The following is a 56,083-nucleotide window of genomic DNA, read 5'->3' on the forward strand; positions in this document are numbered from 1 at the left end:
ATGCCAATGCCGGAGGCCGGTAATTCGCCAGCAAGCTGGTCTCCCACGGAGTGTGCGACGAAGCCGCTGTGGGAAGCTTGCCTGCAAGCGAATATGCCAATGCCGGAGGCCGGTAATTCGCCAGCAAGCTAGCTCCCACAGTTTCGCTACGGAGCCGCTGTGAGAGCTTGCCTGCAAGCGAATGCGCCAAACGCCGGAGGCCAAAATTCGCTAGCAAGCTAGCTCCCACAGTTTTGCTACGAAGCCGCTGTGGGAGGCTTGCTTGCAAGCGAATATGCTAGTGCCGGGGATGCATCCGCGTTGCAGATACCATGGCGCCTCTTCCCGCACTGCCAGTAACCCTTATGTAACTTCCGGTAACGGATTTGCGCAAAATGTATGACTAAAATCGGGGCCACTTCAGTGAACACATGATAACTATTTGAGTTTTCATATAAAAATAATGAGTAGCAATCGCATCACTTTTCCCGAAAATTTCCGAAATTTTGCCACTTTTTCTAATTATAAATAACCATGTGGCCCTATATGACCGGATCCAAAGTAGTAAATTCAAGGATCAGTTAACAAATGAAAACTAAAGGTCGCTCAGAGCGTCTCCCTCTCGTTATCCTGTAGACGATACTTGGCAGATTGTTACCCCCTCCAGGTATCCCTTTACCTCGAATAACAAGCGTCTTGCCGTTTCCCGAACGGCTGTATGGAGATGTACCCATGAAAAAGAACAAGGTGCTTCAGGGAGCTGCCCTGGTAGCTTCCATGGGCATGCTCGGTGGTCAGGCCATGGCGAGCATGGGCAACATCGGAACGACCTATGGCGTGCTGCCGTCCGACATCGCTTCCGCTCAAGGGCTTTCCCTGTTCAATACCCAGGTTTCCGCCGTCTACTACAACCCGGCTTACCTCGCCAAGGACCCCCGTGGTGAATTGACCTTCGGCTTGCTGCACGCGGAGCATGAGCTGCGCGCCAACAGCCTGGGTGGCGCCGCGCCGCCAATCCGCAACGGCGACGTGTTGCAGGACTCCCCGTCTCAGCACGTTCTGGTGGGGATGAAAACCGATCTGAGTTCCATGACCCGTTTCAAACATCCGATCTACATGGGTGTGATGCTGGGTGTGGAGAAATACGGCGAGGAGATGATGGCGTTCGAGTCCGCCACCTCCAACGAGGGGCAGTACTTCGAATATGGCCGCCAGCCGTTGTTCCTGGTACTCGGTGGCGCCACGCAGATCTGGCGTGGCCTGGACGCCGGCGCCTCCGCCCGGTTGACCCTGCATTCCGATGCGGAACTGCGCGCCACCACCACCCTGGGTGGCGAGACCAGCTATGAATCCCTGAACGTTTCCGCCAAACCCTCGATCCGCCCGATTCTCAGCATGAACATGGACTGGGGGGAGAGCTTCTGCCCCGATGGCGAGTGCTGGTACAACGGCCTGGAAACCGCGTTGTCCTATCGCGGCTACTCCAATACCAAGACCACCGTTGATGCCAACACGGTGATTCCCGGCACCATCGGCGAACCCGGCCTGTCCCTGGCGGTGACTACTCTGGATTCCTATCAGCCGGATATCTTCGCTCTGGGCATGCTTTACGGTAAGGAGCGCTTCCGCGTCGCCGTTGGCGTGGAGCTGCAGCGCTGGTCCGACCTGGAAGAGGAATTCGAAGGCGACACCATCAAGGATCAGGCCGTGGAAGACGGTATTGGTGTGCTCGAATTCAAGGACATCGTGATTCCGCGCGTCGGCGCCGAGTTCAAGCTATCGCCGAACTACACCGTCACCGGTGGGGTGGCCTACAGCAAATCGCCGCTGGACTCCGACGCCTCGCTGGACGTGAACTACCTGGATGCGGACAAGCTGATCGTCGGTCTCGGGCTCACCGCTCAATTCGATGATCCCCACTTCTTTGCCTTCCCGGTGCGCTTCGACTTGGCCTACCAGTATCAGAAGCTGCGGCCGCGGGACTTCGACTTGTACGCCACCAATTCGCCCAGTTACCCGCAATCCTACGAGCGGGTGGAAGCGGAAGGCGACGTTCACGTCTTCGCCGGTTCGGTAACCCTGAAGTTCTAACGGAGGCTTCCCATGAGCATGCGTATCGTGTTGGCGCTGTGTGGCGCCGCGTTGCTGGCCGCCTGTGGTGGCGGTGGCGGCAGCAGTCAGTCCGTGGACTTCAGTCCGTGGGAACAGATCACGCTGTATTACAGCTACCCCTATAACGCCCAGGCCGGTGTGTCGCCGAACGCGCCGCTGGTACTGGCGTTTTCCGACGCCGTGCCGCAATTGAACGCGGACCAGTTCTCCCTGCGGGGCCCGGATGGCGCCGTCGAGCTGACGCTGGAACAGGTCAACGGCGACAAGAGCGTGGTGCTGACACCGGCCGCGCCGCTGGCGGTGAACAGCGAATACACCCTGACCCTGAACGGGATCGGCGAGGAGGGCGATAAGGCCCTGCTGCCCGGCGGCCAACTGGTCTTCATCACCCGGCCGGCATTGGAAGGGGCAAAGGAAGAACGCAGCAGCGCCGCCACGTTCCAGATGGAACGTATCATCCCCAATGGTGACGATCTGCCGTTCCTGGACTTCTCCTCGGTGCAACTGACCCTGTCCCAGCCCATTGATCCGACCACGGTGAAGTATGGCGAGACCGTGCGTCTGACCCAGGGTGGCGAACTGGTGCCGGCCACCGTACTGGCCAGCGGCCGCTTCCTGACCGTGGACCCCACCGACGGCGAGGACGCCGACGGCAATGCCGTGGATGCTCTGAAAGCCGGTGAGGAGGTCACTCTGGAAGTGACCGGCGACGTGAAAAGTCTGTTCGGTGAATCGCTGACCGCCATCAATCACAGCTTCACTCCGCTGGATACCAAGCCCCGTTCGGTGATGGTGCAGGAAGCGGCCCAGGCGGGTGATCCCGCGGCCGGCTGTCTGGCGACCGACACCACCCGGTCACCCCTCAACAATGAGAGCATCAACTGCGTGCCGGTGAAGTCAAATTTGCTGGGTGACACCACCGTCTCCATGCTCTCCGGCGATGTCTTCGCCGAGCTGGCGTTCGCCCCCAACTTCCCGGACACCACGCCACTGCGCCTGCCGCGCGGCTCGCTGCTGCACGGTGAGCCTTTGGACGTGCTGATCGGCGGCCAGGTGCCGGCCGGTTTCGATTCCGGTGACGTCACCGTGACCATCCTTTCGGATGCCAATGGGTACTTGATGAACGCCCCTTACAGCACGGACCCCAATGCGCCCCGGCGCCTGGTGCTGACCATGGACGTGGCGTTCGATACCGCCGACTCCCGCGCCAACGGCGCCTTCAACCAGGACCTGATGCAAGTGGAACTGGTGGGCACCGCCATCGTCGAGGGCGACCGCCTGGTGGTCGATGCCATCGGCGTGGTGGAGCCGCGCGTGCTGGGCGTGGAGAACGCCTACGGCGTGCTCAGCTTCCACATGGAGTCCTACTCCGACCAGACCATCCCGCGCGAACCGGAACCGGATATGGATGGGCCGGTGCTGAGCTCCTGGGTGCCTGGTGACCACACCAACAAGCAGCGCCCCGGCGACCCGGTGATCCTGACGTTTGATCATCCGCTGGATCCTCAGTCCGTTGAGAAGGACGTGAGCTTGCAATTACTCGGTGCGAATACGCCGGTGGAGTTCGATTATGTGGTGGACGGTTCCTCCATCGTGATCCGTCCGGAAACACCACTGCGGCACAATACCGATTACCAGGTGCTGTTCGACGATCGCCTCACCGACGTGGCCGGCAACCCGGCGCAGCCGCAAACCCTGGACTTCCGCCTGCCGGAATACGTTGAGGGCGAGCAACAGTCTCCGGTGGTGCTCACCGCCTACCCGGGCTTCCCCTGCGTGACCACCGACCGCAATCTGGCTGCCAACGATGCGGGCCGTTGTGCGGGTGGCCAGGACGGCAGCGGTGGAAAGGATAAACCCGAAGACGACCACCTGCCGGTATTGCCCTTGGCCGCCAACCGCCCCATCGCGGTGACCTTCTCCCAGGAAATGAATGAACAGTCCATTCGCGACCATTTCGTTGTGGAAAGCGTGGATGATGCCGGCAATGCCTTGGACGAAGTCACGGGTAAGCTGACCTACATGGGCCGCAAGATCGTTTTCGAACCCGACCAGCCCTGGGAAGAGGGTGTGCTGTACCGGTATACGCTGCCCTCCCAGGAAGGCAGCGTGGACGCCGCCAGCTGCGCGGGGGTTGCGATTTGTGACGTCCGTGGCCTGCCACTGCAAACGCAAATGTTGGCGCAAAACCCGGACGATGCCCCGGTGGCCACCGACGGCGGCCCCAGCATGGAGATCTTTTTCCGTGGCGCGCCGAACACCACCGCGACCCTGCAGCCGCTGCGCAACCTGCCGACTTCGGATGTGAACGCGAACTTCAACGCTGATGATCAAGAAGGAGTACCGTCCCAGGATCAGGAGGTTCTGCGCAATAGTGCCCATATTATTCCTAACCCGGATGGGGCGGCATCGGGAAGCCTTCTACAAGACGCTAATGTGGGATGCGATGTAGGACAGAGTTGTCCCGACGATCAGTACGCTTATATCAACGCGAACCTTGATGTAGAGATTGAAGGGTACCGATCACGCGATGAAATCCGGGCCACCTATGCAGAGACCGAGGTTCCCGCGGAAGTATGGAACTCCGGTGGTGTGCTGGTCTATATCAATCCGACGCGCGTGGTCCTGTCCAGCGTGACGATCTATACCGATCTGATATTGGCTCAAGCGGATCCGGCGCCAACGGGGCCGCAGTTAATGCGTATCCGTTATACCTGCGACGCCTCCGAAGGATGCGATGCGCCGGATTATGGTCGTGTCAGGGGCTGGATCGTCAGCGGGGAGAATTCCCCCAGGTTCATAACCGATCTGAGCTTGTACGTGGATGCGCCCAAACTGGCTCCTCGGGTAACGGCGATAGGGGTTCCCATCTCGATAACCCATAATTTGCGGAGCTACGAGATTGATCTGGCACTTGCCGGTGACGTTACTTTTCTAGAAGACGGGCGTCTCCAAATTGAACAAATCAGCCAGGTGCCCGTGAAGCTGGATGCAACGCTGACAGCGGATATTCTCATAGCTCAGCTAGACGAAATTGTTCACGTCTTCATTCCCACTGAGGGGGCCTTCCTCAACTACCTCAGCGAACCCATCAAGCAATAACCCTTCCTTTGTGCATTACTTCTGCGCACCCTCCGCCGGCCCCTCGGGGCCGGCTCTTTTTATGCCCCCCGAACCATCCATTCGAGACTTCTGTCCGTTCGAAGCCGCTGTGGGAGCGGGCTTGCCCGCGAATGGCCGTTACTCCCAGCCACCGGAAAGCTCTCGGTAGCTCAAAAAACAACCACCCCCGGGCGCTGCCGTCCTAGGCGTTCCCGGCCAGGTTCGTTATCCTTCACTTTCCCTTACTGAGTGGCTTCAACATGGGTCATCGCACACCGCTTTATGACGAACACGTCGCCGTCGGCGGCAAAATGGTGGATTTCGGCGGCTGGGACATGCCCATCCACTACGGCTCCCAGATCGAGGAGCACCACGCCGTGCGCCAGGACGCCGGCATGTTCGACGTCTCCCACATGACCGTGGTGGACGTCTCCGGCACCGGCGCCCGTGATTACCTGCGCCGCCTGCTCGCCAACGACGTCGACAGCATCGAGACCGGCCGCGCCCTGTACTCCGGCATGCTCAACGAGGGCGGCGGCGTGATCGACGATTTGATCGTCTACAAGGGCGACAAGGATTACCGGCTGGTGGTAAATTGCGCCACCCGCGACACTGACCTGGAATGGATGGAGCAGCAGGCCGGCGGCTTCGCCGTGGACATCCGCGAACGCCCTGAATTGGCCATGATCGCCGTGCAGGGGCCCCAGGCCCGTGCCAAGCTGGCCGCTCTGCTGGACGGCGAGCGCCATGACGCGGTGGAAAATCTGTCCGCGTTCGCCTTCGCCGACTGCGGAGACTGGACTATTGCCGGCACTGGCTATACTGGCGAGGATGGCGTGGAAATCATCCTGCCCGGCCATCACGCGGTGGCGCTGTGGAAACAACTGGCGGACGCCGGCGTGCGCCCGGCCGGCCTCGGCGCCCGGGACACCCTGCGTCTGGAAGCGGGCATGAACCTCTACGGCAACGACATGGACGGCACCGTCTCGCCGCTAGAAGCGGCCATGGGCTGGACCGTGAAGTTCAACGAAGGCCGTGATTTCATCGGCCGGGACGCGCTGGAGCGCCAGAAGGAAAAAGGCCACCATCGGCTGGTGGGTCTGGTGCTGGAAGGCAAGGGCGTGCTGCGCGCCCACCAGAAAGTCATCACCGGGGACGGCGAAGGAGCGGAGTTCGAGGGTGAAATCACCAGCGGTACTTTTTCACCGACCCTGGGCAAATCCATTGCCCTGGCCCGGGTGCCCGCCGGCACCAAAGGCCAGGTGCGGGTGGAAATCCGCAAGAAGCACCTGCCCGCGCAGGTGGTACGGCCGCCGTTCGTGCGCAACGGCAAAACGGTGTACAAACCGCTATAGCCGCGTTGTCACGCCTCACGTTTGCAGCATCGCCCTTGTTGGCGTGCCGGCGTGAAGCGTGTTGCGTGTAAGCGTTTTTTAACAGGAGACATACAATGAGCGAGATTCCTGCCGAGTTGCGCTATCGCACCAGCCACGAATGGGTACGCGTGGAAGACGACGTGGCCGTGGTGGGCATCACCGACCACGCCCAGGACGCCATGGGCGACCTGGTCTATGTGGAACTGCCGGAAGTGGGCCAGGTGCTGGCCACCGGCGAAGAAGCCGGCGTGGTGGAATCGGTGAAAGCCGCCTCCGACATTTACGCCCCGGTATCCGGTGAAGTCGTGGCCATCAACGACGCCCTGGAAGACGAGCCCGAGCTGGTCAACCAGGAAGCCTTCGGCAACGGCTGGCTGTTCAAGATCAAAATGGCCGACCCCGGCGAGCTCAAGGAAATGCTCACCGCCGACCAATACCAGGAACAGCTCGACAGCGAGTAACCCTGGTCTGTGGGAGCTGGCTTGCCGGCGATTATTCGCGGGCAAGCCGGCTCCCACACATGTTCAACCCCCGCCAACACCCACCCGGTAACGCCAACCATGCCCTACATCCCCCATACCCCGGACGATGTCTCCGCCATGCTCGACGCCATCGGCGCCGAACGCATCGAGGACCTGTTCGATGAAATTCCCGCTCACCTGAAAGCCGGCAGCAGCCTTGACGCCCTGCCCGAAGGCCGTGGCGAGATGGAAGTGACCCGGCTGATGGCCGAGCGCGCCGAACAGGACCGCTACGCCCTGAGTTTCCTCGGCGGCGGTGCCTACCAGCACCACATCCCGGCGGCGGTATGGGAAATCGCCACCCGTGGGGAATTCTACACCGCCTACACCCCGTACCAGGCGGAAGCCAGCCAGGGCACCCTGCAGGTGATCTACGAATACCAGACCCTGATCGCCCGGCTCACCGGCATGGACGTGGCCAACGCCTCGGTCTACGACGGCGCCTCCGGCCTCGCCGAAGCGGTGCTCATGGCCCTGCGCGCCAACCGCAAATCCAAGAGCAACCGGGTGCTGGTGCCGGAAGCCCTGAACCCGCGCTACCGCAGCGCCTGCGACGCCATTGTCCGTAACCAGGACGTGGCCCTGGACACCGTGCCGTTCTGCGGTCAGGCCGGCCAGACCCTGACGGACAGCCTGAGCAAATACGAGGGCGAGGACTACGCCGCCCTGGTGATCAGCCAGCCCAACTACTTCGGTAGCCTGGAAGACGTGGACGCCCTCACCAACTGGGCCCACGCCAACGGCATGCTGGTGATCGCCGTGGTCAACCCGACCTCTCTGGCTCTGCTCACGCCTCCCGGCGAGTGGGGCTCTGAAGGCGCCGACATCGTCGTCGGCGAAGGCCAACCTCTGGGCATCCCGCTCAGCTCCGGCGGCCCGTACTTCGGCTTCATGGCCTGCAAACAGAAGCACGTGCGGCAAATGCCCGGCCGTATCATCGGCCGCACCGTGGACCTGGAAGGCAAGCAGGGTTTCACCCTCACTCTGCAAGCCCGTGAGCAGCACATCCGCCGCTCCAAGGCCACCAGTAACATCTGCACCAACCAGGGCCTGGCGATGACCGCCGCCACCATCTATATGTCCCTGATCGGCCCGGACGGCCTGGCCAGCGTCGCCGGCCACTGCCACGCCAACACCCAGAAACTGGCGGACAAACTCACCGCCCTCGACGGTGTCGAACGCGCCTTCACCGCGCCCACCTTCCACGAAGTAGTGCTGTTCCTGCCCCAGGACGCGGACACCGTGCTCGCGAAACTGGCGGAGAAGGACATCCTCGGCGGCCTCAGCCTGGCCAAGGACTACGGTATGCAGAACGCAATCCTGGTGAACGCCACCGAAGTACACACCGAGGGCGACCTCGACCTGTTCGTGGCCGCTATGAAAGAGGTGCTGGCATGAGCAACGAAACCAAATTGATCTTCCAACATTCCCGCCCTGGTCGCAGCGCCAACGCCCAAGCCCCCAAGCCGGTGAGTGAGGACCAGCTCTCGGCGATTCCCGCCAGCCTGCGCCGCAAACAGAAACCCGGCCTGCCGGAAGTCAGCGAACTGGACGTGGTGCGCCACTACACCAACCTCTCCAGCAAGAACTTCGCCATCGACAAGCAGTTCTATCCGCTGGGCTCCTGCACCATGAAGTACAACCCGCGCGGCGCCAACCGCGCCGCCATGCTGCCCGGCTTCCTGGCCCGCCATCCGCTGGCCCCGGCCAGCCACAGCCAGGGCTACCTGGCCTGCCTGTACGACCTGCAGAACTTCCTCAAGGAAGTCACCGGCATGAAGGGCGTCTCCCTTGCCCCCATGGCCGGCGCCCAGGGTGAATTCGCCGGCGTCGCCATGATCCGCGCCTACCACGACGCCCGTAACGACGACGGCCGCACCGAGATCCTGATCCCGGAAGCCGCCCACGGCACCAACCCGGCCACCGCCGTCATGTGCGGCTACAAAGTCCGTGAAGTGCCGGTCGGTAAGGACGGCGACGTCGACCTGGAAGCCCTGAAACAAGCCTGCGGCCCGCAAACCGCCGGCCTGATGATGACCAACCCGTCCACCTGCGGCGTGTTCGAACGGCAAATCGAAGCCATCGCCAAAACCGTCCACGACGCCGGCGGCCTGCTCTACTACGACGGCGCCAACCTCAACGCCATCCTCGGCAAGGTGCGCCCCGGCGACATGGGCTTCGACGTCATCCACATGAACCTGCACAAAACCTTCGCCACCCCCCACGGCGGCGGTGGCCCCGGCGCCGGCCCGGTGGGCGTCTCCCAACGCCTGCTGCCGTACCTGCCCACCCCCATGGCGGGCCTGGACGAAGAAAGCGGCGAGTACAACTGGATCGACACCGACACCCTGCCCACCAGCATCGGCCACCTGAGCGCCTTCATGGGCAACGCCGGCGTCCTCCTGCGCGCCTACTTCTACGCCATGGTCCTCGGCCGCGAAGGCATGATCCGCGTCGGCGAATACTCCACCCTCGCCGCCAACTACCTGCTCAAGCGCCTCCAACAGGTCGGCTACACCGCCGCCTACCCGGAACGCCGCGCCAGCCACGAGTTCATCCTCACCCTGGCCAAGGAAGCCAAGGAACTCAACGTCACCGCCATGGACGTGGCCAAGCGCCTGCTCGACTACAACCAGCACGCCCCCACCACCTACTTCCCCCTGCTGGTGCCGGAGTGCCTGCTCATCGAGCCCACTGAAACCGAAAGCAAGGAAGCCATGGACGACTTCATCGCCGCCATGGAAGCCATCCTCCACGAAGCCAAGACCGACCCGGACATGGTCAAGGAAGCGCCGTTCACCCAACCGGTACGCCGCCTAGACGACGTCAAAGCCGCCCGGGAACTCGACCTCACCTGGAGCGAGTAACCTCGCAACAGAGCCCCTCCCCCTGTGGGAGCGGGCTCGCCCGCGAATTCTTTTCCTTCATTGGCTACACCTTCCCCCTTTTCAAGCGCTGCCTCACCCCATACCCAAACCCAATCTGTCCCCTTTTGTCCTTCTGCGACATAAGCGCAACGTGGCTCTGGTGAACCTTGACTTGTGATGTGTGTCACGTTTATTTATTGAGCGTGCGTCCCGAAAAGGCGTGTTTGGGGAAATAACATCACAGAAAAAAGAAGGACTCACTATGGCTTTGTTCGTTCTCAGGATACTTGGTATCAAAGGAGGTTGGCCGCCTATACCTATGACGGAAGGGTTCTGACTGGACTGTGAACAACGATTAATCAAACTGGGGGATATAGTAGTGCCAAGCTCATCACGTGTGGAAGCGTTACTGAATGCCTATTCATTTCATAATTCCAAGCTCTTTTCAGAATTAAGCCAGGACGATATCGCGTTCTATAGCCAACGCTATGAATTGGATCCGGGAGAACGTATCTGGGCTTTTTATAGTCACGCGGTAACCAAATTTAATCCTAAACATGGCGTTCTTCTGACGGATAGAAGGTTGGTGGCTCTCACTGAGCGTGTGGTGGAAGAGGTTGTGGTGGAAAGCTTTCCTTGGGATGAATTGCTCCTTGTTTTGGGCGACATTTCAGTTGGCGCCATAGTTTCAAGGCTACATTTACCAGACGGACGAACAATCCTCTTTACTAATGATGCCTCCAAATTCAAAAAGCTGCTTAATAAAATAATGCCTGAGATCACCGAGCAATCCTCCCAATTCGGGGAAATCGTAACGGAGCAACATCTAAGTGATAGAAGATTTAAGCAGTTTCAACTTAAGGAAAACCCTGAGGGTTTGAGTAAAAGACAGCGCTCTTCTTTTAAAAGGTATCTGGTCTGGGGGACGATAGGGAGTGTAGCGGTCATTCTTGCGGTTGGTGCTCTGACAATGCCTGACAAAGGGCAATTCACGGATGGTGAAATCTGTAGGGCAGGCGTGTCAACAATTATGGGGAAACCATTGTCCATCGTTAGCGTTCGGTGGGCCTCAGATCACTACCGCCTTTCCTATATCAGGAGAGTGGATAACACGCGTTGGAATCTCCGGTGCGAGGTACGGCGCGGTAAAGTTATATGGGCCAGCGAAACGGGACCCTGGAGAACACGTCCGGGAGATGCTCCGGTCTACTGGAGGGTCAATGAGAGTGGCAATGTTCTCACCATAAGAGAGGTTTACGATGATGGCAGCGTCACCTCCAAGACCTATGCCAAAGGTGCTTTTTAGAGAATGTCCTCGAGGTGAGAGATCAGGCCTTGCGTTTTGCCTTCTCGGGAAACCAAGCCTGGATAAACAGAACGTAAGACCTACCCCTAAAGCCTCAGTGATATACGAACCCGAGTTCAACGAAAAATGTCGCAAAAGTCCAGGCGGGGGAAGCGAGGAAATATCTGCAGGCTTTTGATTCCAATAGGGAATTCTGGAATTTGGAGTGGTCGGCAGGCAGGGATATACGACAGAGGGATATACGACAAATGCCGTTGAATTAACTGTTAGATTTCACAAGTAAGTGTCTGGAGGCCTTGAATGAGAGCGAAATACGGCTGGTGTTATCCGCAGACCGATGATGAAATCGCAGCTGTTTGGAATGAAGGAATTCTGACCGTAGATGCCAATGTTCTACTTGATCTTTACAGATATCATGAAGACACTCGAAATGCGTTGCTGGATGCGTTAAAAGGATTTGCCGGCCGTATTTGGCTATCCCACCAAACAGCTGAAGAGTTTTTCCGCAATAGGAAGAAAGTTATTGTTTCCGCGGGAAATTCCTTCAACGATGCGGAAGGCAAGCTTGCTGATATTCAGGCTGGCTTTGTCGATCCTATAAATCGAATCAAAGGGAATCGTATAATTCCCGATTCGGTAGCAGAAGATGTTCAAAAAGCTCTTGATACGGCGATCGTTACCGCTCGCGGGAAAGTTGAAAAAGCAAGAGAGAACCATCCCAACTTTCTACAGAATGATCCCATTTTGGAGACATTGTCGGACTTGTTCGAAAATGCGGTAGGGGAACCATTCGATGACGACACCCTTCAAACCGCGACTCAAGAGGGTAAGCGTCGCGTCGAGAACAAGGTTCCTCCTGGTTACATGGATGCAAAAAAAGACGGTGAAAGACCGTATGGCGATTACTTTATGTGGCGGCAAATTCTCCTACACGCCGCAAAAGAGAAAAAGCCCATTATCTTTGTGACGTCAGAGGCGAAGGAGGATTGGTGGGAAAAGGCGTCGGGCCAAACAACTGGGCTGTATTACGAACTGCAGAAGGAGGCGTATGAAGCCTCTGGAAATAGGTTGCTAGCCTATCGAACGGATAGGTTCTTTCGCTATTCAGAGGAACTTAAAGGCGAGTCGAATGAAAGCGCAGCTGAAGAAATCAGTGCGTTGGTTAAGGCCCGAGCCACGGCTACGCCGCTTGTTCAAGTTATCTCTCAGCATGAGGTCACAGCCAGTCAGTCCAAAAACGAGGGGGCGCTATCTGTAGAACTTCGAAGGCCTGCATATGCTTTTACTTGTAGCGGTCACCTCAATCCGAACATGCAATGTGCGCCGACGATGCGGGTAAGGCTTATTGAGTACCCGGAAGGTCTTCCCAAGCATATAGTTCGGTCGGGGGCCGGGACGACTTTTGATTTCAACATTCACATGAAATCTGTGGCGTTCGAAGAGTACTTGCCCGTTGGTGATTACATTTTTGAGTATGAAGCAAATGCAGAAATAGAGGACGATGACGGCTCTGGAGAACGTGAAATATAACACGCGATGCGGGGTCAGGTCTTGCCATTTGCCTTTGCGAGGCAGCCCCTCCTAAGGGGCAAAAGGCAAGACTTGACCCCATTGTCCACACTCAGTGATATACGAACCCGGGTTCAATGACAAATGTCGAAAAAGTCCAGGCGGGGGAAGCGGGGAAATAGCTGAAGACTATTGTAATTCTGGAATTTGGAGTGGTCGGTAGGCTGGGATATACGACAAATGTCGTTGAATGAACTGTTAAGCAAAAAAGAAGGTGCTATGTCTGAGGCTCACTGGACCCAAATTCTAGCTGCGATGTTAACGCCAACCGTTGCCATCCTCGGCTCCTATATTGCATGGAGGCAGTGGAAAACAGCTGAAAATCGTTTGAAATTTGATCTCTTTGAAAGACGATTTGCTGTTTATAATGCCGCCCGAAAACTTATTGGCTCCATTGCCCAAAGCGGTAAAATAGAAGACGAGAAATTGCGTGATTTTCTTCACGCAACAAGAGAAGCGAAGTGGTTGTTTAATGAACAGCTAGCATCTTATCTTGATAACGAAATTTGGTCTAAAGCTGTTGATCTTCAAACTCTCGACTCTGAGCTGGTGGGTATGCCCGCAGGCGAAGAGCGAACAAATAATATTAGAGAGCAGAGTGAGATAAAAAAATGGCTGGTTGCCCAGATGAGGGAAATGGACAAGAAATTCTCACTCTTTCTTAAGGTTGGACATTGATGCTTAACAAGGCCTAGCAATTCGCAGCCTTCGGCTGCCGGACTCGCCAGACTCGCCGTTGCGGGCGGCGTTATATACAAAGGAGGGGGTATGGGATTCTTCGGCGGGCCTTCTAAAGGCACTCTATTAACTATGTCTCAGGGCATTGCCGCTGTTGCGATGCAGATTCAGATGCTCCAGCAGACTGAAGGCTCGGAAAGAGAAGCCATTTTAGCGAGCATGCGTAATGACGGCGCCCCAAAAAGCATGGATGAGCTTGTTCAAATGGCGGCATCTGTAGTTCGAGAGCAGGGCATGGGCTGGTACAAAAAGAATCAATTTCTCGGGATGATCTTTGGCAGTTTGGTGAACATGGGATTCTCCGCAGCTGACGCAAACTATATCAAGGGTCAAATTGAGCTGCTCTCTTGAAGCGGTGGGAGGGATAAATGTCTATTGTCAGCATTATGGCATTCATAGTGGCTGCCCATAGTACGATTATGATTATCGTACTTCTGGCAAATCCTGATTGGTACGTAAGCAAGGCTATGGCTGCTAGGGTTACTCCAAATATATCTGCTGCAATCACTACCAAAGTGATACTGGCCGTAGTGGCGGTTGCTATAGGTGTATATGCGCTTTGAAGGGCATATAATATGTGCGATGCGGGGTCAGGTCTTGCGTTTTGACTTTTCGGCAAACTAGGTCTGGATAAGAAAAAGGCAAGACCTGACCCCAAATCCATTAACCAAACGTTAGCTGCACCAAATAATAAACATCGAGAAGGAATTTAGAATGGCAAAATCATATCCACCCTACATGAACGCTACAGGGCTTATCAGTAAAATACTAGATAAAATTAAAGTTGCGGCAACACCAGATAGATTTACTCAGGATTACCTCGCTACCGAACTTGGGTTTGGCGGGGGAAGTGCAAGAGCTTTCATTTCTTTCGCCAAGAAAATTGGATTTTTGGGCGGTGATGGAAGCCCAACGGATCTATACAAACAGTTTAGAAACACAAACTCCTCTATAGCTAAAGCCGCTATGGCTGAAGCCATTAAAAAGGGCTACGCAGATATTTATTCCAGAAACGAGTACGCCCATAGCCTGAGCAAGGCCGACCTGGAAGGTCTCATTATGGAGATGACTGGGTCAGAGAAGGGCAATAAAACTGTTCAGGCGGTTGTTAGCTCATTTGAAGCATTGAAAGGGTTTGCAGACTTTGATGTCTCTACGGCAGATATCGTTCACGAAAAACCAGATAGTACAGATACGGAAGTCAACATACCCGTAGGCCAGACTAGTATTTCCGGCGATGATGGCGAAATCGGCCTCAATTTGTCTTATACCATAAATTTGGTACTGCCGAAGACAGATGATGTCGCGGTGTTCAATGCAATATTTAAGAGCTTAAGAGAAAATCTACTGAAGAAATAATATGGAAAACAAAATAAAGCTATTTGCCATTTCCAACCAAATGGCAGAAAGAACATTAGATTATGTCGAGAAGGATCTAAAGATCGATTTAGGTCGAGATTCAGGCCATGAATCGGACAAGGATGAAGAATATTATCCGCAGTTTCAACACTCTATACGTTCTGAAGCAAGAGAAATGGCAATTCATTATGAATTATTCTATTGCTTAGAAGTATCTATACGAAATATCGTAAGTGAAAAGCTGGTGTCAGAGCTCGGTGAAGACTGGTGGAACCAAGCAGAAATTCCCGAACATATTAGGAAAAATGTAAAGGATAATATCCAGCGAGAAATAGACTCAGCATTTACTCAGCGATCAGATGACGAGTTAGATTACACGACGTTTGGTGAGCTGGGTGAAGTTGTTCGAAAGAACTGGGATAAATTTGGTGATCTCTTCAATAGCCAGAAAGGTTTCAACCGAGTCATGAACAACTTGAATCTCCTAAGAGGGCCTATTGCACATTGCAGCCCGCTCGCGGAAGATGAAATAGTTCGACTTCGCCTTACTGTAGGAGATTGGTTTAGGCTGATGGAGTAAGCAGCTAACAAGCGCATGTTGTCGGACTGGTTTTCCGCTGCGCTTCAAACCAGCCGCAAATGCGGGCGTTAGCCAATTGGCGGATCAATGAAACTATGCATGTACCTGAGAAGAATAATACCGCTCCCCAAAATAGTTAAACTCAACTGGGATTTAGCTGCGGTAGAGCGTGCTTATCAGAAAGATATTCAAGCTGCATATAAAGTAAATGATCGAGAAAAAGTCCGCGATTTAAAAGAATCTCAGCACTGGGAGGTGGCCCTTGTTGAAGAAGAGATAGATCATCATCTATCGAAACAGATGCTGAGGAAAGCGAGGAAATTGAGGGTTCCCGTTCCGCACAGAACAACATCCGATCCCGATGGAGATGAATTTTGGACACAGGGGCATCAAACCGGAAACTGGTATCTAACAACCAGAGGTTATGCAGACCTGCGTTTGGCAATAAGAAATGAAGTAAAAGAAAGACATGAAATGAAGTCGCGTTGGATTGTTTGGATGTCTGCCTTAACGGGCTTGGTGGGTACGTGCACTGGTCTATTGGCGGTATTCGGCAAAAGTGGCTAACAATGCAAATCAGTCTGACGGATTTTCTGTTCCTTGTTTTGCGGTTTAACGCTACGTTACCGCAAAACAATCCACTACAAAGCCGCAGCTGTTTGCGGCGTTAGCGGGCAGCCGGAATCGAGTCTTAAAGGGATTTTTATGAGAAAACCCAGAATATTTATAGCTTCAGCGGTGGAAAGCCTGGATGTAGCTGATGCGTTCAACGTAAACCTAGATCATCAGGCTGAGGTCACCGTCTGGAAGCATGGGTTTAACCTTTCTCAAAACACGATTGACTCTCTGGTGAAAATGGCGGAATCAGTGGATTTCGCCATTTTCATTTTCACACCTGATGACATTGCAGAAATTCGAGACCAACAAAAACACATTGTTAGAGATAATGTCGTTTTTGAGCTTGGCCTGTTTGTCGGCACTTTAGGTAAAGAACGATGCTTCATTGTTAAGCCGCGAGACACTGACCTACATTTTCCAACGGACCTATTGGGCCTTACGCCCGCAGACTACAATGGCGGTAGGTCAGACGGAAACTTAGAGGCAGCTGTAAATCATCCATGTGTGCTGATTAAGAAGGAAGTGGCAAATCTAGGCCTTCTTTCTCAGGACCTAAACATTCAGGCAAAGCCTCGCAGAAAGGCCGGATACAACTACAAACTTGGCGACGTTGAACATCGTTTGCTGGCGAAAGTTCTTGAAAGCTACGCCAGTTCTCCAGATGGTGTATCTGTATGGAGTACATTCAACGATCTAAAAGGAGTTGAGCAAGGAATACTGAGCTTGGCAGCGATTAAGTTAGAGCGGGTGGGGTTCTTAGATAAGAGTATTGCTATAGATCACGAGTATAATGATTCTGAGTATTACGCTTTTTCAATAACAGCGGATGGTATAGATTACCTGTTAGAAAATGAGGACTTACTCCACAAAGCAAACGAGAAAGTGGATGCAACTGCTCCAGATGCTTTCGACGAAGATATTCCGTTCTAATTTCTGCGCTAACAAAGCGCTGTTGCGGACTGCTTTTCTGCTAGCGCTCCAAAGCAGCCGCAAAGCTCACGATTCGGAGAAATCGTATGAATCCAGATAAATACAATAGAAATGTTAGTTTGCTATGCCCGACTTGTGGCTGCTCCGAGTTTTCATATGAAGAAGGTGTAGATGAGTCCATCCAAGTAGTTACATGTGCCTCCTGTGAGCGAGAATTCAATAAAGATGAGCTGATCCGCGAGAATAGCGAAAATATCGATGAGCATCTCTCTGAAATTAAGAAGGAAGTCACTAAAGATTTTGCTGCTGAAGTCCGCAAATCGTTGAAGAAAGCATTTTCTGGAAGCAAGAATATAAGGTTCAAGTGATGCCGGTTTCTATAGATGTGGGTGACGTAATAGCTGGTTTAGCATTCCTTCTGTCGGCATATGCAACTTGGCAGACTGTTAGCTTCAATAAGAAGCAAAGAGCCCTCGTTGAAAGCCAAGAAAAGCTGAACAATCGTCTGTTGGAGAAAGAGAGCGAAGATTCACTGAAAGAAAAACGAGCCGATCTTGGAGCATCTTTTATAAAGTTGGGAAGCAGCAAATATCGGCTAAAAATCTGGAATAAGGGTGCTGCTACTGCTAGAAACGTTAGGTTAGAGTTTCCAGAGGGAAATGATGTTGTTATCGATTCAGATGTGGCAGATAAGTTTCCGCTGGAAAGCTTGGAAAAGCATCAGTCTGTCGAACTAATTGCAGCAGTACATATGCAAACCAAGAGAAAGCATGTTGTGCGGCTTATTTGGGAAGATGAAGCACAGGCCTACAATGAAAAGCTTTCCTACCCAACATTGTAAAACACGTAACAAGCCAAAGCAGCCGACCGCCATAAGCACCGGCCAAAAAACGGCCGGCACTCATGGCGGCAGCTGTTTGGAGCGTTAGGAGGCTAGTCAAATGGGACGCGCAACAATGATAAAAGCAACAATGTTGATAACTGCTTTTATGCTGCTGGGCTTTCATCAGAGTGGATTCGCAAATGATAAAAATGACCTATTAAGGATAAATATCTCAAATAGTGCCTTCGGGGCCACATCAATCTATTTCTCGTCTTCCGCATTTGGCGCCGAATCGGTACATATTGCTGATAGCCGGTTTGGATCGGTAGTGGTCGGAATTACTTCCAGTGAACAGGATGCAAATGTTGTTGTAGAAGTATCGCCAACATCTTTTGGCGCAGATGCGTACTATTTTTCAAGCAGCGCATTCGGAGCAAAGAGTATTCATTTTTCGAAATCATCGTTTGGTGCAAAGTCAATCTACCTTGCCAAAAGTGGACTGGTTGATGTGGCTGTTTATGTGAAAGGCGGAGACATAACCCTGCAGCAATTGATTGCTATTCTTATAGATAAAGGAGTGATCTAGATTTGACTAATCGAGCGGAGTATGGGGTCGGGTCTTGCCTTTTGCCTATCGGTGACGGGAGTGCCCCGGCCTAAGACCGGGGCTTCAAGTCTACCGGCTGCTATCTCGCACAATAGACAGTCGTCCTTCCTCCACGGTCACAGACACCGGTGTATCGATACCGAACCCGGCTTTCTCAAGCCAGTTACCCTGTAGAAGAAGAAACGGAACTTTCGGGCAGCCTTTGCCTCGCTGGCTTTGAGGGGTGTAATAGCGGCGCCCTTTGCGAACTTTGAGTTTGCGTTGTTTCATGGTGTTACTCCTGTTGCAATTTCTAGGTTGCTTGGCTTGGGCGGTCGGGAGGCTAGAAACAGCAACAGGTACTGCTCCGACTATTTCCTGCGGACAGGTGTTGTATTCGTCGGACCTCCCGACCCTGACTTGCTTCCCCGGATTTCGGGCACAAAAAAACCGCAATGCTTCCGGGGTGCGGTTTTGCCCGCCTGCTGGGAGTTTCTAGGCTCCGTCCGTTCAGGGTACGGTATTGGCTTTGGTTGTCAAGAATTTGCAAAGGAGGAGCCATGGAGAAGACACTTAGGGGGCGTTGCCTATGTGGCGCTGTGGAATATCAGGTTCCGGATGCCCTCAAATACGCCGGCTACTGCTACAGTTCGGAATGCCGTAGGTTCTCGGGTTCGGCATTCTCCGCTTTTGGTGGGATATCGGAAGCGGATCCGGAGGTGCTGAAGGGCGAGCGCCAAATTGCCTCCTATCGCAAGAGTAGCGGGTCGCGGGGGAGGGTCTTGCGTTTTGCCTTGTCGGAAAATCAGGTCCAGATAAACAAAACGCAAGGTCCGGCCCTTAAAGCCCACGGAGTGATAACCGTGGCGGGTTTCCTTCCCTCTGGGTGGCAATGCTCTGGAAATCCAGTCCGTTGCCGTCTTGGGGAGGAGGCTTGCTGTTGGCGTTTCTGGGAGCGGGAATCCCGCTTACCGTAACGTGAAAGGTTGGGTCCATGGACAATGAAACCTAAAGCATCTTCGGGGAAGCGATCATCCATTGCCCGTGTGAACCGATTCCTGCCTGCCTTGCTGGTCGTGGTGGCGTTTTTCGTCGGGTTGGCCATTCTCGCTCCTGAGTCTGAACGGCGATGGTTCGTCGGTTTCTACGCGCTGATGAGCGTGCTGAGCTTTTCACTTTATGGCTTGGATAAGCGGGCTTCGGTGCGTGGTGGTTGGCGCACTCCCGAGGCGCGGCTGCATGTGGTCGAGCTGCTGGGGGGCTGGCCCGGTGCTTTGCTGGCGCAGCGGGTGTTCCGCCACAAGACCCGCAAGACGTCGTTCCAGGTGGTGTTCTACCTGGTGGTGGCGGCCAATCTGGGGGCGCTGGGGTGGTTGCTCTTTGCGGACGTCGGGCCGGGCTGGCCCCTGCTTTCCGGGCTGGGGGAAGGCCTCCGGGACGGCCTTTAGCGAGGGGCGTGTTGCGTTGTCAGGTCCGGCCCTGGGCCGCGCGGCCAAGGCGTGCCGGTGGGGTTGGTGACATAGTCCGGGCTTGGTTGATGAACTGAGGGCGCTATGACGGCGAGCACATTGGCATTGTGGAGTTGCGGGCTGTTCTTTCTGGTCGGCCTGCTGACTGGGGTGTGGAAGTACGTTCAGATCAGGGGCAGTGACAAGGCCCGGGCGCATTACTATGTGGACATCGCCCACCGGGCGAGCCTGATGTACGCCTTTGCTTGTCTGGTGCTGGAGCGCTTCGCGGTGCTCAGTGTCTGGCCGGAGTGGGTTAACGTGCTGGCGGTGTTGGCGTCGGTGCTGTTTTTCGCTTTGGCGGTGGGCAGCTATATTCTGCACGGCGCGCTCAAGGACACGCGTAACCAGCTGCAGAAGCCGCACGCTTTCGGCGCCGGGTCCTTGCCGGCGTGGTTGATAAGCGGTTTCATGTGGGTGTTGGTGATCGCCGAGATCGGCGGTTTCCTGGTACTGTTCGCGGGGTTTGCCGCCGCGCCTTGAGCCCGCAGGCCGGGGTGACGCGCCGAAGGGGTGGACAGGTGGTCGGCGATGATTCGCGCGCTTTCCGAGGCCTTGGTCAGGTCCGTCGGCGCGCTGGCGGGCTGGCCGTCGCGGAATGACGCTGTTGGGGGTGGGTCTTGCCTTTTGCCCCCTTAAGGTTAAGGTTGCATGAATGCGGGAAAAGTAAGGCCTGCATTTCGGACAGTCAAACCCAGAAAAGCTCGCGGACGTTAGGTGCCAAAAGGACGGGGAATGCACAAGGACGAAATAGACTGCCTACGCACAATTGAGTGGAAGGATCTACTGTCCCTCAATCGTCTGGAAATCCTGAACGAGCTGAGTATTTCCCTTCCGTGGCTGGTCGGTTCCTGGGTGGCCGCCTCGTATGAGCAATATCTGATTGCGCTCATCTGTTCGTTCATGTTTTTTCTCACCGGCCTACGGCAGGTCCACAATGCCTATCACTATGCCCTTGGCATTTCGCGTCGCCTGACGGAGTGGGTGATGTTTGGGCTGAGCATCCTTATGCTCGGTTCCATGCACGCGATTCAGATTAATCATCTTCGCCACCATCGCTATTGCATGGAGGAGGAAGATATTGAGGCGATGAGTGCGCGGTTGCCCGGGTGGCAAGCGGTTCTTATCGGTCCGTTTTTCCCGTTGCGTTTGCATCTGAAGGCCATCGAAGTAGGCAGTCGGCGCCAGCGAAGCTGGATACTCGCGGAGCTGGTGGCGAATGTGGCCTGGGTGGGGCTCGTTTTCGGTGTCCTTGAGGTTAAATGGCTGGAGTATCACGTACTGGCCATGGCCGCGGGGCAGTGTCTTACGGCCTTCTTTGCCGTGTGGACCGTGCATCACGATTGTGAAGCGGAGAAGCTGAAGGCCCGAACTATCCGAGGCAGGTTCAAAGCGCTGCTCACCTACAACATGTTTTTCCATGTTGAGCATCATCTCTTTCCGGCCGTCCCTACTTGCAAGCTCGACATTCTTGCAAGACGTCTGGATCGCATGGCGCCGGATTTGGTGGCCAAGAAGGTGTTCTAGGAGCCGATATGTGTCTTCGGGCTGCGCAAGTGGGTTATCAGCCGGCCCCTGGGCTCTGACGAGTTCAAGCGCGGGGCACCTGTAATGCTTGTGACAGTTGGCACGTTACACCTGTAAAGAAGATAGCATCTGAGACAGTACGCTCCCTTCTCTTATTCAGATGATCCCGTAACTTCATGCTCCTGACGGCCGACAGCGATGTTGGTGCGTATTTTGCTGGATATCGTTAACAAAAACGTAAGGAGCAGAATAATGAAGGCAGCACGTTTTTATGACCGTGGCGATATCCGTATCGAGGACATACCGGAGCCCGTCGTGGAACCTGGTACGGTCGGTATCGAGGTGGCATGGTGTGGTATCTGCGGCACGGATTTGCATGAGTTCATGGAAGGGCCGATCTTTATTCCTCCCTGTGGCCATCCGCATCCCATCTCCAAGGAGTCGGCCCCGGTTACCATGGGCCATGAGTTTTCCGGTGTGGTGTATGCCGTGGGTGAGGGGGTGAGCGACATCGAAGTCGGTCAGCATGTGGTGGTGGAGCCTTACATTGTGGCGGATGAGGTGCCCACCGGGCCCGGTGATAAGTATCATCTGTCCAAGAACATGAACTTCATCGGCCTGGGTGGTCGGGGTGGCGGCCTGTCCGAGAAAATCGCGGTTAAGCGCCGTTGGGTGCACCCGATCTCCAAGGATATTCCGCTGGACCAGGCTGCCTTGATCGAGCCCTTGTCCGTGGGGCACCACGCGTTCACTCGCAGCGGCGCCAAGGCTGGTGATGTGGCGCTGGTCGGTGGAGCCGGGCCTATTGGCTTGCTGCTCTCGGCGATTCTGAAAGCCAAGGGGCTGAGCGTTATCGTCACGGAGCTCAGCAGCGCGCGCAAGAAAAAGGCCTCCGAGTCCGGTGTCGCCGACTATATTCTGGACCCCTCCGAAGTGGATGTGGTCGAGGAAGTGATGAAGATCACCGAGGGCAGAGGCGTGGATGTGGCGTTTGAATGCTCCAGCGTGAACAAGGTTCTGGATACCCTGGTGGCTGCGACTGCTTCCGCCGGCGTAGTGGTGATTGTGTCCATCTGGAGTCATCCAGCCACCGTCAATGTACATAGTGTGGTAATGAAGGAGCTCGACGTGCGTGGGACCATTGCGTACTGCAATGACCACCAGGAAACGATCCGGCTGGTGGAGGAGGGCAGGATCAACCTGGAGCCCTTCATCACCCAGCGTATTCAATTGGATGATCTGGTTTCGAAAGGGTTCGATACCCTGATCCATAACAATGAATCCGCTGTGAAGATCATTGTTCAGCCTCGAATAAGTTGAGCACGCCTGGGTGGGACTGGTCCCACCCGCTACCTGTTCTGGAGTGAAACGGGTTAAACCGGTGGAAAGGAAGGCCAGAACACGGGAACGACCACGGGTGTCCCGTTCAATACGCTTCTGTGCGATCCTGAGTGCCAGGGATGTTGGCGCGGAGGATGCCTATGCGAAGACTCACCGTTGTTTTTCTACTTCTCCCGGTATTGGCGGTGGCCAAGGAAAGCACTTGCTATGGAACCACGTCAAAGGGCAGTCTCGCTGGCGGTGTCAAGCTGCCATTGAGCGGCGGCAATTTTGAGAGTTACAGCGCCATGGCTCACGCAGCGGGACGAACCTATGTCCATTCCGAAGTAAGAGACATCGTGGTATCCGCTTACCAGGACCTGGAAAAGGAACAACCGGAGAAGGTCTACAAGTACGCGGAGACCGGGTTCAAGGAAGGCGGCCGGTTCGAGCCTCATAAGACTCACATGAACGGGTTGTCGGTGGATTTCATGGTTCCGGTGGTGGATTCCGAGGGGAAATCCGTTCATCTTCCGAGCCATCCTCTCAACCGTTTTGGTTATGACATCGAGTTTGATGGCGATAGTGCCTACGAGGGCTTGCGGATCGACTATGAGGCGATGGCCGCTCATATCGTGGCGTTGCACCGGCAAGCGACGTCACGGGGCCACGAGCTGTGGCGGGTTATCTTCGACCCTGAGTTACAGCCGAACCTTTATAAGACCAGGTACGCGGAGTACTTGCGTGGCAACATACAGTTTTCCACCAGGCGGTCCTGGGTGCGTCACGATGAGCATTACCATGTCGACTTTGACCTGCCCTGCAAACAGGTACGTTGAGGCAGACATATGCCAGAATACTCGGATATCTACGTCATCTCCGACAAAAGAGATGAAAAGACAGTGGAAGACTTCCTGAATTGCTTTCTTCCCGACAGAGAAGAAAGTGCTGACGAATATGAAATCCCTCAATTTTCGGAATCCCCTGACGTCGTATATTCGAAGGCCCTGGAGCTGGTGAAGTATTGCAGTGCAAACCAGAGGGCGGAATACGCCGCATACTGGAGAGCGGTAAATCAGGGAAAGCCAGAGCATGCAATGGTGTTCTATCTCAAGGACGGTCACGTGATCTACGGCCTTTCCACGGATGCTGGTGATGAAGCTTTCGCCAATGGACTATTAGCAGAATTGAAGGCGTTCCTTGGGGCAGAGTTCGGCTACATTGGCCATGAAGCATCGCCGGATGCGGCCGATCTGCCGGAATTCATGCGGGAAATGGAGAACCATCAGCGTTGTAATGTCGGGGGCTGATGTTTCCGGTTATCTGCCGCCGGGCTACCTGATCTCGATCTTAATTGGAATGAAAGGAACCATGATGGATAACCTGCGTGAAGTCGATGGCGTGCCGATTCGTCCCAAACACAAGGCGACATGCCATTGCGGTTCGGTGGAGCTTGAATTCGATCTCCCCGACGGGCTGGCTGAAGTGCGTAGGTGCGATTGCTCTCTATGTCGGCGAAGGGGGGCGATAGTGGCCTCGGTGCCCCTGTCTGGTATCCGGATAGTGAAAGGCGAGGATGTTCTCAGGCTGTATCAATTCAACACGATGACGGCGAAGCATTATTTTTGTGGTCGTTGCGGGATCTATACGCACCATCAAAGACGCTCCAATCCATCACAGTATGGTTTCAATGTCGCCTGTCTGGAAGGCATTAATCCATTGAAGATAGAGGGCGTGCCGACCAATGACGGCGTCAATCACCCCGCGGACAGGAGAGACCTCTAGCTGGTGCCGGTGTGTTAGGGCGCTATACTGTGGGGTGTACCAAGGGCTGTTTGGGCAAAATTGAAGCTGAGTCCCTGAATGAACTTCGAAATTCGAGCGGAAGCCGCGTCCGATATAGCGGCCATCCATGATGTAACGGCGGCCGCCTTCCTGAATGCGCCGCACACGGATCATACTGAGCAGTTCATCGTTGACGCCTTGCGAGAGGCGGGAGCTCTCACCGTATCGTTGGTGGCGGTGGAAATGGGCAGGGTGATCGGCCAGGTTTCGCTATCACCGGTTTCAATTTCGGATGGCGCTTCGGGGTGGTATGGGCTGGGGCCCATCTCGGTCAGCCCGGAGCGCCAGGGGCGCGGTGTCGGCAGTGCGCTTATGAAGGCGGCGTTGAATGCGCTGAAAGAAATTGACGCGGCGGGCTGCGTGCTCCTCGGGGATCCTGCCTACTACTCCCGTTTTGGCTTCAAGCCGGAGGCAGGCCTGGTTTTGCCTGATGTTCCCGCTGAATACTTTCAGGTGCTGCCATTGGGGCCATCGTTGCCGCGTGGGGTGGTTACCTATCACGCGGCTTTCAATGCCCAGGGCTGACCGCCCAATAAGTGGAATGGATTCTCCGGTTCATGGTGCCTCCCCGGTAACTGACTGAATGCCCGGGGGAGAGGGTGGCCGGGAGCTTCCTTTCGCCACTTTGCCCCATCACAAAAATCGTCTTATCCTGAATCTCGCCTTGCCGCCGCTTCTTTCCTGAGGTGGTGCTACAGTGGCCTCAACCTGATTCATCTGCTCCGCCACGGGGCCCCCGGCTTTACTGCCGGCTGCCCCGTCCGGACATCGGAGACGCACCATGAGCGACACGCTTCCCCCCGCCGACCGTCTGCGCTTCAAGCCGTACAAGGGCCCGGCCGCTGGCTGGGGCGCCCTGCGCGCCGTCACCGACCATTGGTTTGAGAGCAAGCAGCCGTTCAAGAATCTCTATGCCATGGTCAAGACCAACCAAAGCAACGGTTTCGATTGTCCGGGCTGCGCCTGGGGAGAATCCCCTGAAAGCGGCATGATCAAGTTCTGTGAGAACGGCGCAAAGGCGGTTAACTGGGAAGCTACCAGCCGTCGCGTGGATGCCGCCTTTTTCGAGAAGTACAGCGTTACCGAATTGTTGCAACAGGATGACTACTGGCTGGAGTTCCAGGGCCGGATTACCGAGCCGATGGTGTATGACCGGCAAACCGATCACTACAAGCCGATTCGTTGGGACGACGCCTTCGCGTTGATCGCGCGCCATCTCAATGATCTGGAAAGTCCCCATCAGGCCAGCTTCTATACCTCCGGGCGTGCCAGTAACGAGGCGGCCTATTTGTACCAGTTGTTCGTGCGTGCGTTTGGCACCAATAACTTCCCGGATTGCTCGAATATGTGCCACGAGGCCAGCGGTGTGGCCCTGATCGAAAGTATCGGCACCGGCAAGGGCACTGTCACCTTCGCGGATTTCGACAAAGCCGACGCGTTGTTCCTGTTTGGCCAGAACCCGGGCACCAATCATCCGCGCATGCTCGAGCCGATCCGTGATGCGGTGAAACGCGGAGCCCAGGTGGCGGTGTTCAATCCGCTGAAAGAGCGGGGGCTGGAACGGTTCCAGGCGCCTCAGGATCCGTTGGAAATGCTGACTCAGTCCTCATCGCCGCTGAACACCGCTTACTTTCGCCCGGCTCTGGGCGGTGACATGGCGGCGGTGCGCGGCATGGTGAAGTGGTTGCTGCGGTGGGATCGGGAAGCCCTGGCCAGCGGCGGCGAAGCGGTGTTCGATCATGACTTCATCGCCCAACACACCGACGGCATGGAGCAGTACCTGGCGATGGTGGACGCCACCAGCTGGGAACGGATCGAGGCTCAATCAGGGATCAGCCGCGACGTTCTGGAACAGGCCGCGCGCATTCATCGCGACAGTAAAAGGGTGATTATCTGCTGGGCCATGGGCATTACCCAGCATAAGCATTCCGTGGCCACGGTCCAGGAGATCGCCAATCTGCAGTTGTTGCGTGGCCAGTTCGGCGAGGGCGCCGGACTGTGCCCGGTGCGTGGCCATTCCAATGTGCAAGGGGATCGTACCGTGGGCATTGCCGACGAACCGCCGGCGGCCTTGCTCGATGCCCTGGAAGAACGGTTCGGTTTTACACCGCCGCGCGAGCCCGGATACAACGTGATTACCACGCTGCAGGCGATGGTGGCGGGCAAGATCAAGGTGTTTCTGGCGCTGGGCGGCAATTTCGCCCAGGCCACGCCGGATACGGCGCGCACGCATGAGGCCCTGAGGCGTTGCGAACTGACCGTCCAGATCAGTACCAAACTCAACCGCAGCCATCTGATTTGCGGCCACGAGGCATTGATCCTGCCGTGCCTTGGGCGTACCGACATTGATGAGCAAGCGGACGGCCCGCAGGGCGTCACCGTGGAGGATTCGTTCAGCATGGTGCACTTGTCCCATGGGCAGCTGCGGCCTTTGTCGAAGCAGATGCGGTCCGAGCCGGCGATCATCGCCGGGATCGCCGAAGCCACGCTGGGCAAGACACCTGTGGACTGGAGCGCCCTGGTGGAAAACTACGGCCGTATTCGCGATCTGATTGAGGACACCCTTCCCGGTTTCGACGACTTCAACGCGCGGCTCAAGACGCCGGGCGGCTTCTACCTGGGTAATCCCGCCCGCGATCGCCAATGGCACACGGAGTCCGGCCGTGCCCAATTGGTCAGCCACGCACTACCGGCCACCCTGGTGGATGCGGAGACGCTGGCTTCTGGCGCCAAACCGGATCTGGTGCTGCAGACGCTGCGCTCCCACGATCAGTACAACACCACCATTTACGGCCTGCACGACCGTTACCGGGGCGTGCACGGCGGCCGCAAGGTAGTGTTCGTCAATCATGCCGATCTGGAACGTCTGGGATTCCAGCATGGCGACAAGGTCGATGTGGTTTCTCTATGGCGTGATGGCGAGGAACGGCGGGTCAGCGATTTCACGCTGCTGGAGTACGATGTCCCCGCCGGCCAGGCCGCCGCCTATTACCCGGAAACCAATCCGCTGGTGCCCATGGACAGCTATGGCGACGGCAGCTTTACACCCACCTCCAAGCTGATCGCCATCCGCCTGGAGAAAAGCAGCGCCCCGAAGCGGATAGCTTGATAGGAGCTGATGACGCGGGAATGTTTATCTTCGCGCCTTCCGTTTCCGCCACCAGATCATCACCCCGGTGACGCTGAGCATGACGATCACCAGGCCGAGGAGGGTTACGGCTATCCGGTAAGGCAGCCCACCCAAAGCGGCGATGTGCAGAGTGGTCAACCAGGAGGTGAGGGTGTCGCCAGAGGCTTCTCCAGTTGGCAGGTAGTGCCCGAGCGGCGCGCCGGTGGTGGCGTCCACGTAGACCCAGGTTTCACCAAAGCGCTGGTTGACGTCACTGCTGGTGCGGGCCATCAGTTTGAGTGTGTTCTTGTCCGGGTGGTAGGCGAAGCGCTCCACCGCCTTGATGGAAAAGCCACGCTCCGCCGCCAGGGTCTCCAATCTTTGCCGGGCGATCAGGAAGCCTTGCTCCCAGCCGATTTGGGGGTGGCGGGAAGGTGTGTCCTGTGTCGGGATGTCCACCAATGGATCTTCCTGGAAAGTCAGAAACAGCCCGGCGGTGGGGCGATAGACCTCCGCATGGAGGTTCATGGCCACGCTGCTCCAGGCGAACACCAGCAGCAGAGCCCAGGGCCACAGGCCGCCGGCGCGATGGAGATCGAAGCGGCGTTTATGGGGGCCAGCGCGCCAGCGAATTTTCCACGCCGGGATCCAACGCTTGCAGAAACGGCGAGGGCGCGGTGGACCGTTACGGCTTTGCCGGGGCGGGAAGGTGAGCCAGGCACCAATGAAGCAGTCCAGGACCCACAGAAGACTGACAATACCGAACGCCCAGGTGCCGATGGTGCCCAATGCCAGGGCGTGATGCAGGCGGTGGATGAATGGCATCAGGTTGGTGGGGCCCGCCGTGATGTCGCCCCACAGCCGTCCCCCCAGTATGTCGCCGCTGTAAGGGTCAACAAATATTTCGTCCATGGGCAGGGCCGCGCCACCGGGCTCTGGGGCAATAAAAAAGCGCATCGGGCTGTGGGCATCCGGCGGCGCCAGCATCATCCAGTTTGCCGCGGCGTCGGGAAAAGCGGCATCGACCTTTTCCCGCAGTATGAATGGCGAGAGCGGCTCACTGTCCGCCGCCGGTGGTTCCACTCGCAGCAGGCCCGGGTTGATCAGCGCATCCAGCGGGTAATACCACACCAGCACAGCGCCGGTCAGGCCGGCGATGATCAGGAAACCCGCCATCACCAGCCCGATGTAGCGGTGCAGTAGCACCAGCCGTTTGCGCATCAGAACAGGTACTTCAGGCGCGCCAGATAAGTGCGGCCCTCTTCACGGATCACGCCGTCGAAGGAGCCGGGGGAGAAGATCTCTTCGTCGGTGACATTGTTGAACAACAGGTCCAGTTGCAAAGCATCGGTGATGACATAGTAGGCCCCCAGGTCCAAGCGGGTGTAGGCGGGCAGAGAGACGCTGTTGTCCGCGTTGGCGGGGCGTTCGTCCACGTAGGCGACAGTGCCGCCCAGGCTCAGGCCGGTGACGGCGTTGAGGTAGTAGCGGCTTTGCAGGGCGGCGGTGTGCAGGGGCACGTTGACGAAGCGGTTGCCTTCCAGGGTGGCGTCGTCGGTGCGCAGCACTTCGGTGTCGGTGTAGCCGTAGCCGGCGCTCAGGTAGAGGTTGCTGGTGGCGTAGCCGTCCACGGTGAGCTCGGCGCCCTGGGAGCGGGCGCGGCCCTGGGCCACCAGGAAGCCGGCGTTGAGCGGGTCGCTGATGGGCATGTTGTCTTTCTCGATGATGAAGCCGGCTGCGTTGATGTTGAGGCGGCCGGCGTTGACGCGCACGCCCACTTCGTACTGCACGCTTTCTTCCGCGTCCAGGGGTTGGCGGCCAGAGGTGGTGCCTTGCTGTGGCACGAAGGCTTCGTTGCGGCTCACATAGAGTGAGGCGTTGTCGCTGAGGTCATGGACCAGGCCGAACTGAGTGGTCCAGGCGGTTTCACCGAGTTCGGCGCGGGTGATGCTGTTGTTGTCGAGGAAGTCGGTGGTCTTCTGGGACTGTTCCGCGTCGGTGTAGCGCAGGCCGGCGAGCACATGCCATTTTTCCGCCACGGTGATGCGGTCCTGGACGAAGCCAGCCAGGATGCGGTCGGTCTGGGTGAAGCCGCGGTCGCGGGCCAGGGTGCTCAGGTCCATGGGGCCGTAAACGGGTTGGTACAGGTCGATGGGGTCGATCAGGTAAATCTGGGTGGGACGGGTGCTGTCGGATTCCCGGTAGTTGATGCCGGTGATGAAACGGTGTTTGAGCGCGCCGGTGGTGGCTTCGCCGCTGAGGTCCAGGATCACTTCATGGTCGGTTTGCCTGGCGTCGTCGCTGGCGAAGATGATGCGGTTCAGAGTGCGGAAGTCCGCGCCCAGGCCGAAGGGCGCGTATTCGCGCCAGTCGGCGCTGTTGCGGGTATAGGCGTAGCTGAGGCGGGCGTCGATATTATCGGTGAGCGCCCGGGTAAGCCGGGTGTTCAGGTAGATCGAGTCGCGGTCGGTGACGCCGTCTTTCCCGGCGACGTTGAAGTCGTCGCCGTAGTCGCCATTGGGATTGGGCTCGATGGCGCCCTCCGCCGGGGCGCCGCCGGGCAGGGCGGTCCATTCGTTGCGTGAGTAGCTGCCTTCCACCGTCAGGTTGGTGGTGTCGGTGAGGTCCACGGTCACATTGGGTGCCACGAACAGCCGCTCGTACCCCCAATGGTCCATGGAGCCGTGGCTGTCCTGGTGCGCCAGGTTGAGGCGGGCACGCACCCGATCATTGAGCGGGCCGGTCACGTCCAGGGTGGTGCGGTGGTAATCGTAGCGTCCGTACTCGGCGCTGACTTCCGCCTGGTAATAGTCCAGCGGCTGCTTGGTCACGACGTTGATGGTGCCGCCCGGTTCCATCTGACCGTACAGTACCGAGGCCGGGCCTTTGAGGACTTCCAGACGCTCCACATTGGCGAGGTCGGTGGGGTGATCGGTTTGCCGGAAGCCCAGGCCGTTGACGGATTGCTCGGCGTTGAAGCCGCGAATCAGAAAATCGTCGGCGAACATGTCGCGGCCGGAGCCGGAGCGGTTGGCGCTGGGGGTGAGACGTACCACGTCGCCCACGGTATCGGCGCCGGCCAGATCGAAGTTTTCCCGGTCGTAGACGTTTACGCTTTGCGGGATGGCCTCGACGGTGTCGTTTCTCAGGCGGCCATAGACGGAGACCGCCTCCAGCGTGTTCTCCTGCCGAGGCAGTCTTTCCAGTTTGTAGCCGTTGGTACCGTGGATCACGGTGACGCCACTGCCGGCGAGCAGAGCACGCAGCGCCTCTTCCGGAGTGTACTCACCGCTGAGCGCGGGAGCCTGTTTGCCTTGAAGCAGTGAGGCGTCGCCGCCGATGATCAGGCCGGTCTGGCGGGCCAGTTCTATGATGGCCCGATCCAACGGTTGGGCAGGCAGATGGATGGGGACGGGTTGTTGAGCCCGTGCGCTGCCCGGGTGAGTGAGCAGCAAGGGGGCCAGCAAGCCAAGCAACAGCAGCGCTTTGGGGGATGTCGTTCCGGTCTTCGGGATCATTATTGGCTCCAGCGTTATTTTCGCGGTGTCTCTACTGATGAAGACAAAGCAGGAAGCCAATCGGGCAGTACGAAGTACGATTTTTTATTGTCGCTTCAAGATCACATACCAGGGTGTGAAGCGTTGTACCTTCAGGTTCAGGGCGTCGCTCAGTAGCGCCAGGGCCGCGTCGCTGTCGTCGGCGGGCAGCACGCCGGTAAAGTGGGGAGCACGCTGGCCGGCGGTCAGCGTTTCATCCAGCACCAGCATACCGGCACGGTGGTGACTCAGACGCTCGACCACTTGCGGCAGAGGGGTGTTGTTGAAGACCAGTTGTCCGTCCGCCCAATCCGGCCGATGGGCAGGGGCGGTACTCTGGGCGATCAATCCATCGCGGTTCAGGTCGGCTTGTTGCCCGGAAGCCAGGCGGAGGGGGGCGCCGCCGTTATGGGAGGTCACGGCCACGGTGGATTCCTGCACCGCCACCCGGCTGTAGGTGTCCGCCAGTTTCACCGTGTACTGGGTGCCCAGGGCGGTGGCGCTGATGTCCCGCGTCTCTACCTGGAAAGGCGCATCCTGGCCCTTGGCCACGGTGGCGAGCAGTTCGCCGCGCACCAGTTTCACGGTGCGGGCCCCTTCGCTGTAGTCCAGATCCATGGCGCTGTTGCTGTTAAGCACGATCTGGCTGCCGTCGGGCAGGGGCACGGTGCGGATCTCGCCGGCGGCGGTGCGATAGTCCGCGCCCCAATAGGCCCAGGGAAGCTGGGTGCCGGACCAGGCCAGCAGTAGCAGCGAGCCCAGGCCGGTCAGTTGACGCCGGCGTTTGCGGCGTCGTTCGAGGGCGGGTTCGGGAGCCTGCCATATTCGCTGGATCTGCTCGAGCACCTGGCGTCGCCGAGGATCCCCCGCCTGCCAGATTTCGCACTCGGCTTGCAGCCGCGCGCGCTCATCGGAGCCGGCCTCCTGCAAGGCCACCACCCATTCGGCGGCTTGCTGGCGGATACGGTTCAAGTCCGACACGGCGGGTCCAGGCTGTCATAGAGCCGGGCGTGGCAATGGGCCAGCGCCCGGGCCAGGTATTGTTTGACGCTGCTTTCGGAGACCGACAGCCGGCGTCCGATCTGTCGGTAACTGAGTCCTTCAAGGCGTGCCATGAGGAAGGCGCGGCGGGGCTTTTCCGGTAACTCGTCGACCAGCAGCTTGACGACACTGACCAGCAGATTCCGGGCCGCCGCGATCTCCGCCGGTCCCCGGATGTCCCGGGTTTCCAGCAAGATGGCGACCTGGCGCAGGGCTTCCTCCTCCACCTGTTTGCGGTGGTGGCGGTTGATCAGCAGGCGGCTGGCAATGACCAGAAGATAAGCACGCGGCTCGCGCAGTGCCTCCAGGGGCTGGTCGCCGAGAATCAGGCGCAGGAAAGTATCATGGCTCAGATCCGCGGCGTCCTGGGGACAGCGCAGGCGACGATGCAGCCAGTGGGTCAGCCAGCCGTGATGCGCCTCATACAAAGCGCTGATCTCGCCTTGGGAGCGAGGAGGCAAGGGCTGTGGGTTAGTGGCTGTCCCGGTCATGAGTTCCGATACTGTGCTTCAGAATTGAGAGTGATTATCAATTAAAGGCAAAAAGGCTGCAACCGGGCGTGTTTTTGCACCCCCTCGAGCCCGCCAAGACGAACCCCTGCAAAATCAGGATAATGGCGCTCATCCAAGCCCCCGAGCGCCAAACTCCCCAACCCGGATCCCTCCCATGGAAATCAAGGTCAACTTCCTCGACAACCTCCGCCTGGAAGCCAAGTTCGACGACTTCACCGTCGTCACCGATCAGCCGATCCGCTACAAGGGTGACGGTTCGGCACCGAGCCCGTTCGATTACTTCCTGGCGTCGTCGGCACTGTGCGCGGCTTACTTCGTCAAGGTGTACTGCAAGGCGCGAGATATCCCCACCGACAATATCCGATTGTCGCAGAACAACATCGTCGACCCGGAGAACCGCTACAACCAGATCTTCCGTATTCAGGTGGAGCTGCCGGAAGACATTTCCGACAAGGACCGGCAAGGCATTCTGCGCTCCATCGATCGTTGCACGGTGAAGAAGGTGGTACAGACCGGGCCGGAGTTTCAGATAGAGACGGTGGAGAATCTGGACGAGGATGCCCAGGCGTTGTTGATGGCGGGGCTCGATGGTGCGTCGCGCACCTATATCGAGGGCAAGGACCGGCCGCTGGAGGAGACCATCGCCACCATGACCGGGCTCCTCGAAGAGCTGGGCATGAAGATCGAGATCGCTTCCTGGCGGAATATCGTGCCGCATGTTTGGTCTCTGCACATTCGCGATGCGGCGTCGCCGATGTGCTTCACCAACGGCAAGGGCGCCACCAAGGAAAGTGCGTTGTGTTCGGCCCTGGGGGAATTCATCGAACGGCTGAGCTGCAATTTCTTCTACAACGATCAGTTTTTCGGTGAGGAGATTGCCAACAGTGCCTTCGTGCATTACCCGAACGAGCGCTGGTTCCCGCCTGGCCCGGAGGACGAACTGCCCGAAGGCATTCTGGATGAGCGTTGTCTGGCCATTTATGACCCCGAGGGCGAGCTGCGCGGCTCCAATCTGATTGATACCAATTCCGGTAATGTGGAACGGGGCATTTGCTCTCTGCCTTTCGAGCGCCGCTCGGATGGCGAGACGGTCTGGTTTCCCTCCAATCTGATTGAGAATTTGTTTCTCAGTAACGGCATGAGCGCCGGCAATACTCTGCCCGAAGCGCAGGTGCAGTGTCTGTCGGAAATTTTCGAACGGGCGGTAAAAAAACAGATTATCGAGGAGGAGTTGGCTCTGCCGGACGTGCCGCCGGCGGTGTTGGCGAAATATCCGAACCTGGTGGAGGGCGTTGAGGCACTGGAAGCCCAGGGGTTCCCGGTGCTGGTCAAGGACGCTTCCCTGGGCGGCCAATTCCCGGTGGCCTGCGTGGCGTTGATGAACCCGCGCACCGGCGGTGTGTTCGTTTCTTTCGGCGCGCATCCGAGCATGGCGGTGGCCCTGGAGCGCAGTCTGACGGAACTGCTGCAAGGGCGGAGTTTCGAGGGGCTGAACGATTTCCCGCCGCCAACCTTCAACAACCTGGCGGTGACCGAACCCAACAACTATGTGGAACACTTTATCGATTCCAGCGGCGTGGTGTCCTGGCGTTTCTTCAGCGCCAAGGCGGATTATGACTTCCACGAATGGGATTTCTCCGGCACCACGGTGGAAGAAGCGACAAAGCTGTTCGATATCCTGGGGGAGATGGGCAAGGAAGTGTACATGGCGGTCCATGAGGACCTGGGCGCGCCGGTGTGCCGGATTCTGGTCCCCGGTTACTCCGAGGTGTACCCGGTGGACGATCTGATCTGGGACAACACCAACAAGGCCCTGGATTATCGGGAAGATGTCCTCAATCTTCATCGGCTGAGTGACGATCAACTGGCTGACCTGGCCGGGCACTTGGAAGAAAGCCAGATCGACGACTACACCGACATCATTACCCTGATCGGCATCGAGTTCGATGAAAACACCGTCTGGGGGCAACTCACGGTTCTGGAGTTGAAGTTGCTGATCAACCTGGCACTGGGACAGCACGAGGAGGCCCTGGAGCGAGTGGAGGCCTTCCTGCAATACAACGACAATACGGTGGAGCGCAATCTGTTCTACCGAGCAGTTAGTGCCGTGCTGGAGATCACGCTGGACCAGGAGCTGGAATTGGACCACTACTTGGTGAACCTGCGTCGTATGTATGGCGAGGACACCATGAGTACCGTGGTCGGCGCCGTGGATGGCTCCATCCGCTTCCCGGGATTGACGCCCACCAACATGCAGCTGGAGGGTCTGGACAAGCACCTGCGCTTGATCGAGAGCTACAAAAAACTCCATGCGGCGCGGGCGGCGAAGGCGGTTACACAGAGATGAACCGCCTAAGCCGCCGCGGAGCCGCTGTGGAAGCCAATCCTGCTGGCGAACCTCTGGGTATTCGCTTGCAAGGCAATCTCCTTCACCGGCTTGATGGACCGTTGATAGCAACGGCTCCGGCGTCTTGAAAGAGCATCACCTGAAACGGCGCACAATGATGGGCCTGGCTTGTTAAGCTGCTTTGAGATGATGTCGAGGGAGCATCGGTATGAAGGCGGTGATGATTTCAGGTTGGGGACGTAACCCTCGCTTGGTGGTCCGGGAGATGCCGGAGCCCGGTGAACCGGGGCCGGATGACGTTCTGGTGCGAGTGCAGGCGGCCTCCGTAAATCCCAAGGACTGGAAGCTCAACTACCACCTCGCCTTGTTGGCGACTCCGGCGCTGAGTCGTCGACTCCCGCCGCTATTTGGCGATGACCTGGCGGGGACGGTGATCGCGACCGGGAGTCATGTGTCCGACTTCGAAGTGGGGGACGCGGTTTATGGCATGGACATGAATCTGCGTACCGCGTCCCTGGCGGAACGAACGCGTATCAGCCAGTTCCGCATCGCCAAGAAGCCAGTCTCCTTGTCGTTTCGTGAGGCGGCGGCGATGCCGCTGGCGGCGCTCACCGCATTGCAAGGGATGCGCAAGGGAGGAATCAAGGCCGGCAGCAAGGTGCTGATCATCGGCGCCTCCGGTGGGGTGGGTACTTTCGCGGTACAGATTGCCAAGGCGCTCGGCGCCCAGGTGGCCGGTGTGTGTAGCGGTAAGAATACGGAACTCGTCCGTAACCTTGGTGCCGATGAGGTGATCGACTATACCCTTGGAGATTACCGTCATGGTAACGGGGCCTTCGATTTGGTCTTTGATGTGGCCGCCAATGAATCCCCTCGCGGTTGTGCTGATCTGACCGCTCCCGGCGGCTGGTTCATTTCCACCGGAGGTCACGCCCGGTCGATGCTGGGGACGCCGATACATCGTATGTTGGGCCGGAATGCGGCGAACATCATGGTAGCTCCCCGGCGCAGGGATCTGGAGACCCTGTCAGCCCTGGTGGATGACGGAAAACTCAGGCCGGTGATCGACAGTGAATTTGATCTTGCCGATATCGAGCAGGCCTACCAGCGTAGTCGCACCGGGCGCTGTCGGGGAAAGGTGGTGGTGGGCGTTGCCGAGGAGGGAGTCGCTCGGAACGCTTGATAAGGAAAGAGCGATGCCGATAAATACAACGAAAAAAGCCATGGACGAAAAAAGCGACTTCTGCCGGGATATTTTTACTGCTCTGGGGTTATCCACCGGCGCAGCGGTTGCCCTGGGACTATCTCGATTCGCATACGGTTTACTGCTGCCGCCGATGCAGGTGGATTTGCAATGGACTTACGTGGAAGCCGGTGCTCTCAATACCGCCAATGGGGCGGGTTATATCGTCGGGGCCCTGGTGGCGGCCTGGCTGGCCCGGCGATGGGGAACGGCGCGAGCGTTCCTGGCCGGTTTCTCGGTGAGTGTTCTGGTCCTGCTTTTGACGGCAATGACGGCCAGCTTGTCTGCTCTGATCATGTTAAGAACCGTCGGTGGCGTTTCCACGGCGGTTACCTTCATTCTTGGCGCGGGTTTGGTTTCCGCGATCTGTCCGTTGGAAAACCCTCGTCGTCGTGGAGTCCTGGTGGGTGTGTATGTGGCGGGAGTCAGTATGGGCGTTATTCTCGCCGGCATGGCTTTACCGATCATCCTGCGGGAGGGGGCGCAGCGATGGCCGGAGGGTTGGACCGTGTTGGGTGTGCTCGGCGCCGCCGGCTTGCCCGCTGCCTGGCTGGCTGCCCGCCAGGTGCAACAGCCGGCGGGTGGCACCATGGCATTGTTGAATGCCCGGGAGTGCCGGCGGATCGCGCCGACGTTGATCGGCTACGGTGTTTTCGGGGCCGGTTATGTCGGTTACATGACCTTCATTATGGCGCTGTTGCAAGAACAAGGAGGCAGTAGCGAGCAGATGATCTGGTTCTGGTTCACACTGGGCCTGGTGTCCGCCGTTACCAATCTTCTATGGGGGCGGGTGCTGGGTGCCTTCAATGACGGTCGCGGGCCGGCCCTGGTATTCGCGACGGCCATGCTGGGCACCCTGCCGGTGCTGCTCTATCCGGGGCCGATGGCGATGTTCCTGTCGGCGATCCTGTTCGGCGGCAGTTTCATGGCGGGCCCCACTTCGATCACCATCGTTGCACAGCGTCAGTTGTCGGCCGCGTCCTGGACCGCCGCCATTTCGCTGCTGACGGTAGGGTTCGCGCTTGGCCAGACCATTGGCCCGATCCTGGCCGGTGCCATTTCCGATGTGGCGGGCAGCATTGAAGCCGGCTTTTGGGTGTCTCCGTTACTATTGGCTATTGCCGCCTGTGTGAATCTGTTGCAACGTCCCCCTGTACCGGCGGAGTCTCCGGCGCTTGCCGGTAAGTCCAGTTAGACACCTTTCAGGAGTTGCGAGGATGAAAAGCGCGAGAGTCTTCTGGGACAAGGCGGCGCCTCGTTACGCCCGGAGCCCGGTCAAGGACGAAGAAACCTACCGGAAGAAGCTGTCGATAACCCGGAGCTATCTCCAACGCGATTGGTCGGTGTTGGAGTTTGGCTGTGGTACCGGCAGTACCGCGATCCAACATGCCGCTCATGTGGGCCGGATTCTGGCCACGGATGTTTCTCCCAGAATGCTGGAGATCGCGGAAGGGAAGGTTCGTGAGGCGGGAATTACCAATATCCGCTTTCAGGAGGGCAGCCTGGACAGCCTGAAACTGATACCATCCAGTTTCGATGCGGTGTTGGGGTTGAATATCCTGCATCTGCTGGAGGAAGTGCCAGGTGCCGTCAGCAGGGTTTATGAGGTCCTCAAGCCCGGAGGTGTCTTTGTTTCCAGTACCGCGCTGGTCGCGGAAATGGCGTGGTATTGGCGAGGGACGATTCCCGTGATGCAGCGTCTGGGGTTGGCTCCCCATGTCAGCCCGTTGAGCCAGAAGGGACTGGTGGCACTATTGACCGATGCCGGGTTCTATATCGATCACGAATGGCGGGTGACCAGGGAATCGGTTTTCATTGTCGCCGGGAAGCCGTTGCCGTGAACTACGAAGAATTCAACGCGTTCTGCCGTTCGCTGCCGGCGACCTCCCATGTCGTCCAGTGGGGTGGCTCCCACGTCTGGAAGGTGGGTGGCAAGGTTTTCGCCATTGGCGGGTGGGCAAAGAATGGCAAGCCGGCCTTCACGTTCAAGGCTTCGGATCTTAACTTCCATATTCTGTCCGGGGAGCCGGGGTACCGGCCGGCACCCTATCTGGCCTCCCGCGGGATGAAGTGGATACAGCAGTACGACGCTCCCGATGAGTCGGATGAGGCGCTCCGATACTATATCAAGGAGTCCCACCGGATCGTTGCCTCGGGGCTGACCAGGAAAAAGCAGAGGGAGCTCGGGCTCATCGACTAGGAAAAAGCAGAACCGTTACCGGTTTTGCTGCTCCGACAACCGCTCTTCCAACGTGCCCAGGCGATTCTCCATGGTTCTCAACAGGTCCAACATCTCCTGCCGCTCATCGTGAGCGCGCTGATTTTCCCGCTCTCTTTCTTCCCGAAGTTCCAGATCGTGCACTTCTTGCGTGGCGTTGACGATAATGGCGATGAACAGGTTCAGAACCATGAAGCTGGAGATGAGAATAAAGGGAACGAAGAAGACCCAGGCGTGAGGGAACTGTTCGATGACCGGACGGGCAATGCCCATGGACCAGCTTTCCAGTGTCATGATCTGGAACAAGGTGTAGATGCTGGCTCCGAGCGTGCCGAACCATTCCGGGAAGGCCTCGCCGAACAACTCCGTGCCCATTACGCCGAAAATATAGAACATCATCAGCAACAGCGCCGCGGTCCAGCCGATGCCGGGCAGGGAGTGCATCAAGGACTCCACCAGCATGCGCAATCGTTTGACCGTGGACAGGAGCCGCAATACCCGGAGGATGCGAAGGCTGCGCAGGATGGCCAACTGACCGGAGGTGGGCGCGAGGGAAATGCCGACGATAAGGAAGTCAAAGAGGTTCCAGCCGGAGCGAAAGAAGCGGGGGCCGAACGCAGCCAGCTTGATCACAATCTCCGCCACGAACACCGCAAGGATAATGCTGTTGAGCAGGGCCAGTAACCCGCCGGCGGCTTCTTCCGCGGCGGTGGAAGTCTCCACCCCCAGAACGATGGCATTGAGGAGGATCAGGGCGGTAATCAGGTGCCGTACGGGCGGAGACTCGATCCACTCCCCAAGCCGTGTGCGCCAACCGTTCAGGACCAGCGTTGTCATACTGTATCTCTCCGTTCGCAATTCCCTGGCGCCGCCGAGGCCGCTTCCGGCCGGCGCGTTCGGCGCGCAGTATACATCGTGTGGTTAGTGAGGCCGACAGGGGATCGATTGCTATCATCCATTGCTATCCCCGCCCCAGGGACGCCCCCGGGTACTAATGACCAGGAGAGAAAGAAATAATTCCGTTTTATGTCCTGTCTTTTCGGTGTTATTCAATATGCGATGGTTTACGGTGTGAGCTGTTGGAATGATGTGTTGTAAAGATAAGGCCATCTGAAGGTGAAGTATGAAGAACGCTTATTTAGTGATCGGCATCCTGTGTGCCCTATACACTATCGCTGATCTCCTTGGGTTCTTACCTGTCGATTTATGGATCAGGACTTGGGAATGGCTTTTTGTTCATAACCCACAGCCTCAATACTATAAAATAGTTCCAGATAGCGGACTTCATTATGACCCTTTTATTTCCGGTGTCTTGGCCATAATTTTTATTACCTACGGCCTTCATGGCAGGAGAAAGGCCTGATCTTATATTGCTGTGTCCCTGTGTCCCGAGGTGGTAACGGTATGGCCTGCGGTGAGCCCCTGGAGGGGTGGGTTGGTTCGGAAAACTGAATTAAAGTCCTTTTGGGTTATGAGAAGGGATCATTTTCTTTGAAGTAAGGGCTCAAACAGGTATGGACAAGAAAGCCAATAAGATTCTGCTTTCCACCTTTTGGAAGAACGGTTGGATTGACAGAAAGGACAGGGTTCTGACAGGGCTGGACGTTGAGTATGCGAAATCAAAGGGGTTGATGTTTGATCCGATTTCGATTTCACATGATGACTGCGTGGCTTCCATTGTCAGATTGGTAAACGAAACCCCTGTGGAGGCGGTGGCCAAAGGGTTTGTCAGTAGCCTGAGTCGTCGCCGTCTGGATTGGCGCTCCGCCCTATCCTCTTATGTGATTGCAAGGAGCATCCCCGGCCATCACTACACTCCTGTCGTCTCCGGAACTCACTATGTGGACGGAAAGCCGGCTGCGCACTCTTATTTTTGCGGTATTTGCGAAGGCTGCCGGTATGGGGTGATAGGGCATGAGTTCTATAAGGAAAGTGATCTTAATGTATTGAATTTCGAGCGGATGAAATGGGGCGGTGTTCGCCATGGTGACATTCTCTACATCCTTTTTGACATGAGGGAGTTTAAGCGGTGTGAGATTCCCGAGCCGACGGCTGATGATGTCGATTGTCTGAACGGCATCCTGAGTGTAATTGAAAGCTCCCAGCCCGATGATTATCCAGGTGCACTTGAGAAGCGGCTGGCCTCGGTTGTAAAGTCCAGCAAGGCGGAGCGGCAGGTTATCATTGAGATTCTGGCAAGCATCGGTGTGTTAAAACCCGGCAGCTACGACCGGCCGGTAAAGGGAAGAAACGACTGGGTGTTTGCCGAGTACTGGCGTGGTGAAGATGGCTATTGCCGTCAGGCGGTAGAAGAGTATTTCGGGCCATATTTATTGCTCTGACGGGGGCAGACGGTCAAACGGCTGATTGGACCACCTCCTGAATTTCTGGCATTACCAAACCAGGTTTCAAAAGGATAACGGTTCCGAAGGGGCGTTGAGAAGTGATAGGGTGAGTTCTTTCCTGAAAGAGTGAAGGATATGGCCAATGAAAAGGATTTTAAGGAAGTTGTTAGGTTTTAAATCAGGCACGAGAAGCCCTGATGAAGCCTCTCCCGCCAGGAAAACCCCGGAAGATTGGGCACCCTGAAGCGGTTGGAGGATTACAACGGTCTCACGGTTCAGGAAGTTCAGGTCGCCGAAGACGACTTTGTCATAGTGCTGATCAGCGAGGCACGGCAGCCTCTGCCTTTGGGAGTCGACCTGTCCAACGGGCGAATGGATCTTCTTGTCGCCACCGTTATAACCGATGACGAGATGGAATGGTTCATGGGGAACGGTCGGGGTACGCTGCTGGACAAGTTGATCGCCGCGGGAGTGGGGCAAGTCAGCGAGTGGGACGGAAAATCAATCCTGCAGGGATAATGACACGATGCTTGATGAATCAGATATGAATCCGGAGCGCTGGGCCCGACTTATGACGCTGTGGGACTTCGGCGACAATACCGAGACGTATCGCTCCCTGGTGTCTTCCTACTCAGGGAAGGGCCGTTACTACCATTCGCGAGAACATGTTTCCGCTTGTCTTCGACATCTGGATAGATGCGTTTCGGAGATACAGTCCCCCTGTGAAGTAGAATTGGCCTTATGGTTTCATGATGCCATCTATGAGCCGCTTTCAGGAAAGAACGAGAAGAAGAGTGCTGACTGGGCACAATCTTTCGTGCTGGAGAATGGAGCATCCAGAGATATCGCCGATAGGGTGCACCGTCTCATTATGGTTACCGAGCACAATGCTCCTGCGAAGACGAGTGATGAATCGCTGCTAGTGGATATCGATCTGGCTGTATTGGGCGCGGAACCCGAAACTTACCAGATCTTCGAAGAAGGCGTGCGCAGCGAATACAAGATGGTGCCATGGCCTTTATATAAAAAGAAGAGAGTGGAGGTGCTCAAGGGCTTTCTTGATCGCCCCAGAATCTTTCAGAACGAGCCTTTCCTGACAGAACGCGAGCAGCAAGCCAGAAGGAATCTGGCGGCGGCCATATCGAAACTGGAAGGGTAGCCCAGAGGCGGGCGGATGGTGGATCCAGTAAGAGAGCCTGATGGTGTCGAAGGTGATATTGAAAGGGGGCATCGTGGTGCCTGAGACCGATCTTGAGGCCGTCAAAGCCGAGCTGCCCACTATATTGGCGCCATCATGAGAGAGCCCGGCTGCTTCTTGGTTTGGATAGGTGTGCGCAAATAGGGAGTGTTCCGCAGCCGCTTACGATTCAGGACAAAAAAGGAAACACGCTTTCCGGCAATGGTGAGCTGGGGGACACATACGAGCGGTTTCATGGGCCGGACTGACGGACCGGGGTGGGCGCGTTGGCCTTCTATAAAATGGGGCGCTTGCCTTTGACCGATAGAAGTCTACTCCGCCCCTAAATAGCGGGTCACCACACCACGCCAACCTTCATCGTTTAAAATGCCCAGCAAGGCCTGGTCCAAAGGCTCGCGGAGCGGAGACCCATTGGCCACGGCAATGGCGTAACTTTCTTCCCGCGCGAGCTGTGGCAGGACCAGTACCTCGTTTTCCTGGTTCTGGCGCAGCAAGTAACGCATTACCGGAGCGTCATGGACCACCGCATCAACGCGCCCTTGCGCCACGGCTTGCATCGCGTGTGCGATGTTCGGATAAGGCCGATAAGCAATGCCTTGATTGTCGAGCCAGTGAGAGGCACTGGTGCCGTCGACGGTTCCAACTTTAACCCGTGGCAGGTCCGCGACGCTGGAAACCCGGGTTTGCAGTTGATTAACCGTAACGCTGGAGGCAATGGCGGCGGTAAAACCGGATATGGTGATGATGCTGACAAACATCCAGATCAGGCCGATGACCCGGCCGGCCGGAGTGATTGGCGCTTTATCGCCGTAACCCACGGTGGTCATGGTGACCGCCGACCACCAAAAGCCGCTGCCAATGCCTTCACGGATGCTGCCACCGAACTGTTCAGGGTTGCGGTGGCGCTCCAACAGCCAGACCACGACGCCAACTGCCAGCAAGACCAATACCAGCGCGGTAACCGCGGAGAGGAATTTCCAACTGAACAGGCCTTGCAGCGTCGTCAGCCACCCGGAGGGACTGCTGGGCGTGGCGATGCCCAGGCCGGCACGAAACATGGGCTGAGTGAAGTCCAAACGCCGTTCCCGATCGGCGGTCACACTGATGGCCCCGATAGCCACATCGGCCTGGCCTTGCTCCACGGCTTCGAGCATTTCCGACACGCTTGGGTATGGGCGCAACTGGTAGTCCTGCCCCAGTTGACCGGCCAGTTGATGCCATAAATCGACACTGATACCGGTCCAGTGGCCTTCCTCCTGATAGCTGAAGGGCGGAGCCGATTTTACCGCCACGGTGAGTGGTTCGGCATGCGTCAGGCCGCTGATCAGCAGGCACACGACGGCGATCAAAAGAGGTGATGGGTGGGTGCGTTCCTGATATGGCATCCTTTCCTCCCGGTGGATGTCGGCTACGCCCAACAACGGCCACGGGCGCGTATCGTGTTTTTTTGCGTCGGGTTCAGGGTAGCGGTCTCTTCGCCGGCGCACCAGCAGGGCGGGAGAGGCGCGACGCAAAGTTCGGATGGGAAGGTCGATCTTGTTTTAGAGAGTCGAGGAAAAATGGGCTTTTCTGGTTATAGTGATGATTGCAAAAGAATCTGAACCGCTGTTACTCGCGGAGTTGTTGCTGCTCCGTTCGGGGGGGATTTGATAGGGGGGCATGCTTGAGCGGAAAAGTGAAAGAGAGGTGAACCATGATCGCCTATACCATGGTTGGCATCCGGGATCTGGATAGAGCGAGTGACTTCTATACCCCGTTGTTCCAGGAAATGGGGTTTAAGGTGTGCTGGCGGGACGAAGATTGCGTCTCCTATGGTGTCGTTGATGATTTGTCGGTCCCCCGGTTCTTTGTCGGCTACCCATTTGATGGCGAGGCGGCCTCGGTTGGCAATGGCACCATGACGGCGTTCCAGCTCCCGGAGCCCCGGAAAGTAGACCGGCTCTATGACATCGCTATGCGTCAGGGTGGGAGTGATGAAGGCAAGCCGGGATATCGACCTCGGTACGGAGAGGGGTTCTATGCCGCTTACGTGCGGGATCCGGATGGCAACAAGCTGGCTTTTATTGTCTATGACGGCTAATCGGCTTGAGCACTACCTTCCGTCTGGAAAACGCCGTTGACACGGGAGGAGATTTGGCAGAATCAGGCAAGGGGGATGTCTTGCCGTTCTCCAGGGTTTATGTTGGCATGCTACACGTCAACCCACTTTGGTTAATCGTGAGAGCAGTCCAATGACCGACGACACCTATACGCCTCCGAAAGTCTGGCAATGGGAACCCGGCAACGGCGGCAAGTTCGCCAACATCAACCGGCCCATCGCCGGTGCCACCCATGACAAAGAACTACCGGTGGGCAAGCACCCATTGCAACTCTACTCCCTGGCCACGCCCAATGGCGTCAAGGTCACGGTGATGCTGGAGGAGTTGCTGGCCCTGGGGCATACGGGGGCGGAGTATGACGCCTGGCTGATCAATATCGGTGAAGGCGATCAATTCGGCAGCGGCTTCGTGGAAATCAATCCGAATTCCAAGATTCCCGCCATGGTGGATCACAGCGTGGACCCGCCGCGGCGTGTTTTTGAAACCGCCTCCATTGTCCTGTATTTGGCGGAGAAATTCGGCGCTCTGATACCCAAGGAGCAGGGGGGCCGCACCGAGTGTATGAACTGGCTGTTCTGGCAGCAGGGCGCGGCGCCTTTCCTGGGCGGTGGTTTCGGCCATTTTTATGCCTATGCCCCGGAGAAGTATCGCTACCCCATCGATCGCTACACCATGGAAGTGAAACGCCAACTCGACGTGTTGGATCGCCACCTGGCGGAGAACACTTATCTGGCCGGTGATGAATATTCCATCGCGGATGTGGCCACCTGGCCCTGGTACGGACAACTGGTATTGGGACGTTTGTACGATGCGGCCGAATTCCTGGACGTCGGGTCGTACAAAAACGTGGCCCGTTGGGCCCAGCAAATCGACGCCCGTCCGGCGGTGAGCCGTGGCCGCATGGTGAACCGGACTTTCGGTAAACCGGAAACCCAGCTCCGTGAGCGCCACGATGCCAGCGATTTCGACACCCGCACCCAGGACAAAATTGAGGCGCCCTGAGGTCGATTGCAAAGAGCGTTGGGGGCATGAAACAACGAAAGGCATTGCTCCAGCGAATTGCGGCGGTCATTACCAATAAAATGAACGGCGCAACCCTGCGTGTGGCCGTGGACGGTGCGGACGGGGCGGGGAAGAGCACCTTCGCGGATGAGTTATGGCGGATGTTGCGCGCGGATGAAATCAGGGTAATCCGCGCATCCGTCGATGGCTTCCATAACCCGGAGGTCGTTCGTTACCGCAGGGGACGCTATTCTCCGGAAGGTTTTTATTACGATTCCTATGATTACGAGGCCCTCGTACCAGGACCACCCTCTGAATCGCCGTTACACGGAAGGACAGGTCTTTTATAGGCAACTTTCAGTGGATACTCTGAGCGAAATACGAACCTTGCTACACGGGTTTGATGAGCGCGATGACATCATCGGGATCCTGTGTGAAGAGATGTATGAGCCCGGGGAGCTGAATGAACAGGAGGTGCAATGGGACGGCACCTTCGTCCATCGCATCTTCATTCCCGATATGGGTTGGAAGCGTCGATAAACTCGCCCGTTACTGCCATTTGCTTTCGATGAGGGTGCCCCGTCCCACGGTCTTGGTCACCGGGGTTTTGGCGGCGATCTCCAGCAGCCGTTGACGTTGCTCGTCGGTCAGCTCCCTGCTGCAGGAAAGTGTCCGGTCGATGAACTCATTACCGTCCTCGTCGCGATGAAAATGCAGGTAGACGCTGATCTCCCCCAATTCCCAGCCCTTGCGGTCGGCGTACATACGCAGGGTGATGGAAGTGCAGGCACCAAGACTGGAAAGCAGCAACTCGTAGGGATTGGGGCCGCTGTCCTCGCCGCCCAGATCGGAGCCTTCATCGGCTTGAAAACGATGGTGACGGGCGTGGATATGCTGCTGGTAATGAGTGTCGCTGTATACCGATACCTTGGCCATTGCGGTCTCCATGACGGTGAGAAACAGAATGCCTACTGTGCCACAGCCGCGCCGGGATCGGGAATGCCCCTCTTTGGAGAGAGGGGCGGCGCGGTCAGGGTGGATAGAGCGGAGACGCGGGTAAGCGGATAACGCGGATAAGTAAATGGAAGCGCGCTGCGTCAGACCGCGTGGGCGGCCAGGTCATCGTCGATCTGGCGTGCCTTGATGGCCGCGGGGCGCTCCATCAGATTGGCGCAGTAGCGTTCGAACACCGGCCGCTTTTCGATGGTGCCAACAGCCATCTCGTAACCCAGATAAGCGCCAGCGAGCAGATCGGCGGCGGTGAATTGCTCCCCAACCAAATAATCCCTCCAGCGTAATTCGTTTTCCAACGTATTGAGTACCCGGTCCAGGGTGCCGTAGCCAGCGGTGATCGCTTTCTTGGCATCGTCGCCGACCTCGAAACCCAGCACATGGTTGGTGCAGGCCGCGTCAAACGGGCCCGCGATAAAAAACAGCCAACGATAGTAAGCGCCTCGTTCCCGGCTGGTCACAGCCGGAGCCAGTCCGGCTTGTGGGAAGGCATCGGCCAGATAGGTGCAAATCGCCGAGACCTCGGTGATCACGGTGTCGCCATGCACCAGCGCGGGGACTTTCCCCATCGGGTTGATCGCCAGATAGTCCGCGTCTCTCATCCCCAAACCGAATGACAAAACATGGGTCCGGTAGGGCTGGTTCACTTCTTCAAGCATCCAGCGCGCCACTCGGGCCCGAGACATGGGATTGGTGTAGAAAACCAGATCCTGACTCATGCAATCCTCTCCGTGTCATTGTTGATTGGAGAGCGAGTGTATCGGGGGCTCCTGTCAGATAATGGCAGCAGTGCCCCGTGGTTGGCATGAGCCGTCAGCCCTTCTTCGCCACCTTCTCCAGCGCCAGCAGGGTGTCCATATAACTGACGAAATGGTTCAGATAGTCCGGTGACAGGCCGCGCAGGGTTTCCACACTGCGGGTGACCAGGCGGTGTGCGTTTAGCGGGCCGGCGTCGCCGGGGGACTGGGCAATGGCGTGGTCAATGCGTTTCTGAGTATGCAGGCGGGCGCGGGTGGCGCGCAGTTGACGCAGAGCCTTGAGCTCCCGCTGCGATGTCAGGGGGCGGACATTGCGACGGCCTTTGCCGGCGGTCTTCTGGAACAGGTTGGGATGAGCCCTGAGCAACGCATCCAAAGGGGTGTTGTCGGGACCTTCGTCCTCGATATCGCTGTCGTGCAGCGCTTCCAGTAACGCCACCAGCGGTGAGGGCGAACGTCGTGTCTGTTGCTCGGCGAGGCGCTGGAAGGCGCGCAGGTCACCCCTTTCGAAGAGATGATCCAACTGGGCCCGTGTGGCGTCATCGACGGCGTGGTAAGGCAAGGTGGCGCGCTGGGCCCGGGCCTTGTCCCTGGCTTCCTCGAAGCGCGCCTGATAGTCCGTCAGCGCCTGCTGTAATTTTTCCCGCTGCGCCGGTGACGGCGCCCGATGGCTCCCGGCCAGGCGTTGGGCCAGGGTGTCCAGATAACGGAAGCGCACCGGGTCGTAGCGGTCGGCGTGGTCGTCACGCAGCCGGGCAAGGCGCTGCAGCGGTGTGAGTGTCCCGGTGACGTCACTCATCGTTCTCGGCCTGGTTGTCCTGGCGCGGTACGGTGGTGATCTCCACCCGGCGATTCTTGGCGCGGGACGCTTCGCCCTGGTTCGGAACCACCGGCTGATTGTCACCGAAAGCAGCGGCGAAGATGCGGTCCGCCGGCATGCCCTGGGCGATCAGCGTGCGGGTAACGGTGAGCGCACGTTGTGCGGAAAGTCCCCAGTTATCCTGATAACGCGGATTCCCCTTCTGAATCGCCAGATCGTCGGTGAAGCCGCTCACCATCAGCAATTCATTATGCTCGCTGAGATAAGCGCGTAGCGGTTCCACCAGGCTGCTCAGCAGCTTCTCGCCCTCGGGTTGCAAGACATCGGAGTTGAGCGCGAACAAGACACTGCCGCTGATACCGATGCGGCCGTTGTGGAAGGTGATACGGCCGCTTGAAAGCGGATCCCGCAGCGCGTCCTCCAGCGCGATACGGCGCTGCTCCTCGACCTGGCGGCGGGCTTTTTCCTGTTGCAGGGACTGGCTCAATTCCAATTGGATACCGATCACCCACACGGTGATCAGCACGAAGATGCCCACCAGCGCCGCCATCAGATCGGAGAAGATGGCCCATACCGGCGTGGCCTGGGCCTGACGGTCGTGCAGCTCATCCATCAGCCGGCTCCGTTGCCGTTGGTGGCCGACTGCTGGCGCACCGCGCCAAGCGCTTCCAGCACATCCTTCTGCGAGGTCATGCTCAGGTCGATGACTTCCCGCGCCTGTTCCACGTAATAAGCCAGCTGTTCATCACTGCGCGTGGTGGCTTGTTCCAGGGCGGCCTCCACCTTTTGCAGATGATCCACGAGCTTGTCGTTGGCGTCGCTGAACAGCTGCACGGCGACGGAGAAGGCTTCGCTCAGACTGGCCACTTCATGGGCGCCGCCGGTAACGTCGGAGGCCACTTCATCCAGTTTGCGGCTTTGCTCTTCCACTTGCCGGGAGAAGGTGTCGCTGACGCTCCTGAGAACGTCGCCGGAATCACGGATCAGGCTTTCCACCGCCTCGCGCTGGGCGCTGGCGCCGTCACGCTGGGCCGCCAGCAGGGTTTCCAGCTCCGCCATGATGCGCCGGCGCTCCTCCAGCATATCGTTATCGCGCTCGCTGCTTCGGGACATTTCCTCGCGCAGTTGGCTGATCACCTCGGCGGCGGCCTTGGGCGTTTCCGAAGCGGTTTCGATGAGACGCGTCATGGGGGCTTCCAGGGCCGCGCCCAGGTCACCGAGATGGCGGGTGACCGTGGTTTCCAGTTCCGCCAGTCGCGCGGTGGCGGTTTCGCCACGTTGCGCTTCTTCGTTACGCAGCGTGGACAGGGCCTGGCCAGTGTCCGTTACCAGTTTCTCCAGGCCTTCACGCTGCTGTGCAATCAGGGTCTCGGCGGCGTTCTGGAATTGCTCATTGTGGCTTTGCAGAGCCTGGGTGATGTTGTCAATCAGGCCGGCGGCGGAGCGCTGCTGCTGATCCAGGCCATGACGCCACTGTTCGGCGGTTTGTTCGGTGGTGGCCTGGAAGCGCTCGGCCAGTGTCGCCAGTTGCTGTTCGCCGGTGCTTTGCAGCTGCTGGTGGTGTTCGCGAGTCTGTTCCAGCAGCGTGTTGCTATGCCGGTGGAAGGTATCGTTGTGGTCCTTCAGAGCGGCGCCGAGGCTATCCGACAATTGGGTGTTGGCGTGTTGCTGTTCACTCAGGCCATCGCGCCATTGCTCCGCGGCACGCTCGGTGGTGGTCTGGAAGTGCTCCGCCAGGGCGGTCAGTTGCGCCTCACTGGCCTGCTGTAACTGTTGATGATGATCGCGGGCCTGGACCAGCAGGAGCTCGCTTTGTTCGCGGAAGCGCTCGCCGTGGGCTTGCAGTGCGTCGGCGACCTGTTCGGCCAGTTGGCGGCTCTGTTGCCGCTGCTCGCCGAGACCGGTTTGCCAGGCCTGGGCGGCGTGCTCGGTGGTGGCCTGGAAGTGCTCGGCCAGCTCCGACAGTTGCGCCTTGCCGGTTTCACGCAGTTGCTGATGATGCTCCCGGATTTGCGCCAGCAGTTCGCTGCTGTGCTGCTCGAAGCGGCTGTTGTGGGCCTGGAGCGCGGCGTCGATGTCGGCGGCCAGTTTGCCGGTGCTTTGTTGTTGTTCGGCGAGCCCTTGTTGCCAGTGCCGGGCGGCTTGTTCGGTGGTGGCTTGGAAGCGTTCCGCCAGGGTGCCGAGCTGACGCTCGCTGATCTCGCTCAGGGTCTGATGGGTGCTCTCCGCCTGTTGTCCCAGACGGGCCATGGCCGCTTCCACGATCGGGCGGGTGCTCTCCGCGGCGATGCGGCCACTGTCCGCCAGGCTTTGCTTCAGGGTGTCGCTGACCGAGTGGGCCAGCTGCTGATAGTGGCCGCTGACGTTGTCATGGAATTGCTGCTGGTTCCGCGTCAGCGCGCCGCTGACCTGCTCGCTCATGTGTTCCATGCGTTCGGCCAGATGGCCGAGTTGGGCAACCACTTCGGGGAAAGCGGCGGACTGCTCTCGCAACGCCTGGTAAGTATCGCGTTGTTGCTGGCCGATTGAGAACGCGCGCAGATCCGTGGCGATATGAGTGTCCAGCTCACGGCCGGTCAGAATCCGGTCCCGGCGGCTCAGGGCGGCGGCCAGACCGAGCATGGCGGAACTGGCGACACCGGCGATGGAAGTACCGAACGCCAGGCTCATGCCGCTGATGGGAGCGGCCAGGGCGTTACGGATAGCGTGCAGTTCGCTGCCGCCTTCCAGCGCGGTAACGGCACCGCGCAAGGTCACGATCATACCAATGAAGGTGCCGAGCAGGCCGAGCATGACCAGCAGACCGGAGAGATAAGGCGTCAGCATCGGACCGGGCAGAGCGACCGGTTCACCTTCCACCCGGCGGCGCACCGCGTTGCGCAGGGAAGCGGGCAGGCCAGCGATCCACTGGCCGAGACTGTCCGGGCTGTTCGGCAATTGCTCCAGACCGTGGCGCAATTGAGCGGTGGCGCGGCGGAATTGCCGCAGCTCCAGAAAGCCCAGGCCGTACACCAGTGCGATCAGCAGGATGGCGGTTAGCGCCACCAGGTCGGTACCGAGAAAGCCCAGGCCCACCCAGATCACCGTGATGGCGCCCAGGATGAAGGTCAGCGCGAAAAGAAAACGTGTCATTGCGGGAGTGGTTCCTCGTGATTCAATGCGTCCAGCAGGCCTTGCACCGGTTCCAAACGGGTTTCCAGTTCTGCCAGCAGCAGCGTCTGCATTTCCTGGTGAAACTGATGTAACCAGCCCCCGGGTGTCACCCAGGCGTCGGTCGGATCGGGCTGGTCTGCCGAGTGTTGATTGCGGTGCGCCCGCCAAAGGGAGCGAAAGCGTTTGCCCAGTACCATCGGTATGGCGCCGAAGCAGTAGCGGCCATAGCTGGCCAGGGTGTTGTCGAACACCGTGTCGAGCACGGCGAGCTGGGCGAGTGTGTGATTCTGGGCGGCAAAACCGTCGCGCAGACGTTGCCGCAGATACTGAATGGCGGTGATCAGTTGTCTCTGGTGGGACAGGTAAAAACGTTCATAGGGCTTGAACACCGGTGGCGTCTCGGTGATCCGCGGCAAGCGCAGCTTCACCTTGGCGTCACCGGGCTCGAAACTCAGGGTGATGCCGTTGATGAGCGTGTCACGGGTTTGGGCGAAGTCGGCCCGGAGCCGCTCCGCCAGCCCTTCTTCGGGGTGGAATGGCCCCATGGGCTGGTACTTATAGGCGGCGTCCAGTGCGATGGTGTCGGACAGATCGAACAGCCGGCCCATACGTTCCGCGAAGCAGGTGTGGGCATCGAGGCCGGCGCCATTGCCCAGCGCGGCCACCAGCTGTACCAGTCTGGCGCTGGGAGGGGCCGGTTGCGCTTTTTTTTGCGTCCTGTTCGTGCTGTTGCTCATGGGCCGCCGTGGCTAGGAAAAAGGTATGACCATGCCGTCGCCTGACGCGACGGGAAACCGCCCATTCTAATCAACTGCGGCGGCCCCACCAATCCTGCGGATGCCTGAGTCGGTTGGCGGGTCAGCCGGGATCGTTGGCGGCGGGCATGCTGACCACGCCCCGGGCCAGAAGAGCGTCGATGGCGGTGTCGGCGAAGCCGGCCTCCCGTAGCACGTCCCGGCTGTCGCCGCCGAGGCGCGGCGCCGGCCGGTCCGGCCGCGTCGGAGCATCAATGAAGCGTAACGGGTGGCGGGTGGCGAGCAGCTTCCCTTCGCTGGGGTGATCCACCTCTTGAAAGAAATCCACTGCCCGCAAATGCGGGTCGGCGAGCAAGTCTTCCAGTGTGTTTACCGGGCCGCAGGGAATATCCCGCTCCTTCAGCGCGGTCAGCCAGTACTCGTTGCCATGGGATGGCATGCACTCGGCGACGACCTGATACAGCTCGCCGATGCGCTCGCTGCGACGGGCCGGGTGCATGACCCATTCCGCCCGGCCCAGATCATCCCGACCCACCAGGTCGAGAAACCGTTGCCAGTGGCGGGAGGTGTAGGGCAGCACCGCGATGTAGCCGTCGGCGGTTTGATAGGGGCGCCGATAGGGGGTCATCAAGCGGTCGTAGCGCAGCGAGCCCCGCGGTGGCTCGAAGACATGGCCGGCAAGGTGTTCGGCCAGCAGGAAAGAAACCAGGCTTTCAAACATCGGTGCTTCCACCGCACCGCCCTGGCCAGTGCGTTCCCGCTGCAACAGAGCCGCGGCGATGCCGACAGTGGCGTACAGGCCGGCCACCTTGTCCGCCAGGACTGTTGGTGCGAAGGCGGGCGGGGAGTCGGGGGTGTGATTCAGCGAAGCCAGTCCGCTGATCGCCTGCATGATGTCGTCGTAGGCAGGGTCGTCGGCGTAAGGGCCGTCGCCACCGAATCCCACCGCGGCGCAATACACCAGGCGTGGGTTGAGAGGGCCGAGGGTGTCATGGTCGATGCCCAGTTTTCTGGCGGCGGCGGGGCGGATGTTGTGCAACAGCACATCCGCCTGGGCCACCAACCGGTGCAGTGTGGCCTGTCCCTGATCGGTTTTCAGGTCCAGGACCAGGGACCGTTTATTGCGATTCAGATTGAGAAAGCCGGCGCCCATGCCCGGGTGCCGGGCCGGTGCGGCGGCGCGGAAAATATCCCCCTCCGGGGATTCCACCTTGATCACTTCGGCGCCCAGGTCGGCAAGAAGCTGGGAAGCGAAAGGCCCCAACACCACGGTGCTCAGATCCAGCACCGTTATCCCTTTAAGCAACTCGAACATGGTATTTCCTCACTGCATTGCCGATGTTCGGGAGGCGCCTTCCCCGTCATCGGCGGAATGATTTTTTTATTCAGTCTTGCATGGTGGTGTTTATTCGTGCAACGCTATTTTGAATCAATGGTTCACAGGGTGAACCTTTGCTGAAGGCAAACCCTGTTCAAGCAGAGCGAGGCGCATGGGATACGCACCGGTATCGGCGGTCCTGAAGGGACTGAAAGTGTTGGAGGTGGTGAATCGTCTGGGGCCGGCGAGTCTCCGTGACATCACCGAGGCCACCGGCTTGCCCAAGGCGTCCACTCTGAGACTTCTGGATACCCTGCAGCACGCCGGTTATGTCTCGGTAATGAACGATAGCCGCCGCTATATCGTCACCGCCAGGGTCTTGTCCCTGTCCAATAACTTCCATCCGGACGACGCGCTTCTCGCGGCCGCCGTTCCGGTATTGAAAGCGCTGCGTGATAAAACCGGCTGGCCGTCGGACCTGGGCATTTATCAGCACGGCAAGATGGTGATCGCGGATACCAACCGGCAACCCGGTGCGTTTTCGATGAACCGTTCGGTGGGGTCACGGGTTTCCATGACCACCACTTCGCTGGGCAAAGTCTACATGGCGTTCTGTCCGGAGCCGGAACGGGAAGAAATTTTTCTTCACTTGTCACGGCTTGATGACCCGGATGAGAACAGCGCTCTCAGAGGCGAAGCCGTCGAGCGTCTGATAAAGAAAATTCGCAAGCAGGGTTATGCCACCAGCGATCAGGAACAAGGCAAGAGCATACGGGCGGTGTCGGTGCCGGTGATGCTTGGTGACCGGGTGGCGTGTTCGTTCAACGTCATTGTGCCGGCTCAGGTGATGTCGATGGCGCAGGTGGTAACCGACTATGTGCCGCTGATCAGCGCCGCGGCCCGGGAGATAGAACAGCGTATTCAGGGATAGGCCGGTTCCATCCGGTCATTGCCATGGCGAAGGAGAGGTAACGTGATCGAGGCCCTGCCGTTTCAGGTCCGGCCGAATCAAAATAATGCAGAATAGAGGTGACGTAATGAAAATAATAACGTCGATTATGCGAAAACAGGTCCCGCTCTGGGGCTTGATGCTGACTCTGCTGTCCGCGCCCTGGGCCCAGGCGCGGGACATGACCCTGGCGGATTCTTTTCCATTGGACCACTACTTGTCCAAGGAAGGCACGGTGTACTGGATGAACCGGGTCACCGAACTGACCGGAGGTGATCTCGCGTTCCAGCATTATCCGGCGGAACAGATCGCCAAGGCTTCTGAGATCATGCGCCGGGTCCAGGACGGGGTGGTGGATGTGGGGTATGTGGGCATCGGTTATGTCAGTGATCGCATGCCCTTGAATGGCGCCACCATGTTGCCCGGTGTGGTCCGTGATTCAACCCGAGCAAGCCAGGCGTACTGGTCTGAACTGAAAGACCCGGACAGTGTTTATCGCAAGGAATTCGAAAAGAATGGTCTGGTCCCGGTGTTCGCGGTACTGCTGCCACCCTACCAGGTGGTACTGAACAAGCCGGCCATAGACTCGACCAGTGACTTCAAGGGATTGAATTTGCGTTCCTCCGGCAGTCTGGACCTGGCGGTGCAGGCATTGGGAGCGTCACCGGTCTCCATGGCGGCGCCGGATATCTATCTGGCTTTGCAGCGGGGAACGCTGGACGGCACGCTGTTGCCGGTGACGAGTATCACTCCCTATCGGGTCGATGAGGTGACCTCCAGCGTATCCACCAATGGTGCCTTCGGCAGTTTCGCCATCACCGTCGCCATGAATGCCGAGCGCTACGAGGCACTTGATGATGCTCGGAAACATGCCATTCGGCAGGCCGGGGACGAGACCGTCCGGCATTTGAGCGAGTACGAGGCGGAGGCGGTCAGTCAGCTTCTGACGCAATTCAAGGACCAGGGTATCCAGGTTTACGCCTTTTCCGATCCCACCCTGAAAACCATCGAGCAGCGTCTTGACGGTGTCCGCGAGCAATGGGCCAGACGTATGGAGAAACGCGGTCTGGATGGCCAGCAAGCGTTGCAGGCCATGGAGCATGCTCTCGAACAGACTGGCCGGTGACGCCGATGTCCGGTTCTCTCAAATTGCTGGAGCGGGGACTGGCGGTTATTGCCGTGGGCGCGGTACTGGCGATGATGTTGCTGGTCAGTCTGGATGTGATCGCGCGCTACCTGTTCAAAGCACCACTGACCTTCCAGTACAGCCTGACCGAGGATTACCTGATGGTCATCATGGTGGCACTGGCGTTGCCATGGGCGGAACGGCGAGGCGCCTTCATTCGCTTGACGCCGTTTCATCGTCTCATGAGCCCTGGGGTACGCCGCGGCTTGTACGCGCTCAATAATCTGATAATCGCTCTGATGCTGTTGGCGATGACCTGGTATGCCGGTGAGCGGGTATGGGTTGACTGGTTGGAACAGCGGGTGATCTTCGGTGTGATCGACTGGCCGGTATGGCTGTCCCACGTCTGGGTCCCGATAGGAACCCTGGTTCTCTCCCTGAGACTGTTCACCAACGCCTGCCTGTATCTTCTGGGAAAAGCGGAAGTGCCATCGCCGCCATCCCTGGACGAGATGGGTGAAGGCGAGGAGGCGTTGCGATGATCATCATGATCGGAGTCGGCTTGCTCATCGTGCTGCTATTGATGGAAATGCCGATTGCCTTCGCCATGATGGTGGCGGCCACGGTGGGGTTGTGGCTGGTGGGCGGAGAGCTGATGGTGCACAGCTACCTGGCGGATGCATTTCATAACGTCACCGCTTCCTACACCATGCTGACCATTCCCATGTTCGTTTTGATGGCTCAGTACATGGCCCAGAGTGGCATGGCCAGGGATATTATTGCCTGCAGCGACACCTGGTTGCGGCGCTTCAACGGTGGTTTGGGCATGGCCTGTGTGTTCGCGAGCGCCTTCATGGCGGCGATCATTGGCTCCAGC

58 protein-coding genes (1 of these 58 cut by a window edge) are annotated in these 56,083 nt (G+C 57.9%); 44 read left to right on the top strand and 14 right to left on the bottom strand.

From position 1 onward, the window contains the following. The first annotated feature begins 711 nt into the window (after positions 1-711). The 18 genes from A6D6_RS09660 (at position 712) to A6D6_RS09745 (ending at position 18,466) form a co-directional block, all read left to right on the top strand. On the top strand, positions 712-2,070 hold the full coding sequence (locus tag A6D6_RS09660) for an OmpP1/FadL family transporter (protein ID WP_159660605.1): 1,359 nt from the start codon (positions 712-714) through the stop codon (positions 2,068-2,070). 12 nt (positions 2,071-2,082) lie between these two features. Beyond that, positions 2,083-5,193, top strand: coding sequence for an Ig-like domain-containing domain (locus A6D6_RS09665; RefSeq protein ID WP_236564061.1), 3,111 nt, complete (start codon positions 2,083-2,085; stop codon positions 5,191-5,193). A 260-nt stretch (positions 5,194-5,453) separates the two neighbouring features. Continuing rightward, positions 5,454-6,548, top strand: coding sequence for a glycine cleavage system aminomethyltransferase GcvT (gene gcvT, locus A6D6_RS09670; RefSeq protein ID WP_159660606.1), 1,095 nt, complete (start codon positions 5,454-5,456; stop codon positions 6,546-6,548). Positions 6,549-6,643: 95 nt separating this feature from the next. Continuing rightward, positions 6,644-7,030, top strand: coding sequence for a glycine cleavage system protein GcvH (gcvH, locus tag A6D6_RS09675; RefSeq protein ID WP_133492816.1), 387 nt, complete (start codon positions 6,644-6,646; stop codon positions 7,028-7,030). Positions 7,031-7,129: 99 nt separating this feature from the next. After that, positions 7,130-8,488 (top strand): aminomethyl-transferring glycine dehydrogenase subunit GcvPA, encoded by a 1,359-nt coding sequence (gcvPA, locus tag A6D6_RS09680; protein WP_159660607.1) that lies wholly within the window; start codon positions 7,130-7,132, stop codon positions 8,486-8,488. Further along, complete coding sequence (gene gcvPB, locus A6D6_RS09685; RefSeq protein ID WP_159660608.1) at positions 8,485-9,957, top strand: aminomethyl-transferring glycine dehydrogenase subunit GcvPB; 1,473 nt, start codon at positions 8,485-8,487, stop codon at positions 9,955-9,957. The genes gcvPA and gcvPB overlap by 4 nt, the downstream gene beginning before the upstream one ends. 379 nt (positions 9,958-10,336) lie before the next feature. After that, positions 10,337-11,263: a hypothetical protein gene (locus tag A6D6_RS09690; protein ID WP_159660609.1), complete on the top strand. Its 927-nt coding sequence runs from the start codon at positions 10,337-10,339 to the stop codon at positions 11,261-11,263. Between the two features lie 300 nt (positions 11,264-11,563). Further along, a complete protein-coding gene (locus A6D6_RS09695) occupies positions 11,564-12,793 on the top strand; it encodes a PIN-like domain-containing protein (protein ID WP_159660610.1) in 1,230 nt (409 codons plus the stop codon). A 219-nt stretch (positions 12,794-13,012) separates the two neighbouring features. Further along, positions 13,013-13,510 carry a hypothetical protein gene (locus A6D6_RS09700; protein WP_159660611.1) on the top strand — a complete coding sequence of 166 codons (498 nt, stop codon included), beginning with the start codon at positions 13,013-13,015 and terminating at the stop codon, positions 13,508-13,510. A 90-nt stretch (positions 13,511-13,600) separates the two neighbouring features. Further along, positions 13,601-13,921, top strand: a complete 321-nt coding sequence (locus tag A6D6_RS09705) for a hypothetical protein (RefSeq protein WP_159660612.1) — start codon at positions 13,601-13,603, stop codon at positions 13,919-13,921. A 17-nt stretch (positions 13,922-13,938) separates the two neighbouring features. Next, the gene (locus tag A6D6_RS09710; RefSeq protein ID WP_159660613.1) at positions 13,939-14,133 is read left to right on the top strand and encodes a hypothetical protein; all 195 of its coding nucleotides are present in this window, start codon (positions 13,939-13,941) and stop codon (positions 14,131-14,133) included. Between the two features lie 151 nt (positions 14,134-14,284). Further along, positions 14,285-14,929, top strand: a complete 645-nt coding sequence (locus tag A6D6_RS09715; RefSeq protein ID WP_159660614.1) for a DUF5343 domain-containing protein — start codon at positions 14,285-14,287, stop codon at positions 14,927-14,929. A gap of 1 nt (position 14,930) precedes the next feature. Next, positions 14,931-15,509 carry a Swt1 family HEPN domain-containing protein gene (locus A6D6_RS09720; protein WP_159660615.1) on the top strand — a complete coding sequence of 193 codons (579 nt, stop codon included), beginning with the start codon at positions 14,931-14,933 and terminating at the stop codon, positions 15,507-15,509. 99 nt (positions 15,510-15,608) lie between these two features. Next, a complete protein-coding gene (locus A6D6_RS09725) occupies positions 15,609-16,076 on the top strand; it encodes a hypothetical protein (RefSeq protein WP_159660616.1) in 468 nt (155 codons plus the stop codon). A gap of 33 nt (positions 16,077-16,109) precedes the next feature. Then, positions 16,110-17,057 (top strand): TIR domain-containing protein, encoded by a 948-nt coding sequence (locus A6D6_RS09730; RefSeq protein WP_201303747.1) that lies wholly within the window; start codon positions 16,110-16,112, stop codon positions 17,055-17,057. Positions 17,058-17,143: 86 nt separating this feature from the next. Next, positions 17,144-17,425 carry an ECs_2282 family putative zinc-binding protein gene (locus tag A6D6_RS09735; protein WP_159660617.1) on the top strand — a complete coding sequence of 94 codons (282 nt, stop codon included), beginning with the start codon at positions 17,144-17,146 and terminating at the stop codon, positions 17,423-17,425. Next, complete coding sequence (locus tag A6D6_RS09740; RefSeq protein ID WP_159660618.1) at positions 17,425-17,898, top strand: hypothetical protein; 474 nt, start codon at positions 17,425-17,427, stop codon at positions 17,896-17,898. The genes A6D6_RS09735 and A6D6_RS09740 overlap by 1 nt, the downstream gene beginning before the upstream one ends. A 100-nt stretch (positions 17,899-17,998) precedes the next feature. Beyond that, positions 17,999-18,466 carry a hypothetical protein gene (locus A6D6_RS09745; RefSeq protein ID WP_159660619.1) on the top strand — a complete coding sequence of 156 codons (468 nt, stop codon included), beginning with the start codon at positions 17,999-18,001 and terminating at the stop codon, positions 18,464-18,466. Between the two features lie 90 nt (positions 18,467-18,556). Here the strand turns inward: A6D6_RS09745 and A6D6_RS09750 are convergent, their stop codons facing one another. Then, the gene (locus A6D6_RS09750; protein WP_159660620.1) at positions 18,557-18,757 is read right to left on the bottom strand and encodes a SymE family type I addiction module toxin; all 201 of its coding nucleotides are present in this window, start codon (positions 18,755-18,757) and stop codon (positions 18,557-18,559) included. A gap of 269 nt (positions 18,758-19,026) precedes the next feature. Between A6D6_RS09750 and A6D6_RS22210 the strand changes: the two genes are divergently transcribed. The 10 genes from A6D6_RS22210 (at position 19,027) to A6D6_RS09795 (ending at position 27,775) form a co-directional block, all read left to right on the top strand. Further along, complete coding sequence (locus A6D6_RS22210) at positions 19,027-19,443, top strand: GFA family protein (protein WP_439647236.1); 417 nt, start codon at positions 19,027-19,029, stop codon at positions 19,441-19,443. 69 nt (positions 19,444-19,512) lie between these two features. Beyond that, positions 19,513-19,914: a DUF1294 domain-containing protein gene (locus A6D6_RS09755; RefSeq protein WP_236564062.1), complete on the top strand. Its 402-nt coding sequence runs from the start codon at positions 19,513-19,515 to the stop codon at positions 19,912-19,914. A gap of 105 nt (positions 19,915-20,019) precedes the next feature. Beyond that, positions 20,020-20,457, top strand: a complete 438-nt coding sequence (locus tag A6D6_RS09760) for a membrane protein (protein WP_022997020.1) — start codon at positions 20,020-20,022, stop codon at positions 20,455-20,457. A gap of 252 nt (positions 20,458-20,709) precedes the next feature. Beyond that, positions 20,710-21,501 (top strand): fatty acid desaturase family protein, encoded by a 792-nt coding sequence (locus tag A6D6_RS09765; RefSeq protein ID WP_159660622.1) that lies wholly within the window; start codon positions 20,710-20,712, stop codon positions 21,499-21,501. A gap of 252 nt (positions 21,502-21,753) precedes the next feature. Beyond that, positions 21,754-22,821, top strand: coding sequence for a 2,3-butanediol dehydrogenase (locus tag A6D6_RS09770; protein WP_159660623.1), 1,068 nt, complete (start codon positions 21,754-21,756; stop codon positions 22,819-22,821). Positions 22,822-22,982: 161 nt separating this feature from the next. After that, positions 22,983-23,660, top strand: a complete 678-nt coding sequence (locus A6D6_RS09775) for a penicillin-insensitive murein endopeptidase (RefSeq protein WP_236564063.1) — start codon at positions 22,983-22,985, stop codon at positions 23,658-23,660. A gap of 9 nt (positions 23,661-23,669) precedes the next feature. Next, the gene (locus A6D6_RS09780; protein WP_159660625.1) at positions 23,670-24,131 is read left to right on the top strand and encodes a hypothetical protein; all 462 of its coding nucleotides are present in this window, start codon (positions 23,670-23,672) and stop codon (positions 24,129-24,131) included. 61 nt (positions 24,132-24,192) lie between these two features. Then, entirely contained in the window at positions 24,193-24,606 is a 414-nt protein-coding gene (locus tag A6D6_RS09785; protein ID WP_159660626.1) for a GFA family protein, read from the top strand. A 78-nt stretch (positions 24,607-24,684) separates the two neighbouring features. Next, positions 24,685-25,191, top strand: a complete 507-nt coding sequence (locus tag A6D6_RS09790) for a GNAT family N-acetyltransferase (RefSeq protein ID WP_159660627.1) — start codon at positions 24,685-24,687, stop codon at positions 25,189-25,191. Between the two features lie 256 nt (positions 25,192-25,447). Continuing rightward, the gene (locus A6D6_RS09795) at positions 25,448-27,775 is read left to right on the top strand and encodes an FdhF/YdeP family oxidoreductase (protein WP_159660628.1); all 2,328 of its coding nucleotides are present in this window, start codon (positions 25,448-25,450) and stop codon (positions 27,773-27,775) included. 24 nt (positions 27,776-27,799) lie between these two features. Here A6D6_RS09795 and A6D6_RS09800 read toward each other — a convergent pair whose 3' ends face one another. The 4 genes from A6D6_RS09800 to A6D6_RS09815 form a co-directional block, all read right to left on the bottom strand. Further along, entirely contained in the window at positions 27,800-28,996 is a 1,197-nt protein-coding gene (locus tag A6D6_RS09800; RefSeq protein WP_159660629.1) for a PepSY-associated TM helix domain-containing protein, read from the bottom strand. Next, positions 28,996-31,293: a TonB-dependent siderophore receptor gene (locus tag A6D6_RS09805; RefSeq protein ID WP_159660630.1), complete on the bottom strand. Its 2,298-nt coding sequence runs from the start codon at positions 31,291-31,293 to the stop codon at positions 28,996-28,998. Before A6D6_RS09805 ends, A6D6_RS09800 begins: the two co-directional genes overlap by 1 nt. Positions 31,294-31,377: 84 nt before the next feature. Further along, entirely contained in the window at positions 31,378-32,292 is a 915-nt protein-coding gene (locus A6D6_RS09810) for a FecR family protein (RefSeq protein ID WP_159660631.1), read from the bottom strand. Continuing rightward, entirely contained in the window at positions 32,280-32,843 is a 564-nt protein-coding gene (locus A6D6_RS09815) for a sigma-70 family RNA polymerase sigma factor (protein ID WP_080530255.1), read from the bottom strand. The genes A6D6_RS09810 and A6D6_RS09815 overlap by 13 nt, the downstream gene beginning before the upstream one ends. 175 nt (positions 32,844-33,018) lie before the next feature. Here A6D6_RS09815 and A6D6_RS09820 point away from each other — a divergent pair, with 175 nt between their 5' ends. The 5 genes from A6D6_RS09820 (at position 33,019) to A6D6_RS09840 (ending at position 38,654) form a co-directional block, all read left to right on the top strand. After that, on the top strand, positions 33,019-35,211 hold the full coding sequence (locus tag A6D6_RS09820; protein ID WP_159660632.1) for an OsmC domain/YcaO domain-containing protein: 2,193 nt from the start codon (positions 33,019-33,021) through the stop codon (positions 35,209-35,211). Positions 35,212-35,419: 208 nt separating this feature from the next. Next, positions 35,420-36,394, top strand: coding sequence for an NAD(P)-dependent alcohol dehydrogenase (locus A6D6_RS09825; RefSeq protein WP_159660633.1), 975 nt, complete (start codon positions 35,420-35,422; stop codon positions 36,392-36,394). A 13-nt stretch (positions 36,395-36,407) separates the two neighbouring features. Further along, complete coding sequence (locus tag A6D6_RS09830) at positions 36,408-37,649, top strand: YbfB/YjiJ family MFS transporter (RefSeq protein WP_159660634.1); 1,242 nt, start codon at positions 36,408-36,410, stop codon at positions 37,647-37,649. A gap of 22 nt (positions 37,650-37,671) precedes the next feature. Further along, positions 37,672-38,295 (top strand): class I SAM-dependent methyltransferase, encoded by a 624-nt coding sequence (locus A6D6_RS09835; protein WP_133493466.1) that lies wholly within the window; start codon positions 37,672-37,674, stop codon positions 38,293-38,295. Then, positions 38,292-38,654 carry an MmcQ/YjbR family DNA-binding protein gene (locus A6D6_RS09840; RefSeq protein WP_133493467.1) on the top strand — a complete coding sequence of 121 codons (363 nt, stop codon included), beginning with the start codon at positions 38,292-38,294 and terminating at the stop codon, positions 38,652-38,654. Before A6D6_RS09835 ends, A6D6_RS09840 begins: the two co-directional genes overlap by 4 nt. Before the next feature lie 15 nt (positions 38,655-38,669). Here the strand turns inward: A6D6_RS09840 and A6D6_RS09845 are convergent, their stop codons facing one another. After that, positions 38,670-39,509: an ion transporter gene (locus A6D6_RS09845; protein WP_133493468.1), complete on the bottom strand. Its 840-nt coding sequence runs from the start codon at positions 39,507-39,509 to the stop codon at positions 38,670-38,672. 677 nt (positions 39,510-40,186) lie between these two features. Here A6D6_RS09845 and A6D6_RS09850 point away from each other — a divergent pair. The 3 genes from A6D6_RS09850 to A6D6_RS09860 all read left to right on the top strand — a co-directional run bounded on the left by A6D6_RS09850 (position 40,187) and on the right by A6D6_RS09860 (position 42,176). Next, on the top strand, positions 40,187-41,014 hold the full coding sequence (locus A6D6_RS09850) for a hypothetical protein (RefSeq protein WP_159660635.1): 828 nt from the start codon (positions 40,187-40,189) through the stop codon (positions 41,012-41,014). 234 nt (positions 41,015-41,248) lie between these two features. Next, on the top strand, positions 41,249-41,536 hold the full coding sequence (locus tag A6D6_RS09855; protein WP_201303748.1) for a hypothetical protein: 288 nt from the start codon (positions 41,249-41,251) through the stop codon (positions 41,534-41,536). Positions 41,537-41,543: 7 nt separating this feature from the next. Beyond that, positions 41,544-42,176, top strand: a complete 633-nt coding sequence (locus A6D6_RS09860; RefSeq protein ID WP_159660636.1) for an HD domain-containing protein — start codon at positions 41,544-41,546, stop codon at positions 42,174-42,176. Positions 42,177-42,526: 350 nt separating this feature from the next. On the opposite strand, the gene A6D6_RS09865 is transcribed toward A6D6_RS09860, so the two are convergent. Then, positions 42,527-43,600, bottom strand: coding sequence for a transporter substrate-binding domain-containing protein (locus A6D6_RS09865; RefSeq protein WP_133493471.1), 1,074 nt, complete (start codon positions 43,598-43,600; stop codon positions 42,527-42,529). Positions 43,601-43,908: 308 nt separating this feature from the next. Between A6D6_RS09865 and A6D6_RS09870 the strand changes: the two genes are divergently transcribed. The 4 genes from A6D6_RS09870 to A6D6_RS09885 all read left to right on the top strand — a co-directional run bounded on the left by A6D6_RS09870 (position 43,909) and on the right by A6D6_RS09885 (position 45,856). Further along, the gene (locus tag A6D6_RS09870) at positions 43,909-44,295 is read left to right on the top strand and encodes a VOC family protein (RefSeq protein WP_133493472.1); all 387 of its coding nucleotides are present in this window, start codon (positions 43,909-43,911) and stop codon (positions 44,293-44,295) included. A 151-nt stretch (positions 44,296-44,446) separates the two neighbouring features. After that, entirely contained in the window at positions 44,447-45,316 is an 870-nt protein-coding gene (yghU, locus tag A6D6_RS09875; protein ID WP_133493473.1) for a glutathione-dependent disulfide-bond oxidoreductase, read from the top strand. 26 nt (positions 45,317-45,342) lie between these two features. Next, positions 45,343-45,666: a nucleoside/nucleotide kinase family protein gene (locus tag A6D6_RS21715; protein ID WP_201303749.1), complete on the top strand. Its 324-nt coding sequence runs from the start codon at positions 45,343-45,345 to the stop codon at positions 45,664-45,666. Between the two features lie 10 nt (positions 45,667-45,676). Beyond that, a complete protein-coding gene (locus tag A6D6_RS09885) occupies positions 45,677-45,856 on the top strand; it encodes a hypothetical protein (protein ID WP_201303750.1) in 180 nt (59 codons plus the stop codon). A gap of 9 nt (positions 45,857-45,865) precedes the next feature. Here A6D6_RS09885 and A6D6_RS09890 read toward each other — a convergent pair whose 3' ends face one another. The 7 genes from A6D6_RS09890 to A6D6_RS09920 all read right to left on the bottom strand — a co-directional run bounded on the left by A6D6_RS09890 (position 45,866) and on the right by A6D6_RS09920 (position 53,128). Continuing rightward, positions 45,866-46,252 (bottom strand): OsmC family protein, encoded by a 387-nt coding sequence (locus A6D6_RS09890; RefSeq protein WP_133493475.1) that lies wholly within the window; start codon positions 46,250-46,252, stop codon positions 45,866-45,868. A gap of 161 nt (positions 46,253-46,413) precedes the next feature. After that, a complete protein-coding gene (locus tag A6D6_RS09895; RefSeq protein ID WP_159660638.1) occupies positions 46,414-47,046 on the bottom strand; it encodes a glutathione S-transferase family protein in 633 nt (210 codons plus the stop codon). A gap of 94 nt (positions 47,047-47,140) precedes the next feature. Continuing rightward, the gene (locus tag A6D6_RS09900; RefSeq protein ID WP_159660639.1) at positions 47,141-47,884 is read right to left on the bottom strand and encodes a DUF2894 domain-containing protein; all 744 of its coding nucleotides are present in this window, start codon (positions 47,882-47,884) and stop codon (positions 47,141-47,143) included. Continuing rightward, positions 47,877-48,518, bottom strand: coding sequence for an OmpA family protein (locus tag A6D6_RS09905; protein ID WP_159660640.1), 642 nt, complete (start codon positions 48,516-48,518; stop codon positions 47,877-47,879). The genes A6D6_RS09900 and A6D6_RS09905 overlap by 8 nt, the downstream gene beginning before the upstream one ends. After that, complete coding sequence (locus A6D6_RS09910) at positions 48,518-51,037, bottom strand: DUF802 domain-containing protein (protein WP_236564064.1); 2,520 nt, start codon at positions 51,035-51,037, stop codon at positions 48,518-48,520. The genes A6D6_RS09905 and A6D6_RS09910 overlap by 1 nt, the downstream gene beginning before the upstream one ends. Continuing rightward, positions 51,034-51,795, bottom strand: a complete 762-nt coding sequence (locus A6D6_RS09915; RefSeq protein WP_159660641.1) for a DUF3348 domain-containing protein — start codon at positions 51,793-51,795, stop codon at positions 51,034-51,036. Before A6D6_RS09915 ends, A6D6_RS09910 begins: the two co-directional genes overlap by 4 nt. A gap of 121 nt (positions 51,796-51,916) precedes the next feature. After that, positions 51,917-53,128 (bottom strand): CaiB/BaiF CoA transferase family protein, encoded by a 1,212-nt coding sequence (locus tag A6D6_RS09920; RefSeq protein ID WP_159660642.1) that lies wholly within the window; start codon positions 53,126-53,128, stop codon positions 51,917-51,919. 175 nt (positions 53,129-53,303) lie between these two features. Here A6D6_RS09920 and A6D6_RS09925 point away from each other — a divergent pair, with 175 nt between their 5' ends. The 4 genes from A6D6_RS09925 to A6D6_RS09940 all read left to right on the top strand — a co-directional run. Next, on the top strand, positions 53,304-54,062 hold the full coding sequence (locus A6D6_RS09925) for an IclR family transcriptional regulator domain-containing protein (protein WP_133493481.1): 759 nt from the start codon (positions 53,304-53,306) through the stop codon (positions 54,060-54,062). A gap of 106 nt (positions 54,063-54,168) precedes the next feature. Further along, positions 54,169-55,206, top strand: a complete 1,038-nt coding sequence (locus A6D6_RS09930; protein ID WP_159660643.1) for a TRAP transporter substrate-binding protein — start codon at positions 54,169-54,171, stop codon at positions 55,204-55,206. 5 nt (positions 55,207-55,211) lie between these two features. Next, positions 55,212-55,748 (top strand): TRAP transporter small permease, encoded by a 537-nt coding sequence (locus A6D6_RS09935; protein ID WP_159660644.1) that lies wholly within the window; start codon positions 55,212-55,214, stop codon positions 55,746-55,748. After that, a protein-coding gene (locus tag A6D6_RS09940) for a TRAP transporter large permease (RefSeq protein WP_133493484.1) crosses the window boundary here: on the top strand, positions 55,745-56,083 show its 5' portion. The gene runs 948 nt beyond the window's last position; only the first 339 of its 1,287 coding nucleotides appear in the window; its start codon is at positions 55,745-55,747; its stop codon lies off the right edge, out of view. Before A6D6_RS09935 ends, A6D6_RS09940 begins: the two co-directional genes overlap by 4 nt.

The organism is Alcanivorax xiamenensis (assembly GCF_009846745.1).
GTDB classification, from domain to species: domain Bacteria; phylum Pseudomonadota; class Gammaproteobacteria; order Pseudomonadales; family Alcanivoracaceae; genus Alloalcanivorax; species Alloalcanivorax xiamenensis.

Excerpts from the sequence above, each read along its gene's own strand:
- A6D6_RS09660 (WP_159660605.1), top strand. The coding sequence starts at position 712 with ATGAAAAAGAACAAGGTGCTTCAGGGAGCTGCCCTGGTAGCTTCCATG.
- A6D6_RS09665 (WP_236564061.1), top strand. The coding sequence starts at position 2,083 with ATGAGCATGCGTATCGTGTTGGCGCTGTGTGGCGCCGCGTTGCTGGCC.
- gcvT (WP_159660606.1), top strand. The coding sequence starts at position 5,454 with ATGGGTCATCGCACACCGCTTTATGACGAACACGTCGCCGTCGGCGGC.
- gcvH (WP_133492816.1), top strand. The coding sequence starts at position 6,644 with ATGAGCGAGATTCCTGCCGAGTTGCGCTATCGCACCAGCCACGAATGG.
- gcvPA (WP_159660607.1), top strand. The coding sequence starts at position 7,130 with ATGCCCTACATCCCCCATACCCCGGACGATGTCTCCGCCATGCTCGAC.
- gcvPB (WP_159660608.1), top strand. The coding sequence starts at position 8,485 with ATGAGCAACGAAACCAAATTGATCTTCCAACATTCCCGCCCTGGTCGC.
- A6D6_RS09695 (WP_159660610.1), top strand. The coding sequence starts at position 11,564 with ATGAGAGCGAAATACGGCTGGTGTTATCCGCAGACCGATGATGAAATC.
- A6D6_RS09700 (WP_159660611.1), top strand. The coding sequence starts at position 13,013 with ATGTCGTTGAATGAACTGTTAAGCAAAAAAGAAGGTGCTATGTCTGAG.
- A6D6_RS09705 (WP_159660612.1), top strand. The coding sequence starts at position 13,601 with ATGGGATTCTTCGGCGGGCCTTCTAAAGGCACTCTATTAACTATGTCT.
- A6D6_RS09710 (WP_159660613.1), top strand. The coding sequence starts at position 13,939 with ATGTCTATTGTCAGCATTATGGCATTCATAGTGGCTGCCCATAGTACG.
- A6D6_RS09715 (WP_159660614.1), top strand. The coding sequence starts at position 14,285 with ATGGCAAAATCATATCCACCCTACATGAACGCTACAGGGCTTATCAGT.
- A6D6_RS09720 (WP_159660615.1), top strand. The coding sequence starts at position 14,931 with ATGGAAAACAAAATAAAGCTATTTGCCATTTCCAACCAAATGGCAGAA.
- A6D6_RS09725 (WP_159660616.1), top strand. The coding sequence starts at position 15,609 with ATGTACCTGAGAAGAATAATACCGCTCCCCAAAATAGTTAAACTCAAC.
- A6D6_RS09735 (WP_159660617.1), top strand. The coding sequence starts at position 17,144 with ATGAATCCAGATAAATACAATAGAAATGTTAGTTTGCTATGCCCGACT.
- A6D6_RS09740 (WP_159660618.1), top strand. The coding sequence starts at position 17,425 with ATGCCGGTTTCTATAGATGTGGGTGACGTAATAGCTGGTTTAGCATTC.
- A6D6_RS09745 (WP_159660619.1), top strand. The coding sequence starts at position 17,999 with ATGGGACGCGCAACAATGATAAAAGCAACAATGTTGATAACTGCTTTT.
- A6D6_RS09750 (WP_159660620.1), bottom strand. The coding sequence starts at position 18,757 with ATGAAACAACGCAAACTCAAAGTTCGCAAAGGGCGCCGCTATTACACC.
- A6D6_RS22210 (WP_439647236.1), top strand. The coding sequence starts at position 19,027 with ATGGAGAAGACACTTAGGGGGCGTTGCCTATGTGGCGCTGTGGAATAT.
- A6D6_RS09760 (WP_022997020.1), top strand. The coding sequence starts at position 20,020 with ATGACGGCGAGCACATTGGCATTGTGGAGTTGCGGGCTGTTCTTTCTG.
- A6D6_RS09765 (WP_159660622.1), top strand. The coding sequence starts at position 20,710 with ATGCACAAGGACGAAATAGACTGCCTACGCACAATTGAGTGGAAGGAT.
- A6D6_RS09770 (WP_159660623.1), top strand. The coding sequence starts at position 21,754 with ATGAAGGCAGCACGTTTTTATGACCGTGGCGATATCCGTATCGAGGAC.
- A6D6_RS09775 (WP_236564063.1), top strand. The coding sequence starts at position 22,983 with ATGCGAAGACTCACCGTTGTTTTTCTACTTCTCCCGGTATTGGCGGTG.
- A6D6_RS09780 (WP_159660625.1), top strand. The coding sequence starts at position 23,670 with ATGCCAGAATACTCGGATATCTACGTCATCTCCGACAAAAGAGATGAA.
- A6D6_RS09785 (WP_159660626.1), top strand. The coding sequence starts at position 24,193 with ATGATGGATAACCTGCGTGAAGTCGATGGCGTGCCGATTCGTCCCAAA.
- A6D6_RS09790 (WP_159660627.1), top strand. The coding sequence starts at position 24,685 with ATGAACTTCGAAATTCGAGCGGAAGCCGCGTCCGATATAGCGGCCATC.
- A6D6_RS09795 (WP_159660628.1), top strand. The coding sequence starts at position 25,448 with ATGAGCGACACGCTTCCCCCCGCCGACCGTCTGCGCTTCAAGCCGTAC.
- A6D6_RS09800 (WP_159660629.1), bottom strand. The coding sequence starts at position 28,996 with ATGCGCAAACGGCTGGTGCTACTGCACCGCTACATCGGGCTGGTGATG.
- A6D6_RS09805 (WP_159660630.1), bottom strand. The coding sequence starts at position 31,293 with ATGATCCCGAAGACCGGAACGACATCCCCCAAAGCGCTGCTGTTGCTT.
- A6D6_RS09815 (WP_080530255.1), bottom strand. The coding sequence starts at position 32,843 with ATGACCGGGACAGCCACTAACCCACAGCCCTTGCCTCCTCGCTCCCAA.
- A6D6_RS09820 (WP_159660632.1), top strand. The coding sequence starts at position 33,019 with ATGGAAATCAAGGTCAACTTCCTCGACAACCTCCGCCTGGAAGCCAAG.
- A6D6_RS09825 (WP_159660633.1), top strand. The coding sequence starts at position 35,420 with ATGAAGGCGGTGATGATTTCAGGTTGGGGACGTAACCCTCGCTTGGTG.
- A6D6_RS09830 (WP_159660634.1), top strand. The coding sequence starts at position 36,408 with ATGCCGATAAATACAACGAAAAAAGCCATGGACGAAAAAAGCGACTTC.
- A6D6_RS09835 (WP_133493466.1), top strand. The coding sequence starts at position 37,672 with ATGAAAAGCGCGAGAGTCTTCTGGGACAAGGCGGCGCCTCGTTACGCC.
- A6D6_RS09845 (WP_133493468.1), bottom strand. The coding sequence starts at position 39,509 with ATGACAACGCTGGTCCTGAACGGTTGGCGCACACGGCTTGGGGAGTGG.
- A6D6_RS09850 (WP_159660635.1), top strand. The coding sequence starts at position 40,187 with ATGGACAAGAAAGCCAATAAGATTCTGCTTTCCACCTTTTGGAAGAAC.
- A6D6_RS09860 (WP_159660636.1), top strand. The coding sequence starts at position 41,544 with ATGCTTGATGAATCAGATATGAATCCGGAGCGCTGGGCCCGACTTATG.
- A6D6_RS09865 (WP_133493471.1), bottom strand. The coding sequence starts at position 43,600 with ATGCCATATCAGGAACGCACCCACCCATCACCTCTTTTGATCGCCGTC.
- A6D6_RS09870 (WP_133493472.1), top strand. The coding sequence starts at position 43,909 with ATGATCGCCTATACCATGGTTGGCATCCGGGATCTGGATAGAGCGAGT.
- yghU (WP_133493473.1), top strand. The coding sequence starts at position 44,447 with ATGACCGACGACACCTATACGCCTCCGAAAGTCTGGCAATGGGAACCC.
- A6D6_RS21715 (WP_201303749.1), top strand. The coding sequence starts at position 45,343 with ATGAAACAACGAAAGGCATTGCTCCAGCGAATTGCGGCGGTCATTACC.
- A6D6_RS09890 (WP_133493475.1), bottom strand. The coding sequence starts at position 46,252 with ATGGCCAAGGTATCGGTATACAGCGACACTCATTACCAGCAGCATATC.
- A6D6_RS09895 (WP_159660638.1), bottom strand. The coding sequence starts at position 47,046 with ATGAGTCAGGATCTGGTTTTCTACACCAATCCCATGTCTCGGGCCCGA.
- A6D6_RS09900 (WP_159660639.1), bottom strand. The coding sequence starts at position 47,884 with ATGAGTGACGTCACCGGGACACTCACACCGCTGCAGCGCCTTGCCCGG.
- A6D6_RS09905 (WP_159660640.1), bottom strand. The coding sequence starts at position 48,518 with ATGGATGAGCTGCACGACCGTCAGGCCCAGGCCACGCCGGTATGGGCC.
- A6D6_RS09910 (WP_236564064.1), bottom strand. The coding sequence starts at position 51,037 with ATGACACGTTTTCTTTTCGCGCTGACCTTCATCCTGGGCGCCATCACG.
- A6D6_RS09915 (WP_159660641.1), bottom strand. The coding sequence starts at position 51,795 with ATGAGCAACAGCACGAACAGGACGCAAAAAAAAGCGCAACCGGCCCCT.
- A6D6_RS09920 (WP_159660642.1), bottom strand. The coding sequence starts at position 53,128 with ATGTTCGAGTTGCTTAAAGGGATAACGGTGCTGGATCTGAGCACCGTG.
- A6D6_RS09925 (WP_133493481.1), top strand. The coding sequence starts at position 53,304 with ATGGGATACGCACCGGTATCGGCGGTCCTGAAGGGACTGAAAGTGTTG.
- A6D6_RS09930 (WP_159660643.1), top strand. The coding sequence starts at position 54,169 with ATGAAAATAATAACGTCGATTATGCGAAAACAGGTCCCGCTCTGGGGC.
- A6D6_RS09935 (WP_159660644.1), top strand. The coding sequence starts at position 55,212 with ATGTCCGGTTCTCTCAAATTGCTGGAGCGGGGACTGGCGGTTATTGCC.